The organism is Paenibacillus aceris (assembly GCF_017874035.1).
GTDB classification, from domain to species: Bacteria; Bacillota; Bacilli; order Paenibacillales; family NBRC-103111; genus Paenibacillus_E; species Paenibacillus_E aceris.
Genome location: NZ_JAGGKV010000037.1, coordinates 1 through 46079 on the forward strand (window position 1 = coordinate 1; position 46079 = coordinate 46079).

The window sequence follows — 46079 nt, forward strand, 5'->3', positions numbered from 1 at the left end:
TCAAGTTGAATCACGTTGGTGAGCCGTATGCCTTAGTAGGGCACGTGCGGTTCGATAAGGGGGGAGCCATGAGAGTGGTTCCCCTACTTTATTATTTCAACGGACAATCTTTAAATATTAAAATCGTCGAATATATCTTCTAAAGACAGCTTAGCTTATATTCATAGCGAGGGGGATGATAGCTTGAGTGAACTAGCACACTCACAGTTGCCGAAGAGCACTGTTAGAAGTATGCGCTTGTTTGCTGTATTGTCCATCATTGGTGGGGGGTTGCACGTTTTGCAGCCGATTTGGAATCGCTATTTGAATTATCAAACTCTGAGATTTGACGTCATTAGTGGCTCAACGGATTTAATTTCCGCTATCATGGTGCTGTTGGGAGCTATAGCTTTCTTTATCTATCAGCAGCATGCCAAAAGTGTGAATCAGTTAATCAGCTACATTCTTCTATTTATCGGAATGTCTCTTTATATCAGCATGAAAACAATTCAAACCTTTGTGGTTCCAATGCTCAAATATAATGCTCCTAATTTAGCGGATTCACCGCCTTCGCCTGCGAGTGAAGGTATGATGATTATGTTCATGGCGTTTGCAATCAGTTGGGTGTATTTCGGCATTAGTTCGATGATTGCCAGGAATTTACCGCTTGTGGGTTCGATCTTGGTGACCGTGGCTCCATTTATTGATTTTATTCCTATGGGTAATTCTCCAATTGAAGGGCCGCAAGTGTGGGGAGTTGGAGTCATTTGGTTAAGTCTAGCCGTATATAGACGTGTGAAAGTTTAAACGCTGTTGAAAAAGGGGTATTCCCTCTGGTTTGGAGACTGTTTAATTGATAAATAAGAGTCTTTACGGACTCTTATTTTTGCTTTTCCCCATTAGTGAGGAAAATAGCAGTCCCTAAGGGCTCCTATCTTCGCTCAGACGCACATTTCAGGCGATATCATCAATTTCGATGGCGATTCGATACGGCGGTCGGAGATAGGCGAATTTAATGAAGCGGGTATCATTCTGGCCTATAAAAGCTTCATATTCGTTTTCAAAGCTCACCCCAATTTCCTCCAAATAAAAAAACGCCTCTCCCCGAGGGGAAAGACGGTGTTCTTCAAGCAATCTCGCTGCTAGTATAAACCACTAAACCACATTCTCAATATGCTCATCAATATATTTCTCCAGCTTAATTCGCACATAAGGCGGCAGGCCGGACAGCATGCAGCCATACCGGAACTGGCGGCCATCGGACTCGATCCGAATTACGCGGGCGGTGATAGGCGGGAGCTCTGCTTCCTGCGGGAAGTGGATGACGATAAACATATCCGGTGCAAGCGGTGCTTCGGTTGTAATTTGCAGTCCGCTCTCCGATAGGTCGAAGAGGGTACCGTCGATGTTTTGGCCGGAGAAGGAGCCTTCCTGCTCCCATTGATAGATGGACAGTTTCAAGTTAATGTCCAGCTTCACGCGCGTATTGCGGCGGCGTTCACGACCGGAGAGCGGCGACGCCGGCTTCTCTTCAACTGCCTCAGCAGGCTCGTTAGGTTTAGCGACTTGCTGTCCCATCCAGTCCTCGTAGCACTGAATGACGGAGCTCATATCCTCATCTCCGAGGCCTTTGCTTAGTCCCATCTGGAATAAGCTTGCTGTTGTTTGCAGCAGCGGAGTCGGCAATTTGAACTCGCTGGCTAGCCCCTGAGCGATTAAGAGATCCTTGAGCATTAGCTTCAAGGAGAATTGGTTGCTGAAATCGCGATTCAATATTTTATCGCCTTTGAGGTCGACCATTTTGCTGTTTGCGCCGCCGGAACGGACGATTTCTAGAAATTGAGCAAGGTTAACTCCTGCTTTGGATGCGATGGATAAGCCTTCGGCAAGGCCGACCAGGTTAATGCCGACCATGGTATTATGGGCAAGCTTGGCATAGGAACCGGAACCGGAGGGTCCGAGGTAAAGCGCTTTGCGGCCCAGCGCGAGGAACAGCTGCTCTTGTTCTTTGAACACTTCCTGGCTTCCGCCGACCATGAACGTAAGCGAGCCTTCTTCGGCATGAGGTTTACTGCCCGTAACGGGCGCGTCGAGGAAGTCGACGAAATGGGACGCGAGCTCCTCAGCCAGCTTTTGGCTTGTTTGGGGAGACACAGTGCTGGAATCAATTATCGTAAGAGCCGGATGTAGACCGCTGAGAATGCCTTGTTCGCTGTAAAATACATCTAACAAAGCGGCATCATTGCTAAGCATGGTGAAAAGTACATCCGAATGGCGGGCAACCTCGGCAGGTGTTGAAGTAACCTCTGCGCCAAGACGAGCGAGCTCGTCCGCTTTTTCAGCAGTACGATTATAAACAGTCACCATAAAACCTTTTTGAATAAGGTTAGCAGCCATGGGTTTACCCATTGTGCCAAGTCCGATAAAGCCGATACGTTTCATGATCATTCACCTCTGGATTCATTTTATCATGGGAAATCTAACCTGTGAATGGCTTCTTTACTTGCTTTTGTACAAGCAAATAAGTATGCTAGGAAAAGGAAAAATATAGAGATGGAGGCGAGCATATTGAGCTCTAAGCTACAATTTGACTACAGTAAGGCGTTATCCTTTTTATCCCAACATGAGGTTGATTATTTGTCTGCACAGGTAGAACTGGCGCATGAACAACTGCACAACAAAACAGGTGCGGGCGCTGATTATTTAGGATGGGTGGATCTGCCTGAGAAGTATGACCGCGAGGAGTTTGCTCGCATTCAAGCTGCTGCTAAACAAATTGGGTCCGACTCCGAAGCGCTTGTTGTCATCGGGATTGGTGGTTCTTATTTGGGAGCGCGCGCTGCGCTTGAAATGCTTTCTCATTCGTTCTATAACATTTTGCCTAAAGATAAAAGAAAAACTCCTGAGATTTACTTCGTTGGAAATAACATCTCCTCTACATATGTGACACACCTTCTTCAACTTTTGGAAGGCAAGGACTTCTCCGTTAACGTTATTTCGAAATCCGGTACGACAACAGAACCGGCGATTGCTTTCCGTATTTTCCGTGAACTTTTGGAGAAGAAATATGGAAAGGAAGCTGCTCGCAAACGTATCTACGCTACAACGGATCAAGCGAGAGGCGCTTTGAAAACACTGGCTAATGAAGAGGGCTACGAATCTTTTGTTATCCCGGATGATGTAGGGGGACGTTATTCCGTCCTGACTGCTGTTGGCTTGCTGCCAATCGCGACAGCCGGTATTGACGTAGAAGCAATCATGAAAGGTGCTGCGGATGCTCAGCGCGAGTACGCGAATCCGAAGCTTAGCGAGAACCAAGCGTATCAGTACGCTGCTGTTCGTAACGCGCTTTACCGCAAAGGCAAGACGATTGAAATTCTCGTCAACTACGAGCCGTCCTTGCACTTCGTTTCGGAATGGTGGAAGCAATTGTTCGGCGAAAGCGAAGGGAAAGACTACAAAGGTATCTACCCGGCTTCTGTAGACTTCTCTACAGATCTTCACTCCATGGGCCAATTCGTTCAAGACGGCAACCGCATTTTGTTTGAAACCGTGATTCAAGTTGACCAAGTGGCTGATCATATTACGATCGGTACAGATGCTGACGATTTGGACGGCCTCAACTTCCTAAGCGGAAAAACGATGGATTTCGTGAACAAAAAGGCATTCCAAGGCACAATGCTTGCTCACACGGACGGACACGTACCGAACCTGATCGTCACACTTCCGGATATGACACCTTACTCCTTCGGGTATATGGTATATTTCTTCGAAAAAGCATGCGGCATCAGCGGTTACCTAATGGGTGTGAATCCTTTTGACCAACCAGGCGTTGAAGCTTATAAAAAGAATATGTTTGCGCTCTTGGGCAAACCGGGTTATGAGAAAGAAAAAGCGGAGCTGGAAGCTCGCTTGCAACAGTAATTCAAGTAGGTAAGAAAAAAACGATCAATCCTATTGGATAGGTCGTTTTTTCTATCGTAAAATTTCCATTATTTATGTGGTAAATTTTCTTTCTATATTGTCGAAGTCAAAAGATGTGTGTAGAATGTAATGAAACAGTTGTTTCCTTCTACCAAGAAAGGTCGGCTATGCTAGCACATTTCAAAACTATCCAATCGTACGGATCGTCGGAAATCATCATCAAGAAGTCGCGTTTCATCGGTCATGCCAAGCCCGTGGAGTCAGAAGAAGAAGCTACCCAATTTATTGAAGCGATCAAGAAGGAACACAAAACGGCTACACATAATTGCAGCGCTTATGTCATCGGAGACAGGGACCAGATTCAGAAGCAGTCTGACGACGGAGAACCTAGCGGCACGGCAGGTAAGCCGATTCTGGAAGTGATTAAGCATCAAGGGCTCAAGAATATCGCGGTCGTCGTAACCCGTTATTTCGGCGGCATCATGCTCGGCGCGGGCGGACTCATTCGGGCATACACGGATGGAGCCGTGGTGGGCATTGAAGCTGCACAACCCATTTACAAAGTGAATCATCAGAAAGTGATGATTGAGGTTGATTATACGTGGTATGGCAAGATTGAGAACGAGCTGAGAAATCAGGGAATGCTTCTTGGGGATATTGATTTTACCGATAAGGTAACGGTAACTTGCTATCCTCTGGCAGCGGCGGCTGATGCATTTATCAACTGGGCTACAGATATTACTCAAGGTCAAGGTATTATTATCACTGGAGAAAACGAATACATCGTTCACAAGAACCTGCCCGGATAGGCAGGTTCGAGACTAGACAAAATTAAATAGGCTAAGGATGCGGAGGGATAGGAATGGCTAGGAAAGCAGTCGCACAAGAGCTTAGCAGAGAACGAATACTTACCGAGGCGCGGGATTTATTCGCTACTTTTGGCTATCGTGCTTTAACGATGCGCAGCATCGCAAAAGCAATGGGGTACAGTCATGGGGCGTTATATTATCATTTTACGGAAAAAGCGGAACTATTTTACGCGTTAATTAAAGACGATTTTTCTATGTTGATGCAGCGTCAACGGGAAATGATCGTTCGTGAACATGGATTTAGTGTGAATTTGCTTCAAAAGTTAATGATGGAGTTCGTCTGGTTTGGCCTAACCAATCCGAATCATTATGAAATGATGTTCATGATGAATGAACCTGAACTGCAGCAGTATTCCCGTACCGAACAAGCGCAATGCCTCGAAATGTTTTCGATCGTCGTTCGTCAGGTTGTGACGGACCAACCTGGGTTCGAAAGCAGAAAGTTTACGCTTCCTTGGAATCTATTTATGTCTTTACACGGCCTCATATCGTATTGCATCCAGTTTAAACTATCTTATGAAGAAGCCCGGAAGCTGGCGGATGAGCATATTCGTCTCATCTGTGTAAGCTTGGACTTAGATTCTTATCAGCAGCAGCGTCCAATTGTCAAAATGGTCAGTCCGCATTTACCGATCACGAATGTCATATAAATGATTAAGGAAGAGAGACGAAGGTCTTTCTTCTTTTTTTGCCGAGTAGGAAGCTTGCATTTTACATTAGCCCCCATCTGCATTAATATAGGGACAAGAACAGCTGGGGAGGATGAGGGGATTACAATGGATTTGAACACTTGGTCGGAAGAAAATGTGGAATTTATGTTTGAAGAAATAAAGAAGAAGCTGCGCATGGCGACGGGAGGCTCCATTAAGGCCTCGAATGTGAAGGAAGATGTGTATGAGGATCTGAAGGATTTGTACGACATGGTCGCAAGTAAAGATAGATTCAGCATCAGCGAGATCGATGCTATTACGACTGAACTTGGAAAAATTCGCAAGGGCTAAGCACGTTATTGATAGAAATGCCGTTTTTCTAGCCGTATGGCCTGAAAAGTGGCATTTTTTTATAGACATACGACTATTTTTACGGAGGGGTGGACAGCTATCCAAGCGATGTTACCTACACAGGAGTACACTGTAGAGCAATGTATCCCTGGTGGCTAAAAGGAGGTGGACGTTCGTGGCATCCCAAATTCGTAAAGAAGACGTTCGTCAATTGGTTGGTAAACAAATTGTGGCTCTTAAGAAAGATGGAACAAGCGTATCCGGTAAATTGGTGAGAATCAGCGGAAACACGTTGATCGTAGCTCCACAAAAAGGTAAAAAAGTTCAAGTCAAAGCGATTATCCCATTGGTACTGTTTGACCTGTTGGCAATTGGTACTACGCCTTTTGGATTCGGTGGAGGTTTTGGCCCTGGCTTCGGCTTCGGTGGTTTCGGCCCTGGCTTTGGTGGAGGCTTTGGCCCAGGCTTCGGCTTCGGTGGCCCAGGATTTTGGTAGTAATGGATAAAGTAAGAGGACTGTACCGATGGATTTCATTCGGTACAGTCTTTTTTTTGTGTTGGCTCGACTGTGCAATGAGGGATCTATTTTTACACCAATCCGGGTACAGCTGAATAGGCTAGCATACAGGATTCATCCCATAGCCTTGTCAACCCATGATAGGAGTGAGCAGCATGCCGAGTTCCATTGTTTTTAACATGATCAATATTAATAATCAGAATACAAATGCCACCATCGGGATCGGTGAGAATGCACAATCGAGTTGGGATTCGCACAGTAAAAATAATTACGGAACAGGGGAGTTCATCGGCAATTCGATATCGGCGAATATCGTGAATTTAATCTTTGACAATGACTTCATCGATGCCCCTATTAATGATCAGGACTTTAAACCGGCAGTAACGAATCAAGTATAAAAGAAGTAAAACGAGGTGAGTCACATGCAGAAAGCAGCTTTTCCGGCCCTTCCTCTGGACCCGCCGCTCATTCAATTTGACGCCATCCATGTGAATGCGATATCGGATGGTTCGGGTATTTTCATCGGTACGAATATGCAAGTGTACTGGGCGACAAGCAGCAAGTCGAATTCCGGTCTTGGCGAAGTAAGCGGCGAGAACAACTACGTGGTAAACAATTTCAACACGGTTCATGATAATGACATTATCGACGCGCCTTACACCAAAGGGGATCTCATTATTGGCCGTGTCTAAAAGGCGGCTTCCCGGCGGCCTCATTCTGAAGACGGTTGTGTCCCAGTCGGCTGTTCCTGAGGCTTATTGGCAACGGAAGCCGGGTTGAATCCGGAGGCTGCCGCTTGCGCAGTAATCATTTCCTGCAGCCAATCAGGTGTTTCGTTATCCCCCACATTGAGCATATCCAGGAAATCGGAATCGTTAAGCATGGAGCGGGTTCCGACTAGCTGGTTGTTGTCGCCTTCAACAGCGCCAAAGCCTTGTACAGTCTTCTGATTGCTCTGGAAATCGGTTGGCCAATTGTTTCCCATATTGATGCAGGAAGCACTTTCAACCGATCCGATCCGGATCGAACCGATGATAAAAGTCGGTGACATGAACGATGACAAAGGGGACACCTCATTTCGTTTTGGATTGTGGCGTGTACCTGTAGCCAGTTGTGGTTCGCTCCGGAGAAGGCGCAGCGCCATCGCTGCTACTGCCTTTTCGACCGCTGCCAGACTCTGCAGAAGCAGGTGACTCTTCGCTAGAAGATGAACGGAACGCGGTCGAAGGCTCTTTTGACACTTGAGCGTGTTTATAAGCCTCGTCGAGTGGGCCTTTTTTCTCATTCGGCTTGGCTCCGAAGTTGTTCCCCAAGTTTAGAGAGCCGCTCAATTCTTTGATGTCCAAGTGATCCAATCGAAAAGTTAAATTTTCTAAAACAGGCTGATGAACATGCAAAGTATCTATATGAATTTGTGGATGTTTGGCAACCAGGTGAGATATTTCCTCTTCTAATTTCTTCAGGCGCCTTTCTAATTGCTGAACAGTAAGGGATGAGGCAGGCTCCGGTCTAATAGGAGAAGCTGCCCCAGCGGGTGATGTTGCCACAGGATTCGCTCCTTGTGGTTTGGGAGGCGGCGATTTTTTCTTTTGAAACCACATGGTCGTCTCTCAGCTCTTTCGTATAAAGGGTTTATAATCAAAGAGGTCGCCATCGTCAGCCACATGCTTACCGCCGATCACGACATTGCGTTCACCACTTATTGCTCCGAGTCCTTGGTTGGTCTTTGAGGAATGCCGTCTGCCGACGATCCGATTCGTTCCTTTGTTCACACTGGATGACTGTGCGAGATTGTCGATATGAATTGATTGAAATTGGATGCGCACCACAATAATCCCCTCCATATCCGCATTTCTACTTTTTTTATTTATATGGGGACAAACGGAGATTCATATCTCTTTTCCATAAATCCCAAAACAAATAACGCTCAACCTTGATCCCTTAGCGGCAGGTGATAGCGTCACCGACCTGCTCAGGGCGGTCGAACGTTATGTGAACTGAATGGGAATTACTTTTTCCCCATCGGGCGGTGCCAGTGGAATTCGAATAATGAGCAGCCCGTTATGATACTGTGCCCGCATTTGCTCGGTCAAAGCTCTGCCAGGCAAGCGAATCACCCGCTCAAAACTACCAAAGAAACGTTCGGATAGTCTCATTTGCTCATCAAGCACCTGATAAGGTCGAACAAGCATTCCCCGCATTAACAACGATTGATCCCGGAAAGAGAGTTGAATCTGCTCGGGTGCGGACAACCCGGGAACTTCAGCGACAACCACCAGTTCCTGCGGTGTCTCATACATATCGATTCTTGGCCCGGTTAACGGGATGATACTGGCAATGTCCTGCCAAAATTCGGGGCCCAGCACATCGCCGGCTTGCGCCGAGAGCCCTTTCCAATCGGGCTTTGGCGGACGGTTGCCTGGAGGATTCATCGGCCATCATCACCTGACTTTTACATAGGAAATAGCGCTGCAAGCAGCTTGCTATTAGTTTATGTGCACCCGCGGCGGATTATGGCAATCACTCTTAAAGCGGATCAATGCGGGGAACGCTGCTCCGCCAATTTCTGCTGCGCCATACGCACGAGTTCCTTCACCATGGCCCCGCCGATCGGTCCGCCGATCTTGCCGGCGTCCTCCGAGCTTAACTGCCCGTTGTAGCCTTGCTGCAGGGGAACACCGAGCGTTCGAGCGACCTCATATTTGACTAAGTCAGGACGCTCCGGATTAACATTATAGCCTTGATTTCGCATAACCTGAGCTTTGAGAATTCCCAGTCCGTGTTCCGATCCGGGTACGATGGCCCGGTTGCTTCTTCTACGTGCCATTAGGCATCACCTCTTGGTGATTAGGATACCCCGCTGCTGGAAGGACCATTAGCCCGAAATGTAAAATATTTATGCCCCAAATAATTGCCAATGGTGTACAAGCCATTTCCGATCAGGATGGCCGCATTATGCAGCCAATCTGTCCGCATGTCAGGCCATAATGAGGCTACGGTTTCGGCCAGCAGCAGGCTGATCCCATAAGACAAGCCATAGCAGCTGAGAATAACGACGGCAAATTTCCACCAACTGCTGCCAACGCTTGCTTTTGAGCGAAACGTAAATGTGCGGTTGAGTGTGTAGCTGACAATGGCGCCAATGGTATTTCCCGTAAACGTCGAGATCCAATAATTCAGATGAAGCAGATTGAAAAATGCGAAGCTGGCAGAGAGACCAACCAAGGTATTGAACACGCCGACAAGTAAAAATCGCAGGAAACTGCTTGATAACAATGACAATAATCGTTGTTGTATCATGTTATCGACGGTTCGAAGCAGCAGGGATGGATGGAGGGGTTACCTGTATCTCATCTTGTTCCTGAGCGCTTCCTTTCAATGCCTTCTCAATGACAAAAAGCGGCCTCTGTTTCACTTCTTTATAAATTTTCCCTATGTATTCACCGATTAAGCCCAGCGCCAGAAGTTGTACCCCGCCAATGAACCAAACCGACAAGACGAGGGAGGTCCAGCCCGTAACATTGGCTCCAAGCAGTTTACCGATAATGGCATATACGCCGGCAACTACACTGAGTAGAAACAGGACGAAACCCATTAATGTTACGAATCGAATCGGCGTCACGCTGAAGGAGGTGATGCCGTCAAAGGCGAAGGCGAGCATTTTGCGCAGCGGATATTTGGATTCTCCGGCAAAGCGCTCCTTGCGATCGTAGTACACCTGAGTGGACGGGAAGCCCAGCAAAGGCACCATGCCGCGCAGAAATAAGTTAACCTCTTGAAATTTCTCCAAATTGTCGAGGGTGCGCTTGCTCATCAAGCGAAAATCGGCATGGTTGTAATGAATTTTCACACCAAGAGAAGTCATCATCTTATAAAAGCCTTGTGCGGTTGCCCGCTTGAAAAAGGTATCGGCGGAGCGATCCTGGCGGATGCCGTATACAATATCGTAGCCTTCGCGGAATTTGACGACAAACTCACGAATAGCGTCGGTGTCATCTTGCAGATCGGCATCGATGGATACGACGCAATCGGAATAAGTTTTGGCTTGCATGAGACCGGCAAGCAAGGCGCTTTGATGCCCGGCATTTCTAGCCAGCTTAAGCCCGGTAACGAAGGTGTTGGAGGCGTGAAAACGTTCGATAAGCGACCAAGTAGCGTCCTTGCTGCCATCGTCTACCAAGAGCATGGTGCTTGTGCTTGCAACCAGTTTATCCGAGATGAGGGCGTCGAGCACGCCGCTAAGCCGGAATACCGTCTCCGGAAGGACTTCTTCTTCGTTATAACAAGGGACCACAATGGTCAAAATCGGAGTAGCCACAATTCCTCGTCTCCATCCTAAATAGGTAATAAATGCATAGAATGCTATAGGCTTTCATTATAACGTAAAAACTCGCAAAAAAGTAAGCGGCCGAAACGATTTCATCGTTCCAACCGCTTTAAGGTGATTACCAGCCAAATCCGAAAGTACTAAGAACGATAACCAAGAGGATGAATAAAACGAGGACTACAGCCGCTCCATTGTAGGTTGTTCCGCATCCACAACTCATGTCTATCCCTCCCTTCACAAAATTACTATATGACATTCATCTAGAGAGCGTATGGATGAATGTCCTGATTCGTCAATTTTATATTAGGGAACATGTCCATAGCAGCGGACGTTTGAGCAGATATGCTTGGAACGGTTCGGAATGGACGAGCCTCGGGGGTGAATGCTATGATGCCAAGTGAAAGCAATACCAAGACATGTGATAAGTAGGAGGAAACGATCATGATTCAGAAAATAGCGACGGTTGCCATTTATGTGGAGGATCAGCACAAGGCAAAAACATTTTGGACAGAAAAGGTTGGGTTCGAAGTTGTGCGTGAAACGCCGATGGGCCCTAATGCTTTCTGGCTGGAGGTGGCGCCTCCGGGAGCCCAGTCAGCGCTGGTCATTTATCCGAGAAGTATGATGAAAAACTATGCAGAGTTGAAGCCGTCTATTGTATTTGTAACGGAAAATATTCAAGCAACCTATGAGCGGATGAAGTCCAAAGGCGTTGAATTTGAAGGGGAGCTGCAGGAGATGCAGTGGGGAACTTTCGCCACATTCAAAGATGAAGATGGTCATTCGTTCCTTATCAAAGGATAAGAAAACAGTAGGAAAGGACGAGCATTCCTGTCGTAACGCGGCAGGGAGCCGTCCTTTTTCTGTTTCGCGATGCTGAGCCGGTTAAGATAAGGTTTCCCATTTGGCCCACATCTCGGGCGGATTCAGCTCATAAACTTCATTTTCCCGGAACATAAACTGATGCATAATAAATTCCCGGCGTATAGTTGCAAAATCGGGATGGTAGTTTTTAATCCATTCGTTAAGCTCTTTCTCGGTATACGTGCGGCCCTTTTCGAGTTGGTCGATGAGGTGCCCGAGTGCGATCAACTTCTTTTTGAGCTGAGAAGGGATATGCTTGAGCTTACCGTCTTGCGTGAAGAAATTGCGTATGACGGACTGCTTGAGGTTGTCATTAACGTCTGTCTCTTTCATGGGGAGTGATGATCCTCCTTTCTGATTTTTGAAAATGAGATCTGCGGTCGCGGTGGCGTTGCTGCGAATAAAATATTCGTTCAAGGCAAAGTAAATCGTATTCTTTTCTCTGCGTTCATGAATGAGACTGGCCTCGCGAAGCTTAGCTGCATGATGGGTGATAGTTGCGGGCGTAACCCCCAATTTATCGGCAAGCACTTGACCGTTCAGTTCTCCATCTCCTAGCAATATAAGCATGCGAATGCGCGTCGCGTCGGAGAGCGCTTTGTGATAGGTGATGATTTTATCTAACTGCATGGCGGGAGTACCTCCTTAGAAGGATATCTAATTAGATGATAATTAAATTAGATGTAGAAGTCAAGACGGCTGCAGCGGAAGTGCTCAAAAGTTTCTTATTTGGTCCTGGTCATGTAAAATAATCTATAAGTGTTCATCATGGTGATTGATTAAAAAGGGGATAGGCCTAATAATGCGTGTACTTATTATGACGGCAGTAGCGCCTGAAAGGGATGCTGTTCAGCGTGGCCTTGGCCATGACAGCAGGTTTGAGTTCGCCTTGGCCGGCGTAGGCCTTGCGGCAGCAGCCGTTAACGGCGCCATGGTGCTGGCTGAAACAGCTGTACCCTATGATTTAGTTGTTATTGCGGGTATTGCCGGCGGATTTCCCGGACAAGCGGAGATCGGATCGCTTGTCGTCGCAAGCGAGATCATCGCCGCGGATCTTGGCGTGGAGCTGCTGGACGGCTTCAGCTCCCTGGATGACCTCGGCTTCGGCTCGACGCGCATTAGCGTCGCGGCCGACCTTGCCGAGCGATTGACGGCGGCGCTCACAGCCGCCGGCCTTGACGCGCGCACAGCGCCGGTGCTCACGGTAGCGACGGCCACAGGGACGGCCGCGACCGCTGCCCTGCTAGCGGAGCGCGTGCCGGGAGCCGCCGCCGAAGCCATGGAAGGCTTCGGCATTGCCACGGCTGCCGCGCTGCGCGGCGTGCCAGTGATAGAAATCCGCGCGATTTCCAACGCGGTTGGTCCGCGTGATCGCGATGCCTGGCGCATCGGCGATGCTTTAAAAGCTTTAGAAGCAGCAAGTTCAGTCCTAGCGGAGGTGCTTTAAGATGAAAATTGCGTATTCACCTTGTCCCAATGATACTTTTGTTTTCCATGCATGGGCGCACGGCTTAATCCCCGGCGCTCCGGAGCTGGATGTGTTATATGCCGACATCGACATTACGAACCGGCTGGCTGCCGAGGGCACCGGCCCTGATGTGCTCAAAATCTCTTACGCTGCACTCCCCTGGGTGCTGAAGGAGTATGCCCTGCTGCCCTGCGGCGGTGCCTTGGGCAGAGGCTGCGGTCCGCTCGTGCTGACTCAGTCCGGCGGAACAGATCCTGACCCGGCCCAGCTTAGCGGCCGCCGGGTCGCCGTGCCAAGCGAGCGCTCCACCGCGTACTTACTGTTCCGCCTGTGGGCGGCACAGAACGTCCCGGGCGGCGTTGGTGAAATCGTGGTCATGCCGTTCCACGAGATCATGCCCGCAGTACGGGACGGCCTTATTGACGCCGGCCTGGTGATTCACGAAGCGCGCTTTACATACCCGTCTTACGGGTTAGCGCTTCTCAAAGATCTGGGCAGTTGGTGGGAAGAGGACACCAACTTGCCGATTCCGCTCGGCGCCATTGTGGCGCGGCGCTCGATGGATCTTGAGGCGCTTGCGGGCTGGACCCGCGCCTCCGTGGAATACGCGTGGGCGCATCCGGAAGCTTCGCGCGACTACGTGATGCAGCACGCGCAGGAGATGGACCCGCAGGTTGCGCAGGCGCATATCGACCTGTATGTGAACGAGTTCACCGCTAATCTCGGCGATGACGGCTATGGCGCCGTTTTGACCCTGCTCCAGCGGGCTGCGGAGGCAGGAATTGTGCCGCAGATGGACTATGCGGCATTGTTGAAATAGCGCCAAGTAGTTCCTCCTTGTTTGGCACAATTACGGTTTTCAGTTCCGCAAGTAACACAAAAGAGGCTGCCTTCAAAGTAGATCTAACTTTGAAGGCAGCCTCTTAACGCTTGCTTCAGTCCGTTCATGACGCGAAGTTAGCGGGAATAAGCAAATTTAGCGTGGCTTTTCTTTCTCGTGTATGAATTTGAAGAGAGAGGCAAGGTCTTTCTTAACATATAAGAATTTCCATGTTTGTAGGGGAACTACAGGCCGCTATTGTACCCAAAAGATCCCATTGTGTGAGGGAGAGGGAACTAGGGTCCGCTATTCCGCCATTTTGACAGAAATTTGGACAATGGAGGTTGAATAAGAGCCTGTAGTTCCACTCCAACCTACAAAATTCGGCTTCTCGCCTAAATAAGGGAGTGGAGTTCCCTCTTATTGATTCCCTCACCTCGTTCTTCCACGAGCAGAAAACTCCCCGCACTTAGACTAGCTAAATAAGCGAGGAGTTCGTGATTTACTGCTTTGGGGTCAAGTCTGTAGGTCGGGTGGCTTTCGCTTCGCTTTTTAGTCAGTCCATCCGCATTTACCCAATCAAATTCTGAGGCTTCCCGTCTATGAAGGCACGCACATTGCCAATGGCAGTTGCCATCAGCCTAGCCCGCGCTTCTTTGGTGGCCCAGGCAATATGCGGGGTGATAAGCACATTCCGAGCTTGCAGCAAGGGATTGTCCGGCGTCGGAGGCTCTAATGTCAGTACGTCAAGTCCGGCTCCAGCCAGCCGCCCTTCATTAAGGGCCTGGGCAACATCGGCTTCATTCAAAAGTCCGCCTCTCGCCGTATTAAACAAAATAGCCGTAGGCTTCATAAGTGCAATTCGATCTGCATGAATAAATTCTTTGGTCTCCGGTGTCAAAGGACAGTGGAGAGAAATCACATCAGATTGCTGCAGGAGCTCATCCAGCTGCACCCAAGTAAGACCTTCAACCGGTTCAGGCGCCCGTCTGCCGCTGCCAGTCGCAAGCACCTTCATGCCCATCGCTTGTGCGATCAGCGCGGTTTGCTTGCCAATTTGGCCTAGCCCGATGAGCCCAATGGTTTTGCCGCTTAATTCTATGAGCGGGGACACGGTGTAGCTGAAATCAACTGAGTTCGACCAGTCCCCGTTTACGACGCTGTCACTATGCCGCTGTACTCGATGGCAAAACTCCAGCAGTAAAGCAAAAACCAACTGAGCAACAGATTGCGTGCTGTAAGCAGGAACATTCGTCACAAGAATGCCTTGCTCCTTTGCTGCTTGTAAATCAATAATGTTATAGCCAGTCGCTAGAACACCGATATAGCGGAGCTTCGGCAGCCGCTGCAGGGTGGTAGCGGAAAGCGGCGTCTTGTTCGTTAACACGATGTCGGCATCGGCTGCACGATCTACAATCTGTGGTTCAGCCGTACGGTCGTAGATAACGACTTCTCCAATGGCTTGTAACCCATCCCAGTCCAAATCCCCGGGATTTAAAGTATATCCGTCGAGTACAACAATTCGCATCTTCTAATGTCTCCTCACTATTTTTTTGCCGGCAATTCACGGAAAGGGTTCATGAACAGCTTTGGAATGTTCGTCTCAAAACGAAGCAGTTGCCCGGTCGTCGGATGCAAGAAGGCAAGCACACGCGCATGGAGTCCGAGACGGCCGATTTCTTTCGTTTTCGAACCATACTTCTTATCGCCAACCACTGGGTGTCCGATGTCTTGCATATGGACGCGGATTTGATTTTTGCGTCCTGTTTCCAGATTGACTTCCAGCAAGGAAAAGTTCCGGTTGGATTGCAACGTTTTGTAATGCGTTACTGCGTGTTGCCCGTCATTCGGATATGGCGTCGAATACATTTTGAGGGATTTTGTGTGTTCCTTCAGCCAGGAGGAGATAGTTCCTTCCTGTTTCTTCACCAAGCCTTCTACTAAGGCTACGTATGTGCGCTCTTTTACGCTGTCCTGCCATGTGTTTTGCAAGTGCTGCTGGGCTTTTTCGTTCTTTGCGAACATCATAACGCCGGACGTGTCCCGGTCGAGCCGGTGAACGACAAAAATGCGTGCCTTCGGATCATGGTTACGCACATGCGCCGTGAGTTGGCGGTAGGCGGTAATTTGATTTTCCTCCGGGTTGGTGGCGATCGATAGAAGCCCCGAATCCTTTTGAATCACGATAACATCCTCATCTTCATGCAGGATGGACATCCCGGCTAGAGGAATATTTTCTACGATTTTTTCTTTGTTGATGGTTACCGTTTGCTCGGGCTGCAAGGGGTGATTGTAGGCTGTGACGGCCTTTCCATTCACGGAAACTTGCCCGCGGGCCAGGGTGGCTTTCACCGAATTGCGTCCTACGCCGGAAAGCTTTTCTAATAAAAAGGGCAGCAGCTCCGTAGGCTCCTTAACCGTGTACTGGCGTGTATTCCCCTCAGTGGCTGCTTTGGTTGAAACAGGTTTATGGGTTTGGCTCTTGCTGATTTTCAGCTTGGGGTTGTGATTTTGGTTTTTATTTGGACTTTGATGCTTACCTTGCTTTTTGGGCATAAAAATGACCTCCTTTTTTTCAATAAATACGCATGCCGATTCATCTTGTATTTCTAACAATATATCATGTTCGTAAAAACAAAAGATACGTTACCCGTTAATTTCTAATGTGCTAAGGCGGAAAGTTACACTTCCTGTAACTTTTGTGTAACCCCATAAAAGGTATAGTAAAAGCAAATACTTCGAGATTATGCTTCTCACCTACATGAAAGGCGGGTGCTTTTCAAAATGGAAAGTTCATGGGAGTTCTTGACGTTTCGGTACACACGAAAGGTCTTCTTGCAAGGTATTCAATTTTGGTATAGAACTAGAGCAATCACGCATGTTCGTGAGCAAACAAAAGAAATGCCGCTTTACCTTACAGAGGCAAATTTTTTTGGGGAAGGACAGGGCTATCTTGCGGTGACGAATCATTATATCGCATTCCTTCACCAAAATAAAAAGACGATGAAGTTGTTTCCGCTGTTATGTATAACCGATTGGGGTTTTGAAACGATCGATAGGCGTCCTGTCGTTTGGGTTGAAGGTTCTTTTGATCAGGGTACGGGACGTTTTTTATGGTATGTAGACAAGCAGCAGGAACTCGTTCAGGTCATAAGACAGCAGATGGAAAAAGGTGTGGTTGCAAAAGAAAGAGCAGCAATCGCGCGGAACCAAGCCAAGCTTGACTCTTATATGGCTATTGTGAATACGACGTTAAATGATAACAGCGAAGCGATATTATTTAAAGCCGAAGTCGCGATGGACGACAAGGCAGACACGCTTTTGCAAAATACACAGGTTATGCTGGAAACAATGTGGGAGGTTTTCCTCACAGGCGCAATGCCGCAACTGCGCGCTTTAAATCAGGCCGAGGCTCAGCTGCTGAGAGACGATATTGTTTATTATGCAGCGATTAAAGGCAATCGTATAGCCAAAATTGTGCTGGAAGCAAGGGGCTATAGGCTCCCGGCAGAAGACTTTTTCATTGATAGCGATGCCTTCATCGATGAGTTTTATAAGGCTGTGCTTCCCCCGTTTGAAATTTTGGACAAAGTGCATGAGGATGTGCTTGCCATCTATCAAACGTTTTTTCCAAACTCAGTCCTCAATCAGGATCAGGTTCTGAGAATTGTATCCGAAGCTGTTAATCTGGGCTACAGAGTCACGATTGCCAATGCCATGGTCATTGTCAAAACGTCGCTGCGCATTGCCAATTAAAGATGTAAGTAGTTTTCTTGTAAGGTGCAATCTGCGGATTGCGCCTTTTTCGTTTTGAAAGGTCGAAACTTCCAAATATTTTTGTACAGCTAGTCATATTGTTTAAATATCCAGTTCCTTATATGATAGAACCTAACATAGTATGGAATGGTGGTGCCCAGGTGTCTTTTGCGCACGTCAATGGAGTTAGCCTCTACTACGAACTTATCACATCTACTCGCAACTCCGGAGAAACGATCGTTTTTTTGCATGGAAACGGTTTTGACTCCTCACGATGGGGACACATAGTTAACGGGTTAAAAGAGGATTATCAAATTCTGCTCGTCGACCTGCGTGGATGCGGAAAAAGTGAATTAACCTCGGGTGAAATATCATGGGATCTTTATACCGATGATATTTACGCGCTGATCAAGCATTTGAATATAGAAAATTTCCACCTGCTAGGCCATAGCTTTGGAGGCTCCTTGGCGGTTTATTTTGCCGCGCGGTATCCGAAGTTAGTGAAATGCCTTGTTCTCATCTCGATTAACGTGTTGTTTCCGGAGGATGGGGACGCCGTCATTGACAATTATATTGCCCTGGTTGAAAAATATGGCATTCCTTATATTCTTCAAAATTTTCTTATACCTTCTTTAACGGTATACCCCTTTGAGCATGAGGAAGCCCAACATTTGTACAACATGTATATGAACGTGCCTGCTGAGATGTACGCAAAATTATTTAAGCTTCAGAATCAACAACGGCCAATAAACGAATTATCGTCCATCCAAAATCCCACCTTACTGCTTGCAGGGGAATGTGATACAGTTTATCCGCCTTCTTTCCAAAATATGACGTCCGGGCTAATCCCGCATTCTACGTTTTATATCGTTCCGAATGCCGGGAATGCGATATTCATCGATCAACCCGATGTGACAGTTCAATGGATCAAGAGTTTTATCCAAAGAAAGATGAACAGCCAAGCGTCAGCAAGGACAACGAAACCAACGGAAATTGAAAATTCCATTCAACTCTTAAGGGATTCATTTCTACAAACCCTATTTAATAAAAAAAGAAATACTGAACCCGTCTTGAAAGTAGAACTCTTGTACGGTTTTCGCGTAACCTTGAATGGCCGGGAGATTTTGGACGGCTGGAACAAACGTTATGCCAAAAACATATTTGTGCATCTGGTTGTACAACCCTCTTCAACAAGAGAAGATTTGTGTGACGCGATCTTTCCGATGGTTCCGTTACCGACTGCCCTGAAAAACTTGAAAGTTTACATCAACTATTTGAAGAAACTGGTCACTCATAATGAAGAGTCCGTCTTGAAAACGAGTCGTCAGAATTTGTATCTGCAATGTAAAATCGAATGCGATCTTCTTGATTTTTTTGATCAAATAAGACGGACTATGCTACTAGATGATAATGGATGGGCTAAATATGACAGCTGCAACAAACTGTTTAGAACGATGCGCCAGAAGGAAATTATGCCTGAAATTTTTGACCAATGGTTCATTGAGAAAAAAGCAAGCACAGAATTAAGGTTGGGTGTTTTGGCTGTTTGGATGTCCGAGCAGGAAGAGAAGAGGAATAACTTTCTGAAGGCGGTCGAATATAAGAAAATCGCTAGTTATTATTTAAGTGAAGATGAGTGAGGAGAGCGCAGGCAAGCAGCTGCGCTCTTTTTGATATGGATGATCAAGTAGCCTTTGGTTCTCGGCTTGACTTACATGCAGACAATGTACTCCCCATGAAAAAATCCCCCTGCAGCCGCACATGCTCATAGGGCAAATGCGGGTTAGCAATCCGCCAAAGCATGCGGTCTGCGGCGCGATAGCCCGATTCTCGGATAGCCAGCTGCGGGCGCTGCTTTCGTAGGCAGGCAGCGGTTAGCTTAGCAAGATGGCCAACAAGCTGTATGCACACCCCCCGCATAGGGAATACTTACACTTACCCAACGTGTGAGAAAAGGTGGTTTTCCCTATGCTTTTATACCAATTAACGCAATGGTTTGAAGAACGAACGTCCTTGCAGCAGGCGCTCCAAAACGGAATGACCGAGGGGAGCAGCGACCTGCAGCTAAGAATTCAGGAAGTCGAGCAGCAGCTGCACTCCCATGCAGAACGATGGAAAAACGCCATCCAGGAAGCCTCCTATCTGCAGTTCCCTTATGAAAATCCGCTCGTCGATGATGATATGGTTCTGTAGCCGTTTCCAAGCAGCTGCTTTCTTCCCTCCTTTGTATTTCCTCGGTTTTCGTGTAGAATTAGAGGGAACGATAAACGAGAACAGAACGAGGTCTTTTTACAATGAAAGTATTAGTCACGACACTGAATGCCAAATTCATTCATACATCTTTGGCTCTGCGCTATTTGAAAGCGTTCTGCGAAAAGGATTTTGATGTTGAAATTACCGAATATACGATCAAAGACCCAGTGATGAACGTCGTCTCCGACCTGTATCAAAAGGCGCCGGACGTGCTGGGCTTTTCCTGTTACATTTGGAACATTGAAGAAACGATTCATATTATCAAAATGATTAAGAAAATCCGGCCTGAGATCCTCATCGTTCTCGGCGGTCCTGAGGTTTCTTACGATACGGACTACTGGATGAAACGCATCCCGGAAGTTGATTTTATCGTGATGGGCGAAGGCGAAGAGACTTTCCACCAGCTGCTGACGGAAATTTCTACGACGCGCAAATATCATTTTGTTTACGGGCTGGCCTACCGCAAAGGGGAAGAAGTCGTGCTTATGCCGGGCAGACCGAAGCTCAATCTGAACGATATCCCGTCACCGCATCGGTTCAAAGAAGATTTGCCGAGTTTAGCCAACCGCGTGGTGTACTTCGAAACGAGCCGGGGCTGCCCATTCTCTTGTCAATTCTGCCTTTCCAGTATTGAAGTGGGCGTGCGGTACTTTGACATGGAGCGGACGAAGTCGGACCTCTTGTACTTAATTGATTCAGGCGCGAAGCTGATCAAGTTCGTGGACCGGACGTTTAATATCAAACGTGACTACGCGATGGAAATATTCGAATTCCTGATCGAAAATCATCGTGGTGTCGTGTTCCAATTCGAGATTACAGCCGATATTATGCGGCCCGAGGTTCTTGATTATTTGGCTGAAAATGCTCCTCCAGGTACGTTCCGTTTTGAAATCGGCGTCCAATCGACGAATGACACCACGAATGAGCTGGTGCAGCGCAGACAAAACTTCATGAAGCTGAGCCGAACGGTTTCCAAGGTGAAAAACAGCTTGAAAATCGATCAGCATCTCGATCTGATCGCCGGCCTGCCGGAAGAGGATTATAACTCGTTCCGTAAAACATTTAACGATGTCTTCGAACTGGGGCCGGAGGAACTGCAGCTTGGCTTCCTCAAAATGCTGCGCGGCACAGGGATGCGAAATGATGCGCATAAATACGGCTACGTGTACATGGATCATGCCCCGTATGAGATTCTGGGTAATGACATTCTCCCGTTCACTGATCTAATACGTATCAAGCGAGTAGAGGACGTGCTTGAGAAATACTGGAATGCACACCGTATGGACCATACGGTCAAATATTTGATCGCACATGAATTTGCATCGGCATTCGATTTCTTTCAAGAGTTCGGCGACTTCTGGGAAGGCCGCGGTTGGCAGAAGATCGGGCATCAGCTCGAGGATCTGTTTACCCGCCTGCGGGAGTTCCTCCTTCATCGTGAAGCGAAGAACATGCCTGTCATCGAAGGTCTCATGAAGCTGGATTATTTCCTGGGGCATAAATATAAGCCCCGTAAAATCTGGTGGGACTTCACCTTGGAGAAATCCGAACAGAACGCCTACTTCAAGCTGCTTGCCGAGCAGCCTGAGCTCGTGAGCGGCGACTTCCAACGTCTTCGCATCAATGAAAAAGATCTCCACAAGCATGTGATGCTTGAGGTGCTGCCTTTCGCTTTGCAGACGTATCTGCAAAGCGGTGAGATTGACGCCTCCAGCACGGAGCTGCTCGTCGTGCACTTCCCGCCGGATGCTCAGCTTCCGGCTAGCTGCTACAGCATGCCGCTGCACCAGACAGCGACCGTCTAATAGAAGCCCCACTCCCATTATCACGATGATGGGGAGCGGGGCTTTTCGCATAAAACCGGGCCTTATCAGGGTAATCTAGGGTAGTTGCCCCACAAGCTGACTGTTTGCTAACTGATTCCTGAAAGGAGATCTGCGATATGATTGAAATGAAGAATAAGCAGCTTGAAGAACAGATCGAGAAAGTTTTGGATGCGAATAAAATTTGCTCATTTGCCACCGTAGAAGGAACGAAGCCGAAAGTTCGTTACATGGCGCTGTTCCATGAGGGACTGACCCTGTTTCTGGCTACGAACAGGAAGACGGACAAAGTGGACGAGGTGAAGGATAACCCCAATGTGCATATCCTGGTCGGTTATGACGGGAAGAAGTCCTCAGATATTTTGCAGATCCAAGCGACAGCTGTGATTAGTAAGGATAATGCCCTTCGTGAGAAGCTGTGGACAGACGATCTGGCAAAGTGGTTCGACGGCGCACATGATCCTGACTACGTTGTACTTGAAGTCACGCCTTCGTACATGGAATATATGAACGGTGAAGGCCAACCGCAGGTTTGGAAGGGATAGATGGAGGCTTTCCTGAAAAAACCATTGACCACAGGTGAGGTTCAATGATAAGATTGAAAAAATTTACCTATGGATCGATGAGGAGGAAATTGCAAAGTGGCCACGTATTACTTAGAACCATCCCGCACGTTCAGCGAGTTTCTGTTAATCCCTAATCTTACAACGAAGGAATGTACACCGGCGAATGTAAAGCTCAAAACCCCGCTTGTTAAATTCAACAAAGGTGAGGAGCCTGCGATTTCGCTCAATATCCCGTTTTCATCTGCTGTCATGCAAGCTGTTTCCGATGACGGAATGGCGATTGCTTTGGCACGTTGTGGCGGGATTTCATTTATTTTTGGCTCGCAGACGATTGAAGAAGAAGCACAGATGGTACGGAAAGTGAAAGGGTACAAGGCAGGCTTCGTCGTAAGCCGCTCCAACTTAACGCCCGATCATACATTAAGCGATGTGCTTGCATTGAAAGAAGAAACAGGCCATTCCACAGTAGCGATTACGGATGATGGTACAGCAAATGGCGTACTGCTCGGTATTGTAACAGGACGTGATTACCGCAAAAGCCGTGATCCGCTGGATCGTCCGATTCATCAGTTTATGACACCATTTGATAAACTGATTTACGGTAAAGCGGGAATTTCCTTGTCGGAAGCTAACAACTTAATTTGGGATCATAAGCTCAATTGTTTGCCGATCGTGGATGAGCAGATGAAGCTTGAAACTCTTGTTTTCCGGAAAGATTATGATGAGCATAAAGAAAATCCGATGGAGCTTCTTGATGCGAACAAAAGCTACATTGTAGGTGCGGGAATCAATACCAAAGATTATAAAGACAGAGTTCCTGCTCTCGTTGAAGCGGGTGTAGACATCTTGGTCATCGACTCCTCTGACGGCTACAGCGAATATCAGCGGGAAACGGTTCAGTATGTCAAAGAGAATTTCAATGTGAAAATCGGAGCTGGCAACGTTGTTGACCGGGAGGGCTTCCTGTATTTAGTGGAATCCGGAGCGGACTTCGTGAAAGTTGGGATCGGCGGCGGTTCCATTTGTATCACTCGGGAACAAAAAGGGATTGGGCGCGGCCAAGCTTCCTCCATTATGGAAGTCGTCGAAGCCAGAGACCAGTATTTTAAAGAAACAGGCGTCTACATTCCGATTTGTTCCGATGGTGGTATCGTACATGACTACCATGTTACGTTAGCCTTGGCCATGGGCGCTGATTTCGTTATGTTGGGCCGTTATTTCGCCCGTTTCGACGAGAGCCCTACGAGAAAGCTTAAGGTAGGCAACAACTTCGTGAAAGAGTACTGGGGAGAAGGGTCCAATCGTGCCCGCAACTGGCAGCGTTACGATACAGGCGGCAAAAGCAAGCTTTTATTTGAAGAAGGCGTTGATTCCTATGTGCCGTATGCAGGTAGCCTGCAAGAAAATTTGGACAAGACGATTGGCAAAATCAAGTCCACCATGTGCAACTGCGGATCACTTAGTCTGGCAGAGCTGAGAAGCAAAGCGAGAATTGCGCTTGTTTCAGCAACCAGCTTAGTAGAGGGCGGCGCTCATGACGTTATTTTAAAAGAAAGCTCCTTATCGGAAGAATAGAACAGCACATAAATAAAAGCGCTCCGCCGCATCGTAAAGATGACGGTTGGAGCGCTTTGTTAGTAGTTAAGAAAGTATAAGTTTTATACTTTTGCTTCGCATCAACCTTGACAAAACGCGCTCGTCCTAAAGGACGACGAAGTCGTTTATCCTTGTGTAACACGGTGGTTACGACAGTAGGCGGTTAATTAAGGCAAGTAGCTGCGAATTACCGTCATGCTGCCTTCTAGCGCATAGCTGCCCAGATTGGCTGGAAGCAAGAAGCAATCGCCTGGCTTGGTGGAGATGCTGCCATCTTCCCATTGAAGCGTTCCATTTCCTTCTGCAATGACGAGGATTACGAAGCTCTCCGGAGAAGTGCTTAACTCCCATTTGGGGCCAACGAGGCCTTTTTCCACTGTGAAAAAAGGAGACTGGGCGAGCGTCAACCATGTGCCGGTTTCACTCATGTTTGTTTTCATACGCGTGGAGCCTGAACCCTCATAAGCGATAACATTGAGTGAGTCCTCGATATGAAGATCGCGCGGCTTGCCATCCAACCCAGGACGGTTGTAATCGTACAAACGATAGGTGGTGTCGGAATTCTGCTGAATCTCAGCAACCAGAACACCGGCGCCCAACGCATGAACGGTTCCGGCCGGGATATAGAAGGAATCGCCGGCTTCTACAGGGACTTCCTGCAGGCAGTCTAGAATACGGTCTTCGCTAATAGCTTGCGCCAAGCTTTCGCGGGTAACGCCTTCCTTCATGCCGTATATAATTTTGGCTCCGGGCTTTGCATCCAGGATGTACCACATTTCGGTTTTGCCCAGCTCACCGGCAGCCAAGTTGTCGTAATGGTCATTCGGGTGAACTTGCACGGACAAGTCGTCTTCACAATCCAGAAGCTTGATGAGAAGGGGGAACCGGCCGTTTTTTTCGGAGAAGCCTTTGGTCCCGAATAAACTTTTACCGTATTTCTCGCGGATTTCGTCCAATCCAAGACCTGCAAGTTCTCCATTGATGACCTTCGTTGTTCCATTAGGGTGATCGCCGATCATCCAGCCTTCGCCAATCGCGCCTTCCGGCAGTTGAAAGCCAAACTTCTCCAGGGCTCTGCCTCCCCAAACACGTTCTTTCATTTCAGGTTGAAATTGAAGCGGGTATGATTTCACTGCTATCCCTACTTTCTCTATATTTCTTCTGTAAAAATGACCAAAAAGTGCTAGTCACTACCTAGCATTATATCAATGGGTCTATCTTTTTTCTAGAGCTAAGAGATAGGGTGCATGCGCGCTTGTATTCATGAATTGATAGCGTAGCACTTGAAAAGCTGCAAGCGGGAGCTGCTGCGCCCAAGCTTCGACGGCAGCCGCTTCTTCCGAGCCGCCCTCGTGCCCGCTGTACAGCACGATGGTTACAATACCGCCTTTGCGGAGCAGGCGGAGAGCCGCTTCCAATGCAGGAATGGTTGATTCCTGCTTGGTTATCGTTGCGGGATCGGCGCCTGGCAAGTAGCCGAGGTTGAAGGTGACCGCGGCTACCTTGCCGTGGCGGTCCTCCGGCACAGCCGTCTCCATGAGCGCGTGGCTGCATAAGTTCAGGTGCACAGAAGAAGATGCGTCTGGAAGTTCCTTCTCCAGACGCATCTTGGTTTGATCCAGCGCTTGCTGCTGGATATCGAAGCCGTAGACTAGACCGCTGCGGCCCGCCAGCTTCGCGAGAAAGACGGTGTCTACGCCGTTGCCGAGCGTTGCGTCTATAACCGTATCGCCCGGTTGAACGCGCTGCCCGATGAGTTGATGAGCAAAACCTAAAACAGAAACAAAACCCATGCGTGAAAAGCCTCCATGCTGTGCTTGTGCTTATGAGCGACAGTTATTTTTTGGCTGCCAGCCATGTGGCCAGCGCCTCGATTTCCTCGGGCTTCAAAGCCTCTTGGAAAGGAGGCATATCGCCTTTACCTTTGACGATTTGCTGCACAATTTGATCTTTCGTTTTGCGCGATCCGACCTTCGTCAGGTTCGGCCCGAAGTCCCCTTCAAGGCTTGCCCCGTGGCAGGCCATGCAGTTGTCCTTGAACAGCGCCTGCGCTTCAGCTGCGGTGGTAGTTCCGCCATCCGCCGCCTGCGGCTTCGCGGATGGCGGCGGCGCCGCGCTTGCAGGCGCAGGCGTTGGTGTTGGCACCGGCACGGGCGTCGCCGTTGCCGTCTCTTTCACTGGCGCAGCGGTGGCGACTGCCGCGCTAGGTGTCGCTGCCGCTGCGCTTGGCTGCGGCGTGCTGCTTGCCGCCGGCGCTGCTGTTGCCGCCGCTGGCGTTGCCGCGGCTGCTGTGGGTGTTGCCGTCGGCGCTGCTGAGGCTGCCGCCGGGGAACTTGCGGCTGCCGTCTGCGTCGGTGACGGCGGTGCAGATACTGGCGCGGACGCTTGAGGCGTCCCTCCGCAACCGGCAACGACAAGCATCAATCCAATCCATGCTGCTCCAACCCTTTTTTTCATCGCATCCATCTCCTTTATATAAGCTTTCACTATATATAGGAAACGGTTCAAAATCGAAATGGGTTTTATCCCAGCAGTTTTTTATTTGGTGGCTTTGCCTTTCCAATACTTGCCCTGCCATGTGTTTCGATCTTTCAACAGTTTGTCAAAGCTGTTCAGTACTTCCCATTTCTTGAGGCTCCACATCGGTCCGATCAGCAGATCGCGCGGGGCATCCCCGGTCAGCCGGTGAACAATCATTTCCGGCGGCAGAAACTCAAGCGTATCGACGATAAGTTTCACGTATTCATCTTTTTCAAGGAATTCCAGCAAGCCGGCTTCGTATTGTTTCACCATAGGTGTTTTACGCATTAAATGAAGTAAATGAATTTTGATGCCCTGAACATCCATCTGAGCGACGGCTCTGCCGGTGTCAAGCATCATTTCGTGAGTTTCTCCAGGCAATCCGTAAATAATGTGCGCACAAGTGCGAATATTATGCTTTCTGAGCTTAGCCACGGCATCCAGATAGCATTGGGTGTCATGCGCACGGTTAATGAGCTGAGACGTAGATTCGTGAACGGTCTGAAGGCCCATTTCAACCCATAAGTAGGTTCGTTCGTTCAGTTCTGCCAAATATTCAATGACATCATCGGGCAAGCAGTCCGGCCGGGTTGCAATGGATAAGCCCACAACGCCTGGCTGCTGCAAAATGACCTCATAATATTCCCGCAATTGCTCAACGGGGGCGTAAGTATTCGTATAAGCTTGGAAATAGCCGATATATTGGGCTTCGGGCCATTTCTGATGCTGAAGATCTCTGATTTTGTTAAATTGGGTAACGAGATCATCGCGGCGGCTGCCTGCAAAATCACCAGAGCCTCTCGCACTGCAAAATGTACAACCGCCGGTCGCAATATTGCCATCGCGATTCGGACAAGTAAAGCCTGCATCGAGCATTACTTTAAATACTTTGCCGCCGAAAGCTTCGCGCATTTCATAATTCCATGTATGGAAACGTTTGTCCCCCCATAGCTGAGGTGACTCTTGTATCACTGTAGTCATCAGGTCGAACTCCTTTCCTTCCACCCTATTGTAGCGAAAAATAAACATGAAAGCGACCCCTCCCTTTCCACCAACTTCCCCGTTAAAAGTGGGCATATCAGAGCATGATAACTTTGCATGACAATCAAATGCCGAGAGGGGAAATGAAGAAGTGAAAAAGTTTCGTACAGTGACATTGGCGGTAGCTTTAACGACAGCATTGAGCTTTGGGGCAGTTGGGGCGCACGCAAACACGAGTACACCGACAATGAACACTCACACGGGAACTTCGGGAACTATGGGGACGGGAACTACGACAACATCGGGGTATACAGGCAGTAATTACGACGCTACGACGGGGACTAGCGCGGGAACTGGTTTGTTGAACGGCACGGGGACGATGACTAACACCAATACGTATAATGGAAACACAACTCCACTTGCTCCGATCACGACCACACATCCGAACAAGTACGATGGCGTGTACAGACCGGATGGAACAACAACCAATACGTATACGGGAAAAAGCACAACCGGCACTGGTGTTATGGGTCAAATCAACGGCTACGGCAACAATCTCATGGATCGGATGAGTACGACAGGAACTACGGCAACAAACCGTGGCAATTATGATACGACTTCTTATCGCACCTATGCGACCACTTCAACTAACAAAAGTATGAACTGGGGATGGCTTGGTTTAGTCGGATTATTAGGTCTGGCTGGATTAAGAGGAAGCAATAAACGAAGAGATGAGATATAAGTAAGAATGCGCGTCCTCCTAAGCAGGAGGGCGTTTTTTTGCATTATGTTTATAGGGGAACTACAGGCTGCTATTTTGCCCAAAAGATCCCTTTGCGGGAGGGAGAGGGAACTAGGAACTAAGGTCCGCTATTTCGCCATTTTGATGCATATTTGGACGATAGGGGTTGAATAAGAGCCTGTAGTTCCCCTCAAACTACGAAATTCGGCTTTTTACTTAAATAAGGGAGTTCCCCTATTAAGCTGTGTCCGATGCATGATGAGTCATAGGATTCCTTCACCGTTTATCGGTCAAAACGGCTAGGTTTTTTTGTTAGTATGATCTGCCAATCATAAAGAATTCAGCCGTAACCAAAACTATCATTAATAGTTGAAAAAGAAAGCAGGTGAAACAGACCATGACGACTTCAACCTTATCCTTCTTATCGGCAGATACCTTATCCGTTGAGCCGACAGTGAAGGAAGCTTTAGCGTTAAGCAGCGGAGCAAAATATGTGGCTGATCCGAATGTATCCAAGGAAGCCAGACAAAAAGTACTTCGTTCTCTAGATCGCAAGCTATTCCCAGCTACGTCCAAAACCATTGAATATCACAAACTGGAAGTGTAATTCCCTTTGATTTTTTCCCTAGAATGGTCTATGATTTGTATTCGATAGCTTGTACGTGTAGGAGGCAAATAGTAGATGCGGTTACGGGGAAGAAAAGGAATTCGAGAAGATATAGAACGTCAGAAGGAACTCGTTGTTCTCAATGCCAAAGACTATAAAGGCAAATGGGCCGAGTTATTTGGCAACAATAACCCTATTCATGCTGAACTTGGGATGGGGAAAGGTCGTTTTATCAGTGAAATGAGCAAGAAATACCCGGATATTAATTTCATTGGTGTCGATATGTACGATGAGCTTATTCGCAAAGCAAGCGAGAAGGCGAAGATCGCTCATGACGTGAAGACCGAGGAAGAATCGGAGTCCGCTCCGAGCATCCCGAATTTGAAGTTGATGCTGTTCAATATTGAACATATTGAAGAAGCTTTTGCTGAAGGCGAGTTGGAGCGGGTTTATTTGAACTTCAGCGATCCATGGCCAAAGAAAAAACATGCTCGCAGACGGTTGACGCACCCTGGCTTTGTGGCCAAATATCAGCAGATTTTGAATGCAAAGGGTGAGATTCATTTGAAAACCGATTCGCAATCGCTTTTCGAATTCTCGCTTAATTCTTTTGCGGATATGGGACTCAGAATGCGTAATATTTCCTTGAATCTTCATGCAGACGGGTTTCACCCGGACCATGTCATGACGGAATATGAAACCAAGTTCGCCACGCAAGGTATGAACATTCACCGCTGTGAAGTTGTGATCGGTCAGGACGCTCTTGCTGCGCATTTGGACCAACTAAGCAACGCGAAAGCTGAATAACATTATTAAAAGGCTCCTCTAACTGCTGTATGCAGATAAGGAGCCTTTTTGTATACTGGCTGATCGTTAGCCGAGCACTTGGAGAATAACCTCTGAACAATCAGCCGAAGGCATATTCATTCTTTGGCGGTAGTTCCAAACACGTCTGGCCTGCACATCCGTATAGCGGCTGACGAGCATCGTCAACCAGTTGGCAATCGTATCTGCGGATCGAATCGGCTCACCAAAGCCTTGCTCGGTAAAATAAAGCACGTTCTCTTCTTCCTGACCCGGGATCGGATCATAGAACAGCATCGGAATGGATTTGGCAAGCCCTTCCGAACAGGTCATCCCGCCAGGCTTCGTAACGAGCAAATCCGAAACTTCCATTAATTTGTCGATGTCCGGCGTGAATCCGAGCAACCGGATGTTTGGATGCTGATACCGGTCGTCCGCGGCTAGTTTGGCTAATGTCTTGGCATTATTGCCCAAGCAAAAAATAAACTGCACGCGATCTCTCCACGTGACAAGATGCTCGCTGAGGGAATCGCCTCCGATTAAGCCCCAGCCGCCACCCATTACAAGCACCGTAGGCATCGCGGCTAATTGGAACTGCTGCCGGATCTTTGCTTTATCGTGAGCTTCCCGGAAGCTTGGATGGACAGGGATGCCCGTGATTTCGACTTGTGCGGCGGCAATGCCACGGCCAAGCAATTTATTTTTGACGTCTTCTGTCGAGACCATATATTTGTTCACTTCACGGCTGACCCAAGTTCCGTGTACATCGTAGTCTGTGATGACGGTGCACAGCGGGATGGCAAGGCCGGCTCTTTTCAACCTGGAAACGACGACGCTGGGAAAAGGGTGGGTGCAGACGATGGCCTGCGGAGCCCAATTCCGGATAATCTCTGCGGTCTGCGCATAAAAAATGCGGTGCAGCGCTAATTGCGTCAAGCGGTTTAACGATTTCTTATATTGGGAGCGGTATAACCGGCCGTAAAGCTTGGGGCTGGCGGTTAGTGTCTTCTTGTAGGCTTGGAAGATCCAAGGCGCTATAGTCGGATGCAGGAAAGTCCCCAACTCCAGTACACGCGTTTCAATATTTGTGCATCGCTTCTCTAAGCTTACAGCGAGCGCATAGGCTGCTTGTGTATGACCGGCTCCGAAGCCTTCGGAGAGGATGAGAACCCGTTTCTTACCCTGCACAGCGTTCATTTTTTTACCCCCATAAACCTACAGTTGCTAGAGATGCCGCAGTACCAATCAAACACCCTACGAGACAATCAGAAGGATAGTGCAGTCCCAGGTAGATACGAGATAAGCCAACGATGAGAGCGAGCGGCAGAAGGATAACGCCTAGAACAGGTATAGCGGTCATAAATGGAATGATGATCGAGAAGATGGCGGTTGTATGTCCGGACGGAAAGGAATGATCGGTTAATGGGTTTTTATAGGTAATCGTTTGAGGATGTACCAGATAAGGCCGAAGCCGCGGATATTTCTTTTTGATGATGGCAACCGGAATATGACTGATCGTTAAAGCGATGAGGGCCTGAATGCCCGCGATTCTCAGTTGTCCTTGCCCGAACAAAGCGCAACAGAGGGAGATGACAATTGTAGCCGTAGCTCCTCCCAGATGAGTGATTCTAGAAAAGAAATGATCAAGGAAGAAGTGCTGAATACGTTGATTCACAAAGTGGAACATGCGAGTTTCATGATGCTGAAGCCAGTTCACGACTCTGCTCATGAGTAGTAGCCTCCTTCGGTCGTAAGATACCTGCTATTTCAAATTATAAAGAACATTTATTAAAATCAGATTAACGCAGTAATAAATGTTAAGAAAGGCGCGTTTACATTTTGAAGGTCGCTTTAGTCGAATTAAATCATGGAAACAATGGAATAGTATTCCTTTTTATTGTACCCTATATGTCGCCATGCTATCCCATTCCTTAATGCCTATAGGTTCGAAAATGCAAACCCTTTCATTTTGGGATTTTTTAAATAAGGTGTCGACCCAGGACGTTTCTGGTTGAATGTGCACGAACGAAAGTCAGTGCTTAGGTCATATGGCATCTAGATCGTTGAGTCCGTTATGCTGTAAGTCGGACGGTTGCAGTCCTTAAGAATGAGATTGGCTGATGACGGACTCTTTGTCTGAAAGCTGCGCGAATGTTATGAAGGGGACCTTGGATTTTAATGCGTACTAGCCGTTATCCGGCAAGATCGGCAAAAGTTGTCAGGGGAAGCTCGGGTGAATTATAATAAAACCCGAATCACATGAGGGGTTGCTTCTTGGTCTAAATGGTGAACTTTTTGTACACAATAAAATGAAAAACGTTGAAAACAGGACTTTAACGATCTGATTTCAAGCACATACTGCAAAGTGTGCGCACGTTCCCCTTAAATCTCAAAGAACCGGCTATTTTTCGTTCTTTGTAGACTTTGACAAATAGGGGGAAAGAGAGGAAAATCAAGAACGGTTAATTCACCTGTACATAATTGCGCACTACGCGTATAAAAAGATAGCTTGTGTGCATAAACAAAAAGGGGGACTTTGCTTCATGCTTGACAAGATTGTGCTTACGTTTCAGATTGGCTTGGCGCTCATCGGTGCGTATCAGTTATTTTTAACGTTCTTTGGATGGTACCGTCCCAGAAACAAACAGAAATTTGCTCCGCAAAAATCGTTTGCCGTTCTGGTCGCAGCACATAACGAGGAGCAGGTCGTTGGCGCATTAATCGAGAATCTGAAGGCTTTGGATTACCCCAAAGAGCTATATGACATTTTCGTAATTTGCGACAACTGTACGGACAATACGGCTGAGATTACACGCAGTCATGGTGTTTACGCCATGGAGCGCCATAACCCGAACCTAAGAGGTAAGGGCTATGCGATCGAATGGATGCTGAAAGAGCTTTGGAAGCGTGAGCGTCAGTACGACGCGGTTGTTATGTTCGATGCCGACAATCTCTCCAGCCCGGACTACCTGCTGCATATGAACAATGATCTTTGTTCCGGATCCAGAGTGATTCAAGCTTACCTTGACAGCAAGAATCCGAACGATTCATGGGTTACCGGTTCTTACGCGATTTCGTATTACTTTGCAAACCGTTTCTGGCAGATGCCCCGCACGAACTTGGGACTTGCCAACTATTTAGGCGGTACGGGCATGTGTTTTGAGTCCAAGCTCCTGAAACAAATCGGTTGGGGGGCTACAAGCCTTGTAGAGGATCTGGAGTTCTCGATGCGCTGCATCAAGATGGGGATTAGGCCGACTTACAACTACGAAGCGATTGTTTACGATGAGAAGCCGCTTACGTTCAAAGCTTCCGCCAAACAGCGTTTGCGCTGGATGCAAGGACACTTTGACGTGGCTAAGCGTTACTTCTTCCCACTGTTGTGGCAGGGTATCAAAGAAGGCAGCTGGACGAAGATTGACGCGGCTATTTACTCAGCCAACGTATACAACTTTTTCTTCGGAGCGATTATCTCCGTGCTGCTGTGGATCAAATCCGTAACGCCAGGATGGTCGGAGACGCCGATGCTTGCCGACATCAATCCGATTTTCTTCAACACGGTGAGTATAGCGATTTATATCTTGCTGCCGCTCTCCATGCTGATTGAGAAGGCGCCTCGCAAAGTATATAAATATCTAATTTTATATCCCGTGTTCATGCTGTCTTGGTGGCCGATTACGTTCTATGCGTTCTTCACGCAAAACAACAAACAATGGAGCCACACGGAGCATACACGTGTCATTCGCCTGGATGAAATGAAAAGTAAACAAGTGAGTTGACTTTTCTTCACCGAGATGATATTATATTTCAAGTAAAAGCAGAGGCGCCCGCTTCTCACCTGACCGACAAGAGTTGGCTGGTTTGAATGAATCATCATGAATGCTCAATAGGTTGCTTAAACCTGTTATTGATGAAGATGTGGGCCACTGCGCGCCCGCATCTTTTTTATATTGGATAAAGAGGTACATACTTTTTGGAGGTGGAACACTATTAGCAAAGACCATATGATTAATGACGAGATTCGTGTGAAGGAAGTACGCCTGATCGGGGCGGACGGAGAACAACTCGGTATTACACCGATTCGCGAAGCTCTTCAAATCGCACTTGACGCGAACTTGGATTTAGTGAACGTGGCACCGACGGCGAAGCCGCCTGTATGCCGCATCATGGATTACGGTAAATTCCGTTATGAAACACAGAAGAAAGAGAAAGAAGCTCGTAAGAACCAGAAGATCGTTGATATCAAAGAGATTCGCTTAAGCGCGACGATCGATGAACATGACTTCCAAACGAAGCTTCGCAATGCGGTTAAATTCCTTGGCGATGGCGATAAAGTAAAAGCCAGCGTCAGGTTCCGCGGGCGTGAAATAGCGCACTCGGAGATTGGTCGCAGAGTGCTTGAACGTCTGGCTACTGAAACAGCCGACATTTCCTCACAGGAGCGCGCTCCTAAGCTTGAGGGAAGAAGCATGATCATGATCTTAACGCCGAAGGCGACAACGTAGGCGGTATACTAAATTAGGAGGAACAACAACATGCCGAAAATGAAAACACACAGCAGCCTGAAAGGCCGTTTCAAAGTCACTGGCACAGGCAAAGTGATGAGATACAAACAAGGTAAGAACCACTTGCTTTCTGGTAAATCTTCACGTACGAAACGCGTTTTGTCCACGAACCCAGTTATGGCTCCTGGCGATGTACGTCGTTTGAAACAACAACTGACACTTATCAAAGGTTAATCGTCATTTCGTGTAAAATTCGAACATCATTTATATATCCCAGGAGGTAGTTCACAATGGCAAGAGTCAAGGGCGGATTTATTCGCGCTCACCGTCGTAAGAAAATTTTGAAATTAGCAAAAGGTTATTTCGGTTCCAAACACCGTTTATTTAAAACAGCTAAAGAGCAAGTAATGAAATCTTTAGTGTATGCTTACCGTGACCGTCGCCAAACGAAACGTAATTTCCGCAGACTGTGGATCACTCGTATCAATGCAGGCGCTCGTCAAAACGGCTTGAGCTACAGCAAATTGATGCACGGCCTGAAATTGGCTGGTATCGACATCAACCGCAAAATCTTGGCTGATTTGGCTGTAAACGATGCTAAAGCGTTCAACGATTTGGCAACAGCTGCAAAAGCAAAAGTAAACGCGTAAGCTTCGCTTCGCGCTCAGAAAGCTTGTCCCCGCAAGGGGGCAAGCTTTTTTTGTTCGTAGATAAGAAAGGGGTTGGGGAACTACAGGGGGCTATTTTTACTAAAATTGCCCTTCGAGCGAGGGAGAGGGAACTACAGGCCGCTATTTCGCCATGCTCTGTCAAATGTTGGGCGATTTAGGTGAAATAAGACCATTTAGTTCCCCTCCACCCCCCGAAATTGCGCTTTTCACCTAAATAAGGGAATGGAGTTCCCCTAAATCGGGCTTAACTTTATTATTTTGCAGACATATCAAGTGTTGGAGCTTCCTCAGAAGGCGGAGAGTCCTTTTTCAATTTGCGCAGCAGTATCGCGATAAACATGGCGAGGGGAAACAGGACTTGGAAAATGGGGTACAGTTTGACGCTGAAGGTAAGACCTAACCAAATATGGTACGTGTAATTAGGCTCAAGAAAGGAGCTGATGAAAATAACGATGCCGACAAGGCAAACAGGCAGCTTGCTATTAGTGCTGCTGCCTATAAGCTGAGTAAGCCCAAAAGAGGCTGCCCAGAAGAATGCAGTTAATTTAACAAAAAGTCCGAGAAATAGCAGCAATGTAACGAACACATCCAGCCGTTCAAAGATTTCCCCAACCTGAATCAACTGCACCGTTTGCAAGAAAGGCAACGTGCTGTTACCAATCAATGCAGGTCCAAGAACCAGCACATTAATCATGTTCATTGCAATGAGGAAGAAAGCAACGCCAAGATAGGAAAAAATACTGATACGTTTTACTTTTTTATTATCGTCCATTAAGTGCCAAAACATCAGAAAAACGACCATTTGTCCGAATGGAAACGAGACTAGATCCGGTAAGGCCGCCTTGATGATAGGGAGAAAGCCTTTCTCCATAACCGGCTGAATGCGCTCAAAGTTGATCAGTTTGGAAACCACAATAAGAAGGCTTAGGACTCCATAGCTGAAAAGCACGGGGATTATCAAGCTTTCGACCACGCGGCAAAGGGTTTCAATGCCCAGGAGAATCGTATAAGCCGCGAGCAGAATGACTAGCAGCATGATAATAAATTTGGGCGTTCTGGCGAGAAGCGTTACGCTTGTAATTTCACCGAAATCCCGAACATTTCTCATGGATTCATAGGCAAAATAAATGATAAAGCAGCTGCTGATAATACCGCCGGCTACCTTCCCGAAGCAAATGCGCATTAATGCGATAAGGGACTGATCAGGGGCGATGCTTTGAATGTAGAGAAACATCCGTAGGAGCAGTAAGCCGACAGCTGCCGCGAGCAGCATCGCAATCCAAGAGTCCTGCTTTGCTTTGTTGCCGATGGCAAATAAAGGCGTACTGCCGATTTGGAAAAGAATGATTAAGACAGCAATTTGGTAGTTGCTGATTCGTTCCATGCGGATAATCTCCTTCTTCCGATCATCATTATTGATTATCAGTTTCAATAAGCTGCTTCACAGACTTGCTGTTCATGCCGATATTCTGTATCTCGATCTTGAAGGAAGGTTCCATCTCAATTTGGGCGAAATGATCACCCCAATCTGGCTGTAAATGCTCCCAAGCTTTGGGATCTTTTCTATGAATAAGGCCAGCGAACCCGAGTACATCTGCTTTCATATTTTGAGCTTTATGCAAGGAGGTAAGCATAATATCGGAAATGGTGTCGCTGACGAGATCCTCTATTTCGCGGATGCCTTCAGGCTTAGAAGCATCAATCATACAGTTGTTCTCGACAATCGCTCCGCTTGCTCTTACATCAGCTTTAATGACCCACTTTCCTTGAACTTTTACAGGCGTCAGCTTGGTGGAAGCCTTGTTAACTCGTAGTGACGAGACCAGGCTCTTACTATCTTTTGAGCAGGCGAAAAACAAGATGGACTGGCTGATATCCCCTTTAATCCAGCTGAGGCCATAGCCTTCATGTCCTGTCATCCAACCGATGAGCTTATCTTTTTGAAAAACGCCGATCCGTCCCATTTTGAGCTTCGTATCGAAATTTGTGTTTTTTAAATTTTCGATCGAAGTGGCTTCGATCCCCTTTCCGGATATAAACACTTCAGGCACCGTTGTATAGCCGGAGTCGCTCGACATTCCCATCAGCATTTGAAAGACCATGACCTGCTTGAGGTTGGCGTCCGTCTGGTCCTCGTTAAGCACCATATTTTGTATAGCGGCGCCTGGTATCTTCTCGAGGGGAAGAATTTGCTCCAGAATTTTTCGCGCTTTGCCTCGACTGACGAGTATGCTGACAGTTTCCCGGGAATTTGCGCTGCGCAAGTATACGTCAATGACCGGAGAGATTCCCTTGCGGGCGGCAGCCTCTCCAATGACAATCACACGATTATGGGCGAAGAACATTTTACGAGGCATCTCCAGGCTGGCACGTTGAACGGCTGCCTGAATGGAATCCCCGGTTGTGGAAAACACCAAGACAGGGGCCTGTTGAATCCCTCCTCCGCCTGTATTGGAGATAGATTGAGGAATAACAACCTGGTAGGAGATCAGCCAGTGATCTTCATCCCAATCGATGGCGGTTGCGGCCGTGATCGCGATTTTATTCAGTTCCTTTCGATCCCAGCAACTTGTACATAAGCAGCAAGTGATGAAGCAGATTAAGCTTATCAAGACGAATCGGCGCTTGGCTGGCATGTCATCATTCCCCTCCATCTTGCAGTTATTTTTTCTTTGACGGTTTGGCCGGAGGAGGCTGTCTGAAAATATTCTTGGTCATGCGTAACGGCCGCTTAATTAAGTTCCGCCATGGAAGCCTGATAAAGATATCTTTTACATTGGATGCGATGAAGGGAGCTATCGGCGCCATGTAAGGGATTCCGAACGATCGAATGGAACACACGTGAATGAGGATAACCATGCAGCCAAATAAAATACCGAAAAGGCCCAGAACTCCAGCCAAGAGCATAAGCATGAAGCGGATCAACCTTGCGGCAACCGCCAGGTTAATGGCAGGCGTGACAAAGTTGGAAATCGCTGTGAACGATACCACGATCACCATCGCTGCGGACACAAGCCCGGCTTGCACGGCCGCTTGTCCAAGCACAAGCGCGCCGACAATGGAAATGGCGGGTCCGACAACGCGGGGCATACGCACCCCTGCTTCCCGAAGCACTTCGAAGGTGATTTCCATCAAGAACGCTTCGACAAGCGCAGGGAAAGGAACCCCTTCCCGTTGGGCAGCAAGAGTGATAAGTAAGGTCGTGGGCAGCATTTCCTGATGGAAAGTGGTAATCGCAATGTAGAGTGACGGCAGCAGCATAGATATGAAAAAAGAAGCATACCGAATCAACCGTACGAATGAGGCGATATCGTAGCGCTGGTAATAGTCCTCACTGGATTGCAGGAATTTATAGAACGTCACAGGAGCGATTAACGCGAAAGGCGTCCCGTCGACGATGATGACAATCTGCCCTTCAAGTAATCCTGCCGCTGCAGCATCAGGGCGCTCTGTGTTCATCAAAGTAGGAAAAGGCGTATACCCTTTATCCTCAATGAACTCCTCAATGTAGGCACTCTCCAAAATGCTGTCCGTATCAATGAGCAAAAGACGTCTGCGTGCTTCTGCCAGCACCTTCTCATTGACGATGCCGTCGATGTAGGTCAGAATGACCTCGGTCCTTGTGTAACGGCCAATCTTCATGTTTTCAAAGCGAAGGTCAGGCGATTTGATTTTTCTACGCAGCAAGCTGATATTCGTACGAATATCTTCCGTAAAGCTCTCCTTCGGCCCCCGGATAACGGTCTGCGTCTGGGGTTCATCAATCGCTCGCTTCTCCCAGCCGGTCGTGCTAGCGATGAAGGCTTCGTCGAACCCATCGATAAAAATAGCTGTGCAGCCTTCTAAAACGGCATTCAGCACCTCGGAATCATTGGTAGCCTCAATGAGTTCGCCAACTGTGATGGTTTGCTGCAGTATTTCGTGAATCCCGCAATATTGTTCACTGATCTTTTCGGTTGCTTGAACATTTAATAGGGGCTCAATGAGATGCTTATGAATAGATTCTGATTGAACAAGCCCATCTATGTAGATTAACGCAAGGGAGAAGTGATCCTGAATAACCTGCATATCGACCATGCGAATAATAATATCCGGAGATCCGCCAAGCGCTTCTTGCATCATCGATATGTTCGTTTGCAAATCCGTCGTTAAAGGGAGAGCGGGTTTCAGAGAAGATTTCATCAGCAGAAGCCCTCATTTCCTGAATTGGTAGTATATTCCCTCACTTTCGATGGTTTTATTCGATCTGCTATTGACTAATGCTCTGGGGATGCATATAATAATCTCTAATATCATCTTAACTGGTGATGTTCACGAATTAATCGGCTATGAAGAGGAAGAAGTCATAAGGGCACTTATGCGCAGAGAGCGTTGGGCTTGCTGAAACCATCGCCTTAATCCCTTACGTACGAAGTCACCTCGGAGCTGTTTTCCTGAAACTTACGGCATTGTCTGTAAACACTAGGGAGAATCGGAAAAGCACACGTTATCGTGCTGAGGGTATTGTTCAATACGAACATACCTGCTAAGGCTGTATGCTGTGAGGCATGTAGCAAATTTGGGTGGTACCACGGAAGCTTAAACCCCTTTCGTCCCGTTTAACACGTTACGTGCGTGTGCGGGATGAACAGGGGTTTTTCTTATTATCTAGAAAAGCTCGATCCATGACATGGACTTATTTTTTGAGAGGAGGATCACAATGAATGTTCAAACTGAACCAAAGAGGTCAAAAGAAGAACTGATTGACAAGCTGATGAAGCCGGACCTGATCACAGGCTCCGAGATTTTGCTAAGAAGCTTATTGCTGGAGGGTGTGGACTGCGTCTTTGGATATCCGGGCGGCGCTGTTTTGTACATCTACGATGCGATGCATGGCTTTTCCGATTTTAACCACCTACTGACAAGACATGAGCAAGGAGCCATTCACGCTGCCGATGGATATGCACGTTCCACAGGCAAAGTTGGCGTATGTATCGCTACATCGGGGCCGGGGGCTACGAACCTCGTCACTGGGATAGCTACCGCATATATGGATTCAGTTCCTCTCGTCGTTATTACAGGGAACGTTGCAACAAACTTTATTGGTACGGATGCTTTCCAAGAGGCTGATATTACGGGGATTACAATGCCCATCACGAAACACAGCTACTTGGTAAGAGACGTAAACGATTTGCCGCGCATCATTCATGAAGCGTTCCATATTGCGAACTCAGGTCGTAAAGGTCCGGTTCTCATTGACATACCAAAGGATGTCTCCGCTCATAAAACGATATTTAAACCAGTACAGGATGTAAACATCCGCGGCTATAACCCAACGGTACAGCCGAACAAGCTGCAAGTCGACAAGCTGCTGAAAGCGATCGAAGAAGCAGAGCGTCCGGTAATCATTGCAGGTGGCGGCGTCGTATACGCAGATGCATCCAAAGAATTGATCGAGTTCGTGAATGCTACGCAAATTCCGGTGGCAACAACGTTGCTCGGACTAAGCGGCTTCCCAAGCGCACATGAGCTATGGCTCGGCATGCCGGGAATGCACGGAACGTACACAGCGAACACTGCAATTCAGAATGCGGACCTCCTGATTTCCATCGGTTCGAGATTCGATGACCGTGTGACGATGAATTTGAACGGTTTTGCTCCTAAAGTGAAAACCATCGCTCATATCGATGTGGATCCTGCGGAAATCGGCAAAAACGTGAAAACGGACATCCCGTGCGTTGGCGATGTGAAGGCTGTTCTGGCTTTGGCCAATCAGAAAGCTAAGCCTGCGAAGAGCGAAGCATGGATTGCTGAAGTTCAAGCCAACAAAGAGAAGTTCCCGCTGAAATACGGCGATACGGAAACAGAACTGAAACCGCAATTCGTTGTTGAAATGATTAGTGAGACGACGCAAGGTGAAGCGATCGTAACAACTGACGTGGGTCAACATCAAATGTGGGCTGCTCAGTTCTACAAGTTCAAAAACCCGCGCTCTCTCGTAACTTCCGGCGGACTTGGTACGATGGGCTTTGGCTTCCCTTCCGCGATCGGTGCACAAATGGGGAATCCGGATAAGCTGGTTGTTTCCATCAACGGCGACGGCGGCGTTCAAATGTGTGCGCAAGAGCTTGCCATCTGTGCCATTAACAACATCCCGGTGAAGATCGTTATTTTGAATAACCAAGTACTCGGTATGGTTCGTCAGTGGCAAGAAATCATTTATGAGAACCGCTACAGCCACATCGATTTGGCTGGCAGCCCGGATTTCGTAAAACTTGCGGAAGCTTACGGCGTTAAGGGCTTGCGTGCTACGACGAAGGAAGAAGCAAGAAGCGCATGGCAGGAAGCGCTGGACACACCGGGGCCGGTTTTGATTGATTTCGTCGTACCAAAAGGAGAGAACGTATTCCCAATGGTTAAAGCAGGCGATACAATTAGTGATATGTTAATGGGGGATTCGGAATGATGACGACAACTAAACATACAGTTTCCGTACTCGTAAACAATCAGCCTGGTGTTCTGCAGCGAGTATCCGGTTTGTTCGGACGCAGGGGCTTTAATATTGAAAGTATTACTGTAGGGGAGTCCGAAGAACTCGGGCTTTCCCGGATGGTTATCGTAACAACGGGAGATGACAGCACGCTGGAGCAAATTTCCAAGCAGCTGTACAAACTGATTGACGTTATCAAAGTCGTCGACCTCAGCTCCAACCCAATGGTAGCCAGAGAGCTTGCACTCATTAAAGTAAATGCAGAACCGATCATGCGTCCTGAAATTCTCGGAATTGTAGAAACATTCCGTGCTGCGGTTGTCGATATTGGTCCAGCATCAATTATCGTGCAAGTTGTGGGAGATTCAGATAAAATAGATGCAATGGTAGAATTGCTTCGTCCTTACGGCATCCGTGAGCTTTCCCGTACGGGAGCAACGGCGATGATTCGTGGCTCAGTTAGATAAACAATTATAATATGGCAATGTGAAAAAGTAGGTAAGCCTCCTTGAGTGGGGCTTTGAGCGGTGGACTCTTTAGCGCTTTAAAAGGCTGGTCGTTGATATACGTCAATTGCTTGGCCAAGCACCGGGGTAACCGTTGAAACACCCACTCAAGGGGTAGACAATACGGATTCATCATATCAAAGGAGGATTTATACGAAATGGCAGTTACTACTTACTATGAAAAAGATGCAGACTTAGCGGTACTTAAAGGTAAAACAATCGCAGTTGTTGGTTATGGTTCCCAAGGGCACGCACAAGCACAAAACTTGCGTGACAGCGGATTGAACGTAATTATCGGTCTTCGTGAAGGCCGTTCTTGGAACGCAGCTAAAAATGACGGTTTCGAAGTTGTATCCGTTGAAGAAGCGGCATCACGCGCTGACGTGATCCAAATCTTGATGCCGGATGAGACACAAGCTCGCGTATACCGTGAGTCCATTCAACCGAACATGAAAAAAGGCGCTGCTTTGATGTTCTCCCACGGTTTCAACATTCATTTCGGTCAAATCGTAGCTCCTGAAGGTACAGATGTATTCTTGGTTGCTCCTAAATCCCCAGGTCACATGGTACGTCGTACTTATGTTGAAGGCTTCGGCGTTCCTGGCTTGATCGCGATCGAGAAAGACGCTACTGGCAACGCGAAAGCAATCGGCCTTGCTTATGCAAAAGGTATCGGTTGTACGCGCGCAGGGGTTATCGAAACTTCCTTCCGTGAAGAAACAGAAACTGATTTGTTCGGTGAGCAAGCTGTTCTTTGCGGTGGTGCATCTGAACTCGTTAAAGCAGGTTTCGAAACATTGGTTGAAGCTGGTTATGCACCTGAAATGGCTTACTTCGAGTGCTTGCACGAGCTGAAATTGATCGTTGACATGATGTATGAAGGCGGAATCTCCTCCATGCGCAGTTCCATCTCCAACACAGCGGAGTATGGTGACTATGTAACAGGACCTCGCATCATCACAGCTGAAACGAAAAAAGAAATGAAAGCTGTTCTTACAGATATCCAACAAGGTAAATTCGCTCGCGACTTCATCTTGGAAAACCAATCCAACTTCGCGTTCATGAACGCGACTCGCCGCAACGAAGCTCAACACCCAATCGAGGTTGTTGGTGCCGAATTGCGTGAAATGATGCACTGGATCAAAAAGTAATTTAACGTATTATTGAATCATATAGTTATTCATCCCACAGGGAGTGATTGAGGAGAATTTCCCAGTCACTCCCTGTGAATACTATGTAGACGAGTAAAAATTGGCGAGTGTACCTTTTAAACTTCGAAGAACAACCCAGTGGAGGGCTAAGTGTTTGTCGGAGGAGACAAATGCTGAAGAACGGAACGGTCATTGGGCAGGTTTAGAAGTTTAATCGAACACTCGTAATCTTTTAGGAGGTGACCATGGTGCGCAAAATCTACATCTTTGATACAACGCTCAGAGACGGAGAACAATCGCCAGGCGTGAACTTGAACACACAGGAGAAGGTCGAAATCGCGCTTCAACTTGAGAAGCTGGGTGTCGATCGGATGGAGGCCGGCTTCCCGGCTGCATCACCTGGTGACTTGGCAGGCGTTAATGCCGTAGCAAGAGCGGTCAAGAACGCCTCTGTGATCGGTCTGTCCCGCTCGAAGGAGACGGACATCGAGGCTGTTCGTGAAGCGCTGCAGGGCGCTCAGGACCCATGTATTCATTTGTTTCTAGCGACGTCCCCGATCCATCGGAAGCATAAGCTGAAGATGGAAAAGCACCAAGTGCTGGAGACAGCGGAAGCTGCGATTAAATATGCGAAGAAGTATTTCAGCAAAATCGAGTTTTCACTCGAGGATGCGGGCCGCACGGAGCTTGATTTCATCGCAGAAGTAACGGCAATGGCAATCCGTGCCGGCGCTTCGGTCGTGAATATTCCAGATACAGTCGGTTATATGACACCGTACGACTACGGGAATATTTTCAAAATGCTGAAGGACACGGTCCCAGGCATTGAGAAAATCCAGCTGAGCGCGCATTGCCATGACGACCTTGGCATGGCGACTGCTAACGCGCTAGCGGCGGTATTGAATGGTGCCGATCAAATCGAAGGCACCATCAACGGCATCGGCGAGCGAGCAGGGAACACCTCGATCGAAGAGGTCGTACTGGCGCTGGAAACACGCCAGGACTTCTACCAAGCGAAAACTTCGCTTGTGTTGAACGAGATCTACCGCACCAGCCGTTTGGTCAGCAAGCTGACCGGCATGGTGGTGCCAGGCAATAAAGCGATCGTCGGTGCTAACGCGTTCGCTCATGAGTCCGGCATCCATCAGGATGGGATGCTCAAAGAGAAAACGACCTACGAGATTATTTCCCCTGAGACCATTGGGGTCAAGGAAAGTAAGCTCGTGATGGGTAAACACTCCGGGCGCCATGCGTTCCGCGAGAAGCTGATCGACCTCGGCTACGACCTCGCAGACGAGCAAGTGAACGTGGCGTTCGGCAAGTTCAAGGATTTGGCTGACCGCAAGAAGCAGGTGGAAGACGAAGATATTCGCGCGCTGATCGAAGAGAAATTGATCGAAACGCCGGAAATTTTTGCGCTTGGCACGCTTCAAGTGGCTTACGGCAACCAAATGACGCCAACAGCAACCGTGCACGTTCGCTTCCAAGACGGCAGTGAAGTGGCGGAAAGCGCTGTGGGCAACGGCTCTGTCGATGCTATTTACAACGCGATTGACAAAGCTACGAAGGAAGAAGTCGAGCTCGATGACTATTCCATTAAGTCTGTCTCTCACGGAAAAGATGCACTCGGCGAAGTGCATGTTGTGTTGAAACAGAACGACGTGTCCGTTCAAGGACGCGGCATCTCGACAGATATTCTCGAAGCAAGCGCCAAGGCTTACCTGGACGCTGTGAACAGACTCATTGATAAACGCAAAACCCCAACAAGCAACAGAAGCAACGTTACGTTGATCTAATCACTTAAGTCCACCGGACTACTGGATAAGCACCTCACCTCCAAGCTAGAGGAGGGGTGCTTTCTACAAATGCGAAAGGATGCGTCCATTTATGAAATATCGATTTTCTAAATCGCTAGAAGGTTTCTCATCCTCGGCGGTAAGAGAAATTCTCAAGCTGACACAAGGCAGCTCGATCATTTCTTTTGCCGGCGGATTGCCTGCTGAAGAGTTTTTCCCATTGGACGCGGTGAGTGAAGCGTTTAAACGAGTTGTCGGCGGCGGGAAGTCAGCGCTGCAGTATGGATTGACCGAAGGGTATAAGCCGCTGCGCGAGTCCTTATGCAAACGGATGGCTGCCAAGAATATGATCGTCACACCAGACGAGATGCTGCTGACGACAGGTTCTCAGCAAGCGATCGATTTGTTGACGCGCGTATATATTGATGAAGGCGATGTCATTCTGGTAGAAAGACCTACGTACCTAGCGGCGATTCAAGTATTTCAAGCCAAAGGCGCCAAGATTTATTCCGTTGACAGCGATAACGACGGTATGATTCTTGAAGATTTGGCAGCAAAGGTTGCCGAGCACAATCCGAAGCTCGTTTATGTCATCCCGACATTTTCGAATCCGGCAGGCCGTGCTTGGAGCTTAGAGCGTCGTCAAGGGTTGCTGAATATTTGCCGCGAAGCGGACGTACTGATTCTTGAGGATGACCCATACGGGGAAATCCAATTTGATGAAAATGAAACGTACCCATCCATTTTCTCGCTTGGCGGTAAAGCCGAAGGCGGCAATGTGGTGTACACGAGCACCTTCTCCAAAACGGTAGCGCCTGCTTTCCGGACAGGCTGGGTGATGGGGGACGAGAACTTGATTCGTCAAATTGCCCGTTTCAAACAATCGGCGGATCTGCACTCCAGTACGATTGATCAGCAAACACTGTATCATCTGCTTGAGCACTTCGATCTCGATGCACATATTTCATTAATCCGTGAGCAATACTTGGATCGGATGAAATTCATGTCAGGCCTTTTGAAAGAGTTGAACTGGCCAGGTCTGAAGTGGGAAGAACCGAAGGGCGGCATGTTCATCTGGGTGGAGCTTCCGCCGCATATTCGCGCAGAGGATCTGCTGAAAATCGCGGTAAAAGAAGGCGTGGCTTTTGTTCCTGGGTCCACTTTTTATGCCGAGAATCCACAGTACAACACAATGCGCCTGAACTACACGCATACAGATCGCGAGAACACGATTCTCGGTATGCAAAAGCTGGCGAAAGCCATGGAATCTTACTTACAAAGTGTATAAAATAATCGGGGCTGCCTCATTAGGTCAGGAATGACCTAATGAGACAGCCCCATTTTCTTTTTCCTATGTGAAGATGGAGCGAGAGGGAACGAGGATCCGCTATTCTCTAAGTAATGCGCATTTCCTCCAAGAAAGGGAAACTACGACCGCTATTCTGCCAATGTAAGCTGACATGTAAGCTTTATCGGTTTGACCCCCTAATTCCGGAGAGTTACCAGTGTAAGAAACAGTAACCTTAGAATTACGTTAATTTGCGTTTGTTTCCGCTCGTTTCCT

51 protein-coding genes are annotated in these 46079 nt (G+C 47.9%); 29 read left to right on the plus strand and 22 right to left on the minus strand.

Annotated features, from left to right (window positions below; translation table 11 throughout):
* The first annotated feature begins 183 nt into the window (after positions 1 to 183).
* Positions 184 to 786: a hypothetical protein gene (locus tag J2Z65_RS33270; RefSeq protein WP_167067633.1), complete on the plus strand. Its 603-nt coding sequence runs from the start codon at positions 184 to 186 to the stop codon at positions 784 to 786.
* Positions 787 to 1134: 348 nt separating this feature from the next.
* On the opposite strand, the gene J2Z65_RS33275 is transcribed toward J2Z65_RS33270, so the two are convergent.
* On the minus strand, positions 1135 to 2421 hold the full coding sequence (locus tag J2Z65_RS33275) for an NAD(P)-binding domain-containing protein (RefSeq protein ID WP_167067631.1): 1287 nt from the start codon (positions 2419 to 2421) through the stop codon (positions 1135 to 1137).
* Positions 2422 to 2547: 126 nt separating this feature from the next.
* Between J2Z65_RS33275 and J2Z65_RS33280 the strand changes: the two genes are divergently transcribed.
* The 7 genes from J2Z65_RS33280 to J2Z65_RS33310 all read left to right on the plus strand — a co-directional run bounded on the left by J2Z65_RS33280 (position 2548) and on the right by J2Z65_RS33310 (position 6982).
* Positions 2548 to 3903, plus strand: coding sequence for a glucose-6-phosphate isomerase (locus J2Z65_RS33280; protein WP_167067628.1), 1356 nt, complete (start codon positions 2548 to 2550; stop codon positions 3901 to 3903).
* Between the two features lie 167 nt (positions 3904 to 4070).
* Positions 4071 to 4712: a YigZ family protein gene (locus J2Z65_RS33285; RefSeq protein WP_167067625.1), complete on the plus strand. Its 642-nt coding sequence runs from the start codon at positions 4071 to 4073 to the stop codon at positions 4710 to 4712.
* Between the two features lie 53 nt (positions 4713 to 4765).
* Positions 4766 to 5422: a TetR/AcrR family transcriptional regulator gene (locus J2Z65_RS33290; RefSeq protein WP_167067622.1), complete on the plus strand. Its 657-nt coding sequence runs from the start codon at positions 4766 to 4768 to the stop codon at positions 5420 to 5422.
* A gap of 126 nt (positions 5423 to 5548) precedes the next feature.
* On the plus strand, positions 5549 to 5773 hold the full coding sequence (locus J2Z65_RS33295) for a DUF1128 domain-containing protein (protein ID WP_167067619.1): 225 nt from the start codon (positions 5549 to 5551) through the stop codon (positions 5771 to 5773).
* 175 nt (positions 5774 to 5948) lie between these two features.
* Positions 5949 to 6269, plus strand: coding sequence for a 50S ribosomal protein L33 (locus tag J2Z65_RS33300; RefSeq protein WP_167067617.1), 321 nt, complete (start codon positions 5949 to 5951; stop codon positions 6267 to 6269).
* Positions 6270 to 6445: 176 nt separating this feature from the next.
* Positions 6446 to 6688: a spore germination protein gene (locus tag J2Z65_RS33305; protein WP_167067614.1), complete on the plus strand. Its 243-nt coding sequence runs from the start codon at positions 6446 to 6448 to the stop codon at positions 6686 to 6688.
* 24 nt (positions 6689 to 6712) lie between these two features.
* Positions 6713 to 6982, plus strand: a complete 270-nt coding sequence (locus J2Z65_RS33310) for a hypothetical protein (protein WP_167067611.1) — start codon at positions 6713 to 6715, stop codon at positions 6980 to 6982.
* 20 nt (positions 6983 to 7002) lie between these two features.
* On the opposite strand, the gene J2Z65_RS33315 is transcribed toward J2Z65_RS33310, so the two are convergent.
* From J2Z65_RS33315 to J2Z65_RS33350, 8 genes are all read right to left on the minus strand, one after another.
* Positions 7003 to 7353: a hypothetical protein gene (locus J2Z65_RS33315; RefSeq protein ID WP_193581142.1), complete on the minus strand. Its 351-nt coding sequence runs from the start codon at positions 7351 to 7353 to the stop codon at positions 7003 to 7005.
* 10 nt (positions 7354 to 7363) lie between these two features.
* Positions 7364 to 7837, minus strand: coding sequence for a hypothetical protein (locus J2Z65_RS33320; protein WP_167067609.1), 474 nt, complete (start codon positions 7835 to 7837; stop codon positions 7364 to 7366).
* 63 nt (positions 7838 to 7900) lie between these two features.
* Positions 7901 to 8119, minus strand: a complete 219-nt coding sequence (locus J2Z65_RS33325; RefSeq protein WP_167067606.1) for a hypothetical protein — start codon at positions 8117 to 8119, stop codon at positions 7901 to 7903.
* A gap of 159 nt (positions 8120 to 8278) precedes the next feature.
* The gene (locus tag J2Z65_RS33330; RefSeq protein ID WP_167067603.1) at positions 8279 to 8722 is read right to left on the minus strand and encodes an Hsp20/alpha crystallin family protein; all 444 of its coding nucleotides are present in this window, start codon (positions 8720 to 8722) and stop codon (positions 8279 to 8281) included.
* Between the two features lie 104 nt (positions 8723 to 8826).
* Complete coding sequence (locus J2Z65_RS33335; protein ID WP_167067600.1) at positions 8827 to 9117, minus strand: alpha/beta-type small acid-soluble spore protein; 291 nt, start codon at positions 9115 to 9117, stop codon at positions 8827 to 8829.
* 20 nt (positions 9118 to 9137) lie between these two features.
* Positions 9138 to 9590, minus strand: coding sequence for a GtrA family protein (locus J2Z65_RS33340; RefSeq protein WP_167067597.1), 453 nt, complete (start codon positions 9588 to 9590; stop codon positions 9138 to 9140).
* Between the two features lies 1 nt (position 9591).
* Positions 9592 to 10611: a glycosyltransferase family 2 protein gene (locus J2Z65_RS33345; RefSeq protein ID WP_338111811.1), complete on the minus strand. Its 1020-nt coding sequence runs from the start codon at positions 10609 to 10611 to the stop codon at positions 9592 to 9594.
* Positions 10612 to 10735: 124 nt separating this feature from the next.
* On the minus strand, positions 10736 to 10837 hold the full coding sequence (locus J2Z65_RS33350) for a YjcZ family sporulation protein (RefSeq protein WP_157317989.1): 102 nt from the start codon (positions 10835 to 10837) through the stop codon (positions 10736 to 10738).
* A 221-nt stretch (positions 10838 to 11058) separates the two neighbouring features.
* Between J2Z65_RS33350 and J2Z65_RS33355 the strand changes: the two genes are divergently transcribed.
* Positions 11059 to 11421: a VOC family protein gene (locus J2Z65_RS33355; RefSeq protein WP_167067591.1), complete on the plus strand. Its 363-nt coding sequence runs from the start codon at positions 11059 to 11061 to the stop codon at positions 11419 to 11421.
* Between the two features lie 81 nt (positions 11422 to 11502).
* Here the strand turns inward: J2Z65_RS33355 and J2Z65_RS33360 are convergent, their stop codons facing one another.
* Positions 11503 to 12111 carry a DUF2087 domain-containing protein gene (locus tag J2Z65_RS33360; RefSeq protein ID WP_167067588.1) on the minus strand — a complete coding sequence of 203 codons (609 nt, stop codon included), beginning with the start codon at positions 12109 to 12111 and terminating at the stop codon, positions 11503 to 11505.
* A 172-nt stretch (positions 12112 to 12283) separates the two neighbouring features.
* Here J2Z65_RS33360 and J2Z65_RS33365 point away from each other — a divergent pair, with 172 nt between their 5' ends.
* Complete coding sequence (locus J2Z65_RS33365) at positions 12284 to 12928, plus strand: futalosine hydrolase (RefSeq protein WP_167067585.1); 645 nt, start codon at positions 12284 to 12286, stop codon at positions 12926 to 12928.
* Position 12929: 1 nt separating this feature from the next.
* Positions 12930 to 13769 (plus strand): 1,4-dihydroxy-6-naphtoate synthase, encoded by an 840-nt coding sequence (locus tag J2Z65_RS33370; RefSeq protein ID WP_167067583.1) that lies wholly within the window; start codon positions 12930 to 12932, stop codon positions 13767 to 13769.
* Positions 13770 to 14340: 571 nt separating this feature from the next.
* Here the strand turns inward: J2Z65_RS33370 and J2Z65_RS33375 are convergent.
* Positions 14341 to 15297, minus strand: coding sequence for a D-2-hydroxyacid dehydrogenase (locus J2Z65_RS33375; protein WP_167067580.1), 957 nt, complete (start codon positions 15295 to 15297; stop codon positions 14341 to 14343).
* A 17-nt stretch (positions 15298 to 15314) separates the two neighbouring features.
* Positions 15315 to 16325: an RluA family pseudouridine synthase gene (locus J2Z65_RS33380; protein WP_167067577.1), complete on the minus strand. Its 1011-nt coding sequence runs from the start codon at positions 16323 to 16325 to the stop codon at positions 15315 to 15317.
* A gap of 228 nt (positions 16326 to 16553) precedes the next feature.
* Here J2Z65_RS33380 and J2Z65_RS33385 point away from each other — a divergent pair, with 228 nt between their 5' ends.
* Together J2Z65_RS33385 and J2Z65_RS33390 are read left to right on the plus strand one after the other, a co-directional pair.
* Positions 16554 to 17525, plus strand: coding sequence for a hypothetical protein (locus J2Z65_RS33385; RefSeq protein WP_167067574.1), 972 nt, complete (start codon positions 16554 to 16556; stop codon positions 17523 to 17525).
* Positions 17526 to 17686: 161 nt separating this feature from the next.
* Complete coding sequence (locus tag J2Z65_RS33390; RefSeq protein ID WP_167067571.1) at positions 17687 to 19165, plus strand: alpha/beta fold hydrolase; 1479 nt, start codon at positions 17687 to 17689, stop codon at positions 19163 to 19165.
* A gap of 43 nt (positions 19166 to 19208) precedes the next feature.
* Here J2Z65_RS33390 and J2Z65_RS33395 read toward each other — a convergent pair whose 3' ends face one another.
* Entirely contained in the window at positions 19209 to 19436 is a 228-nt protein-coding gene (locus J2Z65_RS33395) for a hypothetical protein (protein WP_167067568.1), read from the minus strand.
* Between the two features lie 57 nt (positions 19437 to 19493).
* Between J2Z65_RS33395 and J2Z65_RS33400 the strand changes: the two genes are divergently transcribed.
* The 4 genes from J2Z65_RS33400 (at position 19494) to J2Z65_RS33415 (ending at position 23742) form a co-directional block, all read left to right on the plus strand.
* On the plus strand, positions 19494 to 19718 hold the full coding sequence (locus J2Z65_RS33400; protein WP_167067565.1) for a hypothetical protein: 225 nt from the start codon (positions 19494 to 19496) through the stop codon (positions 19716 to 19718).
* Between the two features lie 101 nt (positions 19719 to 19819).
* Complete coding sequence (locus J2Z65_RS33405; protein WP_167067560.1) at positions 19820 to 21583, plus strand: B12-binding domain-containing radical SAM protein; 1764 nt, start codon at positions 19820 to 19822, stop codon at positions 21581 to 21583.
* 146 nt (positions 21584 to 21729) lie between these two features.
* Positions 21730 to 22146, plus strand: a complete 417-nt coding sequence (locus J2Z65_RS33410) for a pyridoxamine 5'-phosphate oxidase family protein (protein WP_167067655.1) — start codon at positions 21730 to 21732, stop codon at positions 22144 to 22146.
* Positions 22147 to 22242: 96 nt separating this feature from the next.
* Positions 22243 to 23742: an IMP dehydrogenase gene (locus J2Z65_RS33415; RefSeq protein WP_167067558.1), complete on the plus strand. Its 1500-nt coding sequence runs from the start codon at positions 22243 to 22245 to the stop codon at positions 23740 to 23742.
* A gap of 188 nt (positions 23743 to 23930) precedes the next feature.
* Here the strand turns inward: J2Z65_RS33415 and J2Z65_RS33420 are convergent, their stop codons facing one another.
* The 4 genes from J2Z65_RS33420 to mnmL form a co-directional block, all read right to left on the minus strand.
* Positions 23931 to 24896, minus strand: a complete 966-nt coding sequence (locus tag J2Z65_RS33420; RefSeq protein ID WP_167067555.1) for a type I phosphomannose isomerase catalytic subunit — start codon at positions 24894 to 24896, stop codon at positions 23931 to 23933.
* A gap of 81 nt (positions 24897 to 24977) precedes the next feature.
* Positions 24978 to 25556 (minus strand): tRNA 5-(aminomethyl)-2-thiouridylate-methyltransferase MnmM, encoded by a 579-nt coding sequence (gene mnmM, locus J2Z65_RS33425; RefSeq protein WP_167067553.1) that lies wholly within the window; start codon positions 25554 to 25556, stop codon positions 24978 to 24980.
* Positions 25557 to 25599: 43 nt separating this feature from the next.
* Positions 25600 to 26220, minus strand: coding sequence for a c-type cytochrome (locus tag J2Z65_RS33430; protein WP_167067550.1), 621 nt, complete (start codon positions 26218 to 26220; stop codon positions 25600 to 25602).
* Positions 26221 to 26301: 81 nt separating this feature from the next.
* Positions 26302 to 27264: a tRNA modification radical SAM protein MnmL/YtqA gene (gene mnmL, locus J2Z65_RS33435; protein ID WP_167067547.1), complete on the minus strand. Its 963-nt coding sequence runs from the start codon at positions 27262 to 27264 to the stop codon at positions 26302 to 26304.
* Positions 27265 to 27415: 151 nt separating this feature from the next.
* Here mnmL and J2Z65_RS33440 point away from each other — a divergent pair, with 151 nt between their 5' ends.
* The 3 genes from J2Z65_RS33440 to trmB all read left to right on the plus strand — a co-directional run bounded on the left by J2Z65_RS33440 (position 27416) and on the right by trmB (position 29420).
* Positions 27416 to 28006: a WGxxGxxG-CTERM domain-containing protein gene (locus tag J2Z65_RS33440; protein WP_167067545.1), complete on the plus strand. Its 591-nt coding sequence runs from the start codon at positions 27416 to 27418 to the stop codon at positions 28004 to 28006.
* A gap of 397 nt (positions 28007 to 28403) precedes the next feature.
* Positions 28404 to 28613: a hypothetical protein gene (locus J2Z65_RS33445; protein ID WP_167067543.1), complete on the plus strand. Its 210-nt coding sequence runs from the start codon at positions 28404 to 28406 to the stop codon at positions 28611 to 28613.
* A 75-nt stretch (positions 28614 to 28688) separates the two neighbouring features.
* Entirely contained in the window at positions 28689 to 29420 is a 732-nt protein-coding gene (gene trmB / locus J2Z65_RS33450) for a tRNA (guanosine(46)-N7)-methyltransferase TrmB (RefSeq protein WP_167067540.1), read from the plus strand.
* 66 nt (positions 29421 to 29486) lie between these two features.
* On the opposite strand, the gene J2Z65_RS33455 is transcribed toward trmB, so the two are convergent.
* Together J2Z65_RS33455 and J2Z65_RS33460 are read right to left on the minus strand one after the other, a co-directional pair.
* On the minus strand, positions 29487 to 30614 hold the full coding sequence (locus J2Z65_RS33455) for an MGDG synthase family glycosyltransferase (protein ID WP_167067538.1): 1128 nt from the start codon (positions 30612 to 30614) through the stop codon (positions 29487 to 29489).
* A gap of 4 nt (positions 30615 to 30618) precedes the next feature.
* Positions 30619 to 31146: a phosphatase PAP2 family protein gene (locus J2Z65_RS33460; protein WP_167067535.1), complete on the minus strand. Its 528-nt coding sequence runs from the start codon at positions 31144 to 31146 to the stop codon at positions 30619 to 30621.
* Between the two features lie 814 nt (positions 31147 to 31960).
* Between J2Z65_RS33460 and J2Z65_RS33465 the strand changes: the two genes are divergently transcribed.
* The 4 genes from J2Z65_RS33465 to rplT all read left to right on the plus strand — a co-directional run bounded on the left by J2Z65_RS33465 (position 31961) and on the right by rplT (position 34572).
* Positions 31961 to 33196, plus strand: coding sequence for a glycosyltransferase family 2 protein (locus J2Z65_RS33465; RefSeq protein ID WP_167067533.1), 1236 nt, complete (start codon positions 31961 to 31963; stop codon positions 33194 to 33196).
* A gap of 225 nt (positions 33197 to 33421) precedes the next feature.
* Complete coding sequence (infC, locus tag J2Z65_RS33470; protein ID WP_167067530.1) at positions 33422 to 33922, plus strand: translation initiation factor IF-3; 501 nt, start codon at positions 33422 to 33424, stop codon at positions 33920 to 33922.
* A gap of 30 nt (positions 33923 to 33952) precedes the next feature.
* Positions 33953 to 34156, plus strand: coding sequence for a 50S ribosomal protein L35 (rpmI, locus tag J2Z65_RS33475; RefSeq protein WP_167067528.1), 204 nt, complete (start codon positions 33953 to 33955; stop codon positions 34154 to 34156).
* Positions 34157 to 34212: 56 nt separating this feature from the next.
* Positions 34213 to 34572, plus strand: coding sequence for a 50S ribosomal protein L20 (gene rplT / locus J2Z65_RS33480; protein WP_127455519.1), 360 nt, complete (start codon positions 34213 to 34215; stop codon positions 34570 to 34572).
* A 274-nt stretch (positions 34573 to 34846) separates the two neighbouring features.
* On the opposite strand, the gene J2Z65_RS33485 is transcribed toward rplT, so the two are convergent.
* From J2Z65_RS33485 to J2Z65_RS33495, 3 genes are read right to left on the minus strand one after another with little or no spacing between them, the layout of a single operon-like run.
* Complete coding sequence (locus J2Z65_RS33485; RefSeq protein ID WP_167067525.1) at positions 34847 to 35977, minus strand: GerAB/ArcD/ProY family transporter; 1131 nt, start codon at positions 35975 to 35977, stop codon at positions 34847 to 34849.
* A 28-nt stretch (positions 35978 to 36005) separates the two neighbouring features.
* Positions 36006 to 37229 carry a Ger(x)C family spore germination protein gene (locus J2Z65_RS33490; protein ID WP_167067522.1) on the minus strand — a complete coding sequence of 408 codons (1224 nt, stop codon included), beginning with the start codon at positions 37227 to 37229 and terminating at the stop codon, positions 36006 to 36008.
* 25 nt (positions 37230 to 37254) lie between these two features.
* Entirely contained in the window at positions 37255 to 38775 is a 1521-nt protein-coding gene (locus J2Z65_RS33495; RefSeq protein WP_167067520.1) for a spore germination protein, read from the minus strand.
* Positions 38776 to 39292: 517 nt separating this feature from the next.
* On the opposite strand from J2Z65_RS33495, the gene ilvB reads away from it, so the two are divergent.
* The 5 genes from ilvB to J2Z65_RS33520 all read left to right on the plus strand — a co-directional run bounded on the left by ilvB (position 39293) and on the right by J2Z65_RS33520 (position 45803).
* Positions 39293 to 41038, plus strand: a complete 1746-nt coding sequence (gene ilvB / locus J2Z65_RS33500; protein WP_167067517.1) for a biosynthetic-type acetolactate synthase large subunit — start codon at positions 39293 to 39295, stop codon at positions 41036 to 41038.
* Complete coding sequence (gene ilvN, locus J2Z65_RS33505) at positions 41038 to 41529, plus strand: acetolactate synthase small subunit (protein ID WP_167067652.1); 492 nt, start codon at positions 41038 to 41040, stop codon at positions 41527 to 41529. The genes ilvB and ilvN overlap by 1 nt, the downstream gene beginning before the upstream one ends.
* Positions 41530 to 41726: 197 nt before the next feature.
* A complete protein-coding gene (gene ilvC, locus J2Z65_RS33510) occupies positions 41727 to 42719 on the plus strand; it encodes a ketol-acid reductoisomerase (RefSeq protein ID WP_167067514.1) in 993 nt (330 codons plus the stop codon).
* A 248-nt stretch (positions 42720 to 42967) separates the two neighbouring features.
* Complete coding sequence (locus J2Z65_RS33515) at positions 42968 to 44515, plus strand: 2-isopropylmalate synthase (RefSeq protein WP_167067636.1); 1548 nt, start codon at positions 42968 to 42970, stop codon at positions 44513 to 44515.
* Positions 44516 to 44606: 91 nt separating this feature from the next.
* Positions 44607 to 45803, plus strand: coding sequence for an aminotransferase-like domain-containing protein (locus J2Z65_RS33520; RefSeq protein WP_167067511.1), 1197 nt, complete (start codon positions 44607 to 44609; stop codon positions 45801 to 45803).
* The last annotated feature ends 276 nt before the right edge of the window (positions 45804 to 46079 follow it).

Excerpts from the sequence above, each read along its gene's own strand:
- J2Z65_RS33275 (WP_167067631.1), bottom strand. The coding sequence starts at position 2,421 with ATGAAACGTATCGGCTTTATCGGACTTGGCACAATGGGTAAACCCATG.
- J2Z65_RS33285 (WP_167067625.1), top strand. The coding sequence starts at position 4,071 with ATGCTAGCACATTTCAAAACTATCCAATCGTACGGATCGTCGGAAATC.
- J2Z65_RS33290 (WP_167067622.1), top strand. The coding sequence starts at position 4,766 with ATGGCTAGGAAAGCAGTCGCACAAGAGCTTAGCAGAGAACGAATACTT.
- J2Z65_RS33295 (WP_167067619.1), top strand. The coding sequence starts at position 5,549 with ATGGATTTGAACACTTGGTCGGAAGAAAATGTGGAATTTATGTTTGAA.
- J2Z65_RS33305 (WP_167067614.1), top strand. The coding sequence starts at position 6,446 with ATGCCGAGTTCCATTGTTTTTAACATGATCAATATTAATAATCAGAAT.
- J2Z65_RS33310 (WP_167067611.1), top strand. The coding sequence starts at position 6,713 with ATGCAGAAAGCAGCTTTTCCGGCCCTTCCTCTGGACCCGCCGCTCATT.
- J2Z65_RS33330 (WP_167067603.1), bottom strand. The coding sequence starts at position 8,722 with ATGAATCCTCCAGGCAACCGTCCGCCAAAGCCCGATTGGAAAGGGCTC.
- J2Z65_RS33335 (WP_167067600.1), bottom strand. The coding sequence starts at position 9,117 with ATGGCACGTAGAAGAAGCAACCGGGCCATCGTACCCGGATCGGAACAC.
- J2Z65_RS33340 (WP_167067597.1), bottom strand. The coding sequence starts at position 9,590 with ATGATACAACAACGATTATTGTCATTGTTATCAAGCAGTTTCCTGCGA.
- J2Z65_RS33350 (WP_157317989.1), bottom strand. The coding sequence starts at position 10,837 with ATGAGTTGTGGATGCGGAACAACCTACAATGGAGCGGCTGTAGTCCTC.
- J2Z65_RS33355 (WP_167067591.1), top strand. The coding sequence starts at position 11,059 with ATGATTCAGAAAATAGCGACGGTTGCCATTTATGTGGAGGATCAGCAC.
- J2Z65_RS33360 (WP_167067588.1), bottom strand. The coding sequence starts at position 12,111 with ATGCAGTTAGATAAAATCATCACCTATCACAAAGCGCTCTCCGACGCG.
- J2Z65_RS33365 (WP_167067585.1), top strand. The coding sequence starts at position 12,284 with ATGCGTGTACTTATTATGACGGCAGTAGCGCCTGAAAGGGATGCTGTT.
- J2Z65_RS33370 (WP_167067583.1), top strand. The coding sequence starts at position 12,930 with ATGAAAATTGCGTATTCACCTTGTCCCAATGATACTTTTGTTTTCCAT.
- J2Z65_RS33375 (WP_167067580.1), bottom strand. The coding sequence starts at position 15,297 with ATGCGAATTGTTGTACTCGACGGATATACTTTAAATCCCGGGGATTTG.
- J2Z65_RS33380 (WP_167067577.1), bottom strand. The coding sequence starts at position 16,325 with ATGCCCAAAAAGCAAGGTAAGCATCAAAGTCCAAATAAAAACCAAAAT.
- J2Z65_RS33385 (WP_167067574.1), top strand. The coding sequence starts at position 16,554 with ATGGAAAGTTCATGGGAGTTCTTGACGTTTCGGTACACACGAAAGGTC.
- J2Z65_RS33400 (WP_167067565.1), top strand. The coding sequence starts at position 19,494 with ATGCTTTTATACCAATTAACGCAATGGTTTGAAGAACGAACGTCCTTG.
- J2Z65_RS33405 (WP_167067560.1), top strand. The coding sequence starts at position 19,820 with ATGAAAGTATTAGTCACGACACTGAATGCCAAATTCATTCATACATCT.
- J2Z65_RS33410 (WP_167067655.1), top strand. The coding sequence starts at position 21,730 with ATGAAGAATAAGCAGCTTGAAGAACAGATCGAGAAAGTTTTGGATGCG.
- mnmM (WP_167067553.1), bottom strand. The coding sequence starts at position 25,556 with ATGGGTTTTGTTTCTGTTTTAGGTTTTGCTCATCAACTCATCGGGCAG.
- J2Z65_RS33430 (WP_167067550.1), bottom strand. The coding sequence starts at position 26,220 with ATGAAAAAAAGGGTTGGAGCAGCATGGATTGGATTGATGCTTGTCGTT.
- mnmL (WP_167067547.1), bottom strand. The coding sequence starts at position 27,264 with ATGACTACAGTGATACAAGAGTCACCTCAGCTATGGGGGGACAAACGT.
- J2Z65_RS33445 (WP_167067543.1), top strand. The coding sequence starts at position 28,404 with ATGACGACTTCAACCTTATCCTTCTTATCGGCAGATACCTTATCCGTT.
- trmB (WP_167067540.1), top strand. The coding sequence starts at position 28,689 with ATGCGGTTACGGGGAAGAAAAGGAATTCGAGAAGATATAGAACGTCAG.
- J2Z65_RS33455 (WP_167067538.1), bottom strand. The coding sequence starts at position 30,614 with ATGAACGCTGTGCAGGGTAAGAAACGGGTTCTCATCCTCTCCGAAGGC.
- J2Z65_RS33460 (WP_167067535.1), bottom strand. The coding sequence starts at position 31,146 with ATGAGCAGAGTCGTGAACTGGCTTCAGCATCATGAAACTCGCATGTTC.
- J2Z65_RS33465 (WP_167067533.1), top strand. The coding sequence starts at position 31,961 with ATGCTTGACAAGATTGTGCTTACGTTTCAGATTGGCTTGGCGCTCATC.
- infC (WP_167067530.1), top strand. The coding sequence starts at position 33,422 with ATGATTAATGACGAGATTCGTGTGAAGGAAGTACGCCTGATCGGGGCG.
- rpmI (WP_167067528.1), top strand. The coding sequence starts at position 33,953 with ATGCCGAAAATGAAAACACACAGCAGCCTGAAAGGCCGTTTCAAAGTC.
- rplT (WP_127455519.1), top strand. The coding sequence starts at position 34,213 with ATGGCAAGAGTCAAGGGCGGATTTATTCGCGCTCACCGTCGTAAGAAA.
- J2Z65_RS33485 (WP_167067525.1), bottom strand. The coding sequence starts at position 35,977 with ATGGAACGAATCAGCAACTACCAAATTGCTGTCTTAATCATTCTTTTC.
- J2Z65_RS33490 (WP_167067522.1), bottom strand. The coding sequence starts at position 37,229 with ATGCCAGCCAAGCGCCGATTCGTCTTGATAAGCTTAATCTGCTTCATC.
- J2Z65_RS33495 (WP_167067520.1), bottom strand. The coding sequence starts at position 38,775 with ATGAAATCTTCTCTGAAACCCGCTCTCCCTTTAACGACGGATTTGCAA.
- ilvB (WP_167067517.1), top strand. The coding sequence starts at position 39,293 with ATGAATGTTCAAACTGAACCAAAGAGGTCAAAAGAAGAACTGATTGAC.
- ilvN (WP_167067652.1), top strand. The coding sequence starts at position 41,038 with ATGACGACAACTAAACATACAGTTTCCGTACTCGTAAACAATCAGCCT.
- ilvC (WP_167067514.1), top strand. The coding sequence starts at position 41,727 with ATGGCAGTTACTACTTACTATGAAAAAGATGCAGACTTAGCGGTACTT.
- J2Z65_RS33520 (WP_167067511.1), top strand. The coding sequence starts at position 44,607 with ATGAAATATCGATTTTCTAAATCGCTAGAAGGTTTCTCATCCTCGGCG.